Consider the following 55836-nt stretch of genomic DNA (forward strand, 5'->3'; position numbering starts at 1 on the left):
GACCAGGCCGCGCACCGGGCCGGCCGGCCGGTGGTGCAGCACGAAGCGCCGGCCCTGCGGGCCGGGGTCGACGTCGATGAACCGGGGTTCTGGCGTGGCGTTCATCGGGGGCAGGGCGTCGCCGGCATGCCGCGCACGACGCGCGGCGGGCTAGGCGGCGAGCCGCGCGCCGACGAAGTCGGCCAGCGTGCCGACGGTGGCGAAGGTGGCGCCGTCGATGTCGTCGTCGACGACGATGCCGAAGCGCTCCTCCAGCGTGGTGATCAGCGTCGCCACGGCCATCGAGTCGAGTTCGGGGATGGCGCCGAGCAGCGGAGTGTCGCGATCGAAGCCCGCCGTGCGGCCCCCGAGGCTCAGCACCTCGTCGAGCACGTTGATGACTTCACGCGTCAGGTCCATGGATTCCTTGCAGCCGGCGACGGATGGAGTCTTGGATTCTAGGTGGCGGTGGCCGCCGCGCCCCGGGGGGCGCCTGCACATCGGGGGGGCCCGGACAGTGATCTGTTTCTCGAACGGCGCCCGGCGGCCCCGCGTTCAGGGGGGCGGCCGGCGCGCGGCGCGGCGCACGGCGCCGGTCATCCAGGCCATTGCGGCGGCGTCCAGCGCCTGGTGGCAGGGCAGGTGGAACAGGCCCTGGCGGTAGCGGCGCGAGACCTCGCAGCCCGACACCGCCATGTCGTCCCAGCGCCAGATCGGCAGGCCCAGCCGCTTGAGCGGCGGGAACAGCGCCGCCGGCTCGTCGACGAGCACCGGCACCATGTACGGCGCGACGTGCGCCGGCAGCGCCGGCAGCAGCGGCCGCAGGCCCGGCAGGCCGGCCAGCGCGTCGACCCACTGCGCGTAGTGGCGCCGGCGCGCCTGCACCAGCGACTCCAGCACGCTGCGGCGCTCGATCCAGCGCGACACGCGCAGCCCGGCGCGGCCGGCGTCGGCGCCGCGGTAGTCGGCCGAGGTGCCGCCGTCGTGCTCCTGCCAGTCGCGGCCGGGCTCGCCGGGCGCCAGCGCGGCGAACGCCGCCTCCAGCGCCGCGGCGTCGGGCGCCACCGGCGGGCGGCGCCACTGCGCCCAGGCCTGACGCAGCCCGCGCGCCTCGTCGGCCAGGCCGGCGGCGCGTGGCGGCGCCGGCAGCGGCGCGCCGCCGTTGGCCCACAGCCAGCCGCCGTCGGGGCAGGGGAAGAACTTGTACGGGCTGCTGACCGCCCAGCGGCCGGTGGCACCCAGCGGCGCGCGCCCGGGGGCGCCGGGGTCGGCCTCGACCAGCGCGTGCGAGCAGTCCTCGACGAGCGCGAGGCCTTCGTCGCGGCACCAGGCGGCGAGCGCGGCGATGTCGCGCGGCAGGCCGAAGTAGTGCGTCGCCAGCACCGCCGCCGGCCGCGTGCGGCAGGCGGCCGCGGCGCGGCGCAGGCCGTCCAGGTCGGGGTGCAGCTCGGGCGTCAGCGGGTAGGGCACGACCTCGGCACCGAGCGCCAGCGCGCCGTCGAGCATCGTGCGGCAGTGGTAGGCCGGCGCCAGCAGCGCGCCGCCGCGGCCGACGCCGGCCAGCGTGTAGGCGGCCTGCAGCGCGTAGCGGCCGCGGGCGTAGTGGCGGCGCGGCGTGGCCGGCGCGGGGCGCGGCGCGCCCAGCTGGGCCGGCGTCAGCGGTGCCAGCACCGGCACGCGCGGCCGCGGGAAGCCGCAGGCGGCGGGGTCGAAACGGTCGTAGTCCAGGCTCATCGTCAGCGCGGGTCCTCTCCGCCGGCCAGGCGCTGCACGGCCTGCAGCAGCGTGGTGCCGATCGCGGCGGCGGCCTCGGGGTCGAAACGCTGGCCGTCGTGCACCAGGCGCAGCGCCGCGCCGTCGCCGGGCAGCACGACGAGCGACAGCGGGTAGGCCGGCACGGTGCGCAGCGCCGCCGGCCGCAGCAGCAGCGGCCCGGCGGCGGCGGCCGGCGCGGGGTAGTTGGACATCACGAACAGCGTCTCCATCAGCGGCCGGCCCGGCGGCAGCGCCAGCGTGCGCACCAGCTGCGCCAGCGGCACCGCCTCGTGCGCCCGGGCCTCGGCGGCGCGGCGCTGCAGCGCGGCCAGCCAGGCGGCCAGCGGCGTGCCGGCGCCGGCGGCCACGCGCAGCGGCTGGGTGACGACGCACAGCCCGACGAGTTCACCCAGCCGCGGCACCGGCAGCTCGCGCCCGGTGCTGACGACGCCGAAGACGACGTCGTCGCGCCCGGTGTGGCGGGCCACCGTCACCGCCCACGCGGCCTGCAGCAGCGTCGTCGGCGTGACACCGAAGCCGGCGGCGGCGGCGGCCAGCGCGGTGCCGGTGCCGGCGGGCAGCACCAGGTCGAGCTCGTGGTAGCCGGGCGCGGCGCCTGGCGGCGGCTCGGCGTCCCAGGCCGGCGCCGGCAACACGCCGGCGAGGGCCTCGCGCCACCAGGCCAGGCCGGGGCCGGGCTCGGCGGCGGCGAGGTGGGCGCGCAGCGCCTCGTCGGTCACGGCCGGGGCGTCGTCGGGTGCGCGGCCGGCCAGCCGCGCCAGCAGTTCGTCGAGCACCAGCGCCAGCGACCAGCCGTCGAGCAGCAGGTGGTGGTGTGTCCAGGCCAGGCGGTGGCGCCCGGGCGCCAGCCGCGCCAGCAGCAGCCGCATCAGCGGCGGGCGCGTCAGGTCGAAGCCGGTGTCGACCTCGCGCCGGCAGTGTTCGCGCCAGGCGCCGTCCTGCGCGGCGGCGTCCAGCGCCGTGAGGTCCAGCACCTCCACCGGCACGGCCAGCGCCCGCGCGACGACCTGCACCGGCTGCGACAGCGCGCTGCGCAGGAAGCCGGCGCGCAGCGCCGGGTGGCGCGCGACGACGGCGTTCCAGGCGGCGGCGAAGGCGGCCGGGTCGAGCTCGCCGTCGAGCTCGTAGACGAGCTGGTCGACGTAGGCGCGTTTGTCGCGGGCCAGCAGCCAGTGCACGTACAGGCCCTGCTGCGCGGGCGTCAGCGGCTGGACGTCGGCCCAGTGCGGGTGGGCGGCGAGGAAGGCCGCGCGTTCGGCGTCGGCGAGCGGGCGCAGCACGCCGGCGGGCTCGGGAGGGCCGTCGCTGTCGCCGCGGGCCGCCGGCGCGGCCGCGGCGGCGCTCATCGCCGCCGCCAGGCGCTCGACGCTGGGGTGGGCGAGCACGTCGGCGCTGCGGATCGTCCAGCCGGCCTCGCGGGCACCGACGGCGATGGCCAGCGCGGCCAGCGAGTCGCCGCCGAGGGCGAAGAAGTCCTCGTCGACGCCGACCGCCGGCCGGCCCAGTTCCTCGGCCCACAGCCGCGCCAGCAGCGCCTCCAGCGCGCTGGCCGGGGCGCGCCCGGCGGAGCGGTGGGCGGCCGGCGCCGCGGGCGGGCGCAGCGCGCGGCGGTCGACCTTGCCGGCGGGGTTCAGCGGCAGCGCGTCCAGGCGCACGAAGGCTGCCGGCAGCATCGCCGCCGGCAGCCGCGCCGCGAGGTGGGCGCGCAGCGCGGCGTCGTCGGTCTCGGCGCGCGCCACGACGAAGGCGACGAGGCGGCCATCGCCCTCGCCGTCGTGGAAGGCCTGCACGACGACGTCGGCCAGCGCCGGGTGGCGGCGCAGCTGGGCCTCGATCTCGGCGAGCTCGATGCGCTGGCCGCGGATCTGCACCTGGTGGTCGAGCCGGCCGCCGCATTCGAGCGTGCCGTCGTCGCGCCAGCGCGCGAGGTCGCCGGTGCGGTAGATCACCGGCCCGGCGGCGCCGTCGAACGGGTTGGGCACGAAGGCCGCGGCGGTCTTCTCCGGCTGGCGCCAGTAGCCGTCGCCGACGCCGACGCCGGCGACGCAGAGTTCGCCCGGCGCGCCCACCGGCAGCGGCCGCAGCCGCTCGTCGAGCACATAGAGGTCCAGGTTGGCCAGCGGCCGGCCGATGCTGACCGAGGCCTGGCGCGGCGGCAGCGGCGCGGCGAGCACGGCCTGGGCGACGTCGTCGGCGGCCTCGGTCGGGCCGTAGGCGTTGACCACCGGGACGCCCGGGTACAGCGCCAGCCAGGTGTTGACCAGCGCCACCGGCGCCGACTCGCCGGTGACCATCATCCAGCGCAGGCTGGGCAGCGCGCGTTCGGCCTCGGGCAGCGCGGCGGCGTACTCGCAGAGGTACTTCAGCACCGCCGGCACCAGCTCGACGAGCTGCAGCCGGTGGCGGCGCACGGCCTGCAGCAGCGCGGCGACGTCGGTGGCGTCGTCCAGCACCACGCAGCAGCCGCCGAAGGCCAGCGGCGCGGCGAACTGCCAGACCGAGATGTCCGACGACGACGGCGCGCTCTGCAGGAACCGCGCGACCGCCGCCTCGCCCAGCGCGTGGGCCTGGGCGAACAGGTGGTTGACGGCGCCGTCGTGGCGCACGATCGCGCCCTTGGGCCGGCCGGTCGAGCCCGAGGTGTAGACCATGTAGGCCGCATCGTGCGGGCCGGCACGCGGCGGCAGCGGCGCCTCATCCTCCGCCTGCAGCGCCTGCGGGCCGTGCAGCGTGTAGCCCGCGCCCGGCGGCGCGGCGGCCTCGCGCTGGCAGACGACGTGGCGCAGCGCCGGGCAGGCGGCCAGCGCGGCGCCGTAGCGCGCCAGCGCCGCGGCGCCGACGACGGCCACCGCGGCGTCGCAGTCCTCCAGCATCAGGCGCACACGCTGCTCGGGGTAGCCGGGGTCCACCGGCACGTAGGCGCCGCCGGCCTTCCACACCGCCAGCATCGCGACGGCGAAGTCCAGCCCGCGGCGCACGACGATCGGCACGAACGAGCCCGGGCCGACGCCGAGCGCGACGAGGCGGCGCGCGAGGCGGTTGGCGCGCGCCTGCAGCGTGCGGCGGTCGAGCGTGCGTTCGCCGTGCACGGCGCAGACGGCGCCGGGCGCCTGCGCCGCGCGGGCGTCGACGAGCGCGGCCAGCGTCGTCGCCGGCACGTCCAGGCGCAGCGTGTTGAAGCCGCGCAGCAGGCGCTCGCGTTCGGCGGCGTCGAACCAGGCCAGGTCGGCCAGCGCCACGGCGTCGTCGCCGGTGGCGGCCAGGCGGTGCTCGAGCTGGCGCGCCAGCGGCGGCAGGCTGTCGGTGCGGTACAGCGAGGCGTCGGCGCGCAGCCGGCCGGCGGCGGGCTGCAGCACGAGGTCGGCCGCGGCGCCGTCGTCGTCATCGAGGTCGAGCAGCACGCCGGGCAGCGCGGCCGGCAGCGCCGGCACGGCCTCGTCGTCGGCGGCCAGCGCGGCAGCGGCGGCGGCGACGAGGGCACCGAACGGGGTGGTCGGCGCGGTGGCCAGCGTCAGCAGCCGGCGGCGGCCGCTGCGCTGCAGCGCCAGCGTGACCGTCTCGCGGCGCGCGTGCAGCGCCAGCAGCGCGGCCGCCGCGGCGAGCAACCGGGCCGGTGCCGCGGTGGTGGTGGCCGGGCCGAGCGGGGTCTCGACCGGCCGCGTGCCGGGCGCCGTGTCGCGCACGAAGTCGCGCGGCGGCGCGCTGTCGGCCAGGGCGTCGAGCCCGCGGCCGGGCTCAGCCACGCAGCAGGTCCCCGAGCGCGCGGGCGACGAGGTCGAAGCCGGCGTCGAGTTCGTCGTCGGGCGTGGTCAGCGGCGGCAGGAACTTGAGCACCGTGTCGCGGCGGCCGGCGGTCTCGGCGAGCAGGCCGAGCTCGAAGCAGCGCGCCGACAGCCGCTCGGCGAAGCCGTCGCCGAGCGCGCTGCAGTCCAGCCCCCAGACCAGGCCCAGGCCGCGCACCGCGAGCCGCGTGTCGAGCGCGGCGATCCGGGCCAGCCGCGCGGCGACGCGCTCGCCCTTGCGCCGCACCTCGGCTTCCAGCCCGGTGTCGGTGGCGTGTTCCAGCGCCGCCGCGCCGGCGACGAAGGCCAGCTGGTTGCCGCGGAAGGTGCCGGTGTGTTCGCCCGGCGCCCAGCGGTCGAGTTCGGGGCGGATCAGCAGCAGCGACATCGGCAGGCCGTAGCCGCCGATGGCCTTGCTGAGCACGACGAGGTCGGGCGCGAGGCCGGCGCGCTCGAAGCTGAAGAAGCCGCCCGAGCGCCAGCAGCCGACCTGGATGTCGTCGACGATCAGCAGCACGCCGTGGCGGCGGCACAGCGCCTGCAGCGCCGCCAGCCAGTCGGCCGGCGCGACGTGGATGCCGCCTTCGGCCTGCACCGTCTCGACGATCACCGCGGCCGGCAGCTCGACGCCGCTGTGGCCGTCGCTGAACAGGCGCTCGATCCAGGCCAGCGTCTGCTCGGCCGGCAGGCGGCCGTCGGGGTAGGGCACGAAGGTGGCGTCGCCCAGCGCCGTGCCGGCGGCGGCGCGTTTGGCGCGGTTGGCGGTGACCGCCAGCGCGCCCAGCGACAGCCCGTGGTAGGCGCCGGTGAACGCGAAGACGCCGCTGCGGCCGGTGACGCGGCGGGCGAGCTTGAGCGCCGCCTCGACGGCGTTGGCGCCGGTGGGGCCGGTGAACTGCAGCCGGTAGTCCAGGCCGCGCGGCGCCAGCACGCGGGCGACGAAGGTCTCGATGAACGCCGCCTTGGCGGCGGTGTGCAGGTCCAGCGCGTGGCTGATGCCGTCGGCCTCGAGGTACTCGACGAGGCGGCGCTTGATGAACTCGGGGTTGTGGCCGTAGTTCAGCGTGCCGGCGCCGGCGAAGAAGTCGATCCAGCTGCGGCCGTCGGCGGCGTGCAGCCGCGAGCCCTTGGCGCGCGTGAACAGCGCCGGGAAGCTGCGGCAGTACGAGCGCACCGCCGACTCGTGGGCGTCGAACGGCGAGGCGGCGGCGGTGCTCGGGGTGTCGGCGGGCATGCGCGGATGCCGGCTCGCGGGGCCGGTCAGCGGACGAGGCGGGACGCGACGAAGTCGGCGAGCGCGCCGACGCTGGCGAAGGTGTCGCCGTCGATGTCGTCGTCGGCGATGACGATGTTGAAGCGCTCCTCGAGCGTGGTCAGCAGCGAGACGACGGCCATCGAGTCGAGCTGCGGCACGGCGCCCAGCAGCGGCGTGTCGCGGGTGAAGCCGGCGCCGCGCCCGCCGAGGCTCAGCACTTCGTCGAGGACGCGCGTGACCTCGCGGACGACGTCGATCCGGGGCGGGTTTCCGGCGCTGGCAAAGGAGGGAGACACCGGCCGGATTCTAGGGTGGCGTCCCTCGCGGGCCGGCACTCGACCGGGGGGATGGACCGCCCGCCAGGCGCCAACGGCGTCACGCTTTCCCCCGTGATGCGGGGTCGGCGGCGCGGCGTGGCGGGCGGATGCGTCGGGGACAATCGCCGCGGTCCCCGCCACCGTCGTCGAGACATGTCCGTCCCCGTTCCGGAACCGGTGCTGCTGCACGAACTCGTCTGGTCCGCCGCCGCGCGCTCGGCCGGCCGGCCGGCGTTGACCTATGGCGCCTCGACGCTGGACTACGGCGCGCTGGCCGCGGCCGTGCGGTCCTGCGCCGACGGGCTGCTCGGCCTGGGGCTGGCGCGCACCGAGCGTGTCGGCATCTACCTGGAGAAGCGTTTCGAGACCGTCGTCGCCAGCTTCGGCGCGCCGGCCGCCGGCGGCGTGATGGTGCCGATGAACCCGCTGCTCAAGCCCGAGCAGGTGGCCTACATCGGCCGCGACTGCGACGTGCGTGTGCTCGTCACCTCGCCCGAGCGGCTGGCACTGCTGGCGCCGGTGCTGGCGCAGATGCCGGCGCTGCGCCACGTCGTGCTGACCGACGGCCGGGGTCAGGTCCGGGGTCAGGTCCTCACGGGACCTGACCCCGCCGCCGCCGCACCGACCGAAGTCCGGGGTCAGGTCCTCACGGGACCTGACCCCGCCGCCGCCGCACCGACCGAAGCCCGGGGTCAGGTCCTCACGGGACCTGACCCCGCAGCCGCCGCACCGACTGAAGTCCGGGGTCAGGTCCTCATGGGACCTGACCCCGCTGCCGCTGCTGCCGCCGCCGCTCCCGGCGTCACCGTGCTGTCCTGGACCGAGCTGCTGTCGGCCCCGGCGCGCGCGCCGCACCGCGTCATCGACACCGACCTCGTCGCCATCCTCTACACCAGCGGCTCCACCGGCCGGCCCAAGGGCGTGGTGCTGAGCCACCGCAACATGGTGGCCGGTGCCAAGAGCGTGGCCTCGTACCTGGAGAACCATGCCGGCGACACGCTGCTGGCGGCGCTGCCGCTGTCCTTCGACGCCGGCTTCAGCCAGCTGACGACGGCCTTCCACGCCGGCGCGCGCGTGGTGCTGCTGAACTACCTGCTGCCGCGCGACGTGCTGCGCGCGATGGAACGCGAGAAGGTCACCGGCCTGACCGCGGTGCCGCCGCTGTACATCCAGCTGACGCAGCTGGAGTGGCCGCAGGCGATCGGCGAGCAGCTGCGCTACTTCGCCAACACCGGCGGGCGCATGCCGCGCGAGACGCTGGCGGCGCTGCGCGCGCGGGTGCCGCGTGCCAAGCCGTTTCTGATGTACGGCCTGACCGAGGCCTTCCGCTCGACCTACCTGCCGCCCGAGGAGGTGGACCGCCGGCCCGACTCGATCGGCCGCGCGATCCCCAACGCCGAGATCCTGGTGCTGCGCGACGACGGCAGCGAGTGCGCGCCCGACGAGCCCGGCGAGCTGGTGCACCGCGGTGCGCTGGTCGGCCAGGGCTACTGGAACGATCCGGAGAAGACCGCCGAGCGCTACAAGCCGCTGCCGGCGGGCATCGGCGGGCGTGTCGCCGGGCTGCAGATCCCGGAGATCGCGGTCTTCAGCGGCGACACCGTGCGCCGCGACGCCGACGGCTTCCTGTACTTCGTCGGCCGGCGCGACGAGATGATGAAGACCTCGGGCTACCGGGTGAGCCCGACCGAGGTCGAGGAAGTGCTGTACGCGACGAAGCTGGTCGGCGAGTGCGTCGCCTTCGGCGTCGACCACCCGGCGCTGGGCCAGGCGATCCAGGTCATCGCCACCGCGCCCGACGGCAGCGACGCGCTGGACCGCGACGCGCTGCTGGCGCAGTGCCGGCAGCACATGCCGGCGTACATGGTGCCGCACGGCGTCGAGGCCGCGTGCGGCCCGCTGCCGCGCAACCCCAACGGCAAGATCGACCGCAAGCTGCTGGCCACGCAGTGGCTCGAGCGGCAGGGCTGAACTCCGCAGATGAACGAACCGATTCCCCGCGCCGTCCCGGTGCATGCGCCGATGGACCAGTTCCCGGTGCGCGACGGCGAGCTCGTCGTCGGCGGCGAGCGCCTGAGCCTGCTGGCCGCGCGTGTCGGCGCGACGCCGTTCTACGCGGTCGACCGCGGCCTGCTGCGCCGGCGTGTCGCCGAGCTGCGCGCGGCGCTGCCGGCCGGCGTCAAGCTGCACTACGCGATGAAGGCCAACCCGATGCCGGCGCTGGTCGCCTTCATGGCCGGGCTGGTCGACGGCATCGACGTCGCTTCCGGCGGCGAGCTGAAGGTGGCGCTGGATGCCGGCGCCGATGCGGCCGAAGTCAGCTTCGCCGGGCCGGGCAAACGCGACGCCGAGCTGCGCCAGGCGGTGGCGTCGCGGGTGCTGGTCAACGTCGAGTCCGAGCGTGAACTGGCGGTGCTGGCCGCGGCGGCGGCCGAGTTCGGCGTGCCGGCGCGGGTGGCGGTGCGCGTGAACCCCGACTTCGAGCTGAAGGGCTCGGGCATGCGCATGGGGGGCGGCGCGAAACAGTTCGGCGTCGACGCCGACCGCGTGCCGGCGCTGCTGGCGCGCATCGGCGAGCTGGGGCTGGCGTTCGAGGGCTTCCACCTGTTCGCCGGCTCGCAGAACCTGCGCGCCGAGGCGATCTGCGAGGCCCAGCGCCAGTCCTACGAGCTCGCGCTGCGGCTGGCCGCGCACGCGCCGGCGCCGGTGCGTTTCCTGAACCTGGGTGGCGGTTTCGGCATCCCGTACTTCCCCGGCGAGACCCGGCTGGACCTGGCGCCGATCGGCGCCAACCTGCAGGCGCTGGCCGAGCGTGCGCGCACCGAGCTGCCCGAGGCCAGCCTCGTCATCGAGCTCGGCCGCTACTTCGTCGGCGAGGCCGGCGTCTATGTCACGCGGGTCGTCGACCGCAAGCTGTCGCGCGGGCAGGTCTTCCTGGTCTGCGACGGCGGCCTGAACCACCACCTCGCGGCCAGCGGCAACTTCGGCCAGGTGGTGCGCAAGAACTATCCGGTGACGGTGGGCAACCGCCTCGGCGACGAGGCCCGCGAGACCGCCACCGCCGTCGGCCCGCTGTGCACCCCGCTGGACCTGCTGGCCGACCGCATGAGCCTGCCCCCGGCCGACGTCGGCGACCTCGTCGTCGTCTTCCAGTCCGGCGCCTACGGCGCCAGCGCCAGCCCGCAGGCCTTCCTCGGCCACGCCCCCGTCACCGAGGTGCTCGTCTAACGGCGGGGTCAGGTCTCTCTGGGGGGGCTGGGGTCAGGGGGCGGGGTCAGGTCTCTCAAGACCTGACCCCAGCTTGCGCCGCCGCTGCCGAACGGGGTCAGGTCTCATAAGACCTGGCCCCAGGTTTCTAGGTTCCAGCGCCGCCAACGGACGGGGTCAGGTCTCGTGAGACCTGACCCCAGCTTTCGTGACCCCAGCTTTCGCGGCCGGTCGCGTCACGGGCTGCCCGACGAGTTGCGCGTACAGCGCACGCGCCTGCCAGCGCTCGTCCTCGCTCGCCGGCGCACGCCCCAGCAGGAAAGCCTGGAGACCATCGTCATCCAGCCAGTCGGGCGCCGGCTCCAGGCCCAGGTGGGCCCGGCAACTGGACCAGCGCCAGTCGGCGGGATGGACCACCAGGCCGCATGCCACCGGATTGCGTTCGATGTAGCGGCAGGCGGTGACGAGGTAGTCGTCGCGGTTGACCAGCGATGCGCCGAAGCGGCCCTGGAACAGGTGGCCCGAGATCCTGTGACGTCGGTTGAAGCGCTGCGTGTAGACGCCGTTCAGGTGGCGCATGAAGCGCGACAGGTTGGCCTCGCGGGTCTGCGCGACGAGATGGACATGGTTGCCCATCTGGCAGTAGGCCAGCACGGCGACGTCGAAGCGCCGCGCCGCGTCGCCGAGCACGGCGAGGTGGATGCGGCGGTCGGCGTCGTCGCGGTAGATCGGCTCCTGACGGTTGCCGCGGCTGGTCAGGTGGTAGGTGGCGCCGGGAAACTCGATGCGCAGCGGGCGTGCCATGGCGCGAGGGTGCCGCGGCCGCAGTGCCGATTCCAGCCGCGTTGGGGGCACCCGCAGGGGGGGCTGGGGTCAGGTCTCACAAGACCTGACCCCAGCTTTCGCGCAGAAGACGGAAGACGGGGTCAGGTCTCACAAGACCTGACCCCGGGCACGCGACCCCAGCTTTCGTGACCCAGACCACGGGCTGCGCGCGACCCGCAGAAGACGGGGTCAGGTCTTGCGAGACCTGACCCCGGGCTTTCTGACCCCAGCTTTCGCGCAGAAGACGGAAGACGGGGTCAGGTCTTGTGAGACCTGACCCCGGGCTTTCTGACCCCGGGCTTTCGGGCTTTATCGGGCTTCCGGCGGTGGTCGCGGCCGACCGCCCCTAGGCGACCCGCCGCCCCGCCTGCCCCTGCAGCCACTGCTCCATCATCATCAGGATCCACACCATCTCGCCGTAGTAGCCGGGGTGCGCCGGCAGCCTGTCGGCGAGCAGGGTCTCGATGAACTCGCGGCGCACGATGCCGCGGCCTGCCAGCGACTGCAGGGTGTCGGTGGCGAAGGCCTTCAGCGCCGGGTCGCGCGTGGCCCAGACGCCGAAGGGCAGGCCGAAGCCCTGCTTCTTCTTCGTGAGGATCTCGTCGGGCAGGAAGCCGCGCAGCGCCTCCTTGAAGAACCAGCGCAGCTTCAGCCCCTTGAGCTTGTACTCGGTGGGCAGGGCCAGCGAGAAGTCGACGACGCCGCGCTCCAGGAACGGGAAGGCGACGGCCACGCCGGCCAGCGAGGTGCTGCCGCAGACCTTGGGCAGATCGCTCTCGGCCAGCGTGTAGCGCCAGTCGTAGGCCAGCATGCGGTTGAGGGCGCCGGCCTCGCCGGCCTCGCGCCAGACGGCGCGCTGGTGGCGCAGCGGCTCCTCGGCGTCGACCTGGGCCAGGAAGTCGGGCGTGAAGACGTCGGCCGTGCCCAGGCGCAGCAGCAGGTTGTACATCTGCATGCGGTCGGGCAGCGGCACCTTGGCCTGCTCGACGTAGCTGCGGCCCTTGCGCGCCAGCGGCAGCGCGCCGATCGGCGTGCCCTCCAGCAGCGGCTCCAGCAGCCCGCGGCGCAGCACGCCCGGCACGGTGTCGTACCAGCCGAAGATGCGCTGCTTGGCGTAGCGCGCGTTGCCGCCGTAGAGCTCGTCGCCGCCGTCGCCGGCCAGCAGCCGCGTGACGCCGTCCTCGCGGGCCATCTTCGCGCAGTAGTACGCCGGCAGCGCCGACGAGTTGCCGAACGGCTGGTCGTAGTGGCGCGCCACCTCGGGGATGCTGCGCACCAGGTCGGCCGGCGTCACGTAGTACTCGTGGTGCTCGGTGCCGAAACGCTTGGCGGCGATGCGCGCGAAGGCCATCTCGTCGTAGCCCTCGGCCTCGAAGCCGATCGAGTAGGTGGCGGCGCGCCCGGCGATGTCCTTGATCATGCCGGCCACCGTCGAGCTGTCGGTGCCGCCCGAGAGGAAGCAGCCGGGCTTGCTGCCGTCCAGCTCGCCGGCCACCGCCTCGCGCAGCCGGCTGCGGAAGCCGCGTGCCAGCGCGTCGAAGTCGGGCGCGGCCGGCTCCTCGAAACGCGGCTCCCAGTAGCGCCGGATCTCCAGCGTCTGCCCGTCGTACCAGGCGCAATGCCCCGGCGGCAGGCGGAACACGCCCTGGAACACGGTGTGCGGCGACGGGATGGCGTGGAAATAGAGGTAGTCGTAGATCGCCTGCGACGACAGCGGCGCCGCCGGCTCGGCGGCGGCCAGCGCGTCGGCACGCTCGGCGAACAGCAGCCGCCCGCCGACCAGGCGCCAGCACAGCGAACGCACGGCGAAACGGTCGACGGCGAGGAAGACGCGGCCGCGCGCGTCGGCCAGGCCGACGGCGAACGGGCCGTCGACGCCGGCGGCGGCACGCACCGCGCCGTCCAGGCCGTCGATGGTCGCCGCGGCGCGGTGCCAGGCGGCGGCCTGGCCGTCGCGGCGCGCCAGCTCGGCGAGCTGCGGGTCGGCGAAGCGGGGCTCGCCGACGGCGAGTTCGTGGTCGGGCGCGCGCCGGGCGAGCGGCAGCGTGGTGGTCGTGATCATGCGTGGGCGGGCTGCTGCAGGGCGCCGGGGCGGCGCGCGGCGCCGTCCAGCGGCGCCAGCCTGCAGGGGTGTCGGTATTCGAATCGCGGCGCGAGCGCCTGGCCGTCGAAGCGGCCGCTGTCGACGGCGTCGGCGGGCACGGCGCGCGCGCTGGCCGGGCGGTAGTCCCGGGCCGCCGCGTCGGCGAAGGCGCGGCGGTCGACGCGCGGGTTGTGGCGGTACTCGCCGGGGCCGGCGGCCTCCAGCGCCTCGGCGTCGCCGCACAGCAGGTTGTTCAGCGCCCGCAGCTCGACCGCCGCGCCGGGCGCCACGCGCAGGAAGCGGCTGCCGCCGCCACGCTCGTCGACCAGCGTGTTGTGCACCATCACCAGCGCGTGGCGCGGGCCGCGGTAGCCCTCGGCGCCGAACGAGACCAGGATCGGGTTCTCGGTGGCCGCGCTCTGCTGCACGACGTTGCCGACGACGAGCGCGACGCCGCCGTCGGGGAACTCCAGCTCGTAGCTGGAGCGCCCGCCCGGCTCGTCGGTGAGGCGGTTGTGCAGCACGCGGTTCAGCGCCGCGCGGCTCTTCAGCAGGTGGCCGATGGTGCCGTGGTGCAGCCAGCAGCCGCGCACCAGCAGCGAGCCGATGCGGCCGGCGTAGAGCTGGTGGTTGTGGCCGTCGGGGCGCAGGTTGCGCGCGAACTCGCAGCCCTCGACGGCGAGCTCGGCCTCGGGGTCGTTGCCGGTCAGCAGCCCCATCTCGTTGGCGAAGAAACCGCAGTCGCGGGCGACGAGGCGGCCGCGCTCGAAGCGGATGCCGGCGCCGTTGCGGCCGTCGACGCGGCAGCCCTCGAAGTCGAAGCCCTCGACCTCGAAGTCGCCGCCGCGCATCACCCAGATCGCCTTGTCCTCGGCGGCGCGGCCGTCGGCGACCAGGCGCACGCGGCCGCCGGCGGCGCGCAGCGTCAGCCGGCGCTGGGTGAAGACGGCGACGTCGCCGCGGTACTCGCCGGCGTCGACCTCGACGACGTCGCCGTCGCGCGCGGCGCGTGCGGCGTCGGCGATGCGCTCGAACGTGCGCCCCGGGCCGACACGCAGCGGCGCCGGGCCGGCGGCCAGCACCGGCAGCGCGGCACCGGCCGCGATCGCGGCGAGCACGCGCCGGCGGTCGGGCCGCGGCGGGCACGGGCGGGGGCGGCGAAAGGGCGGGACCGGGTGCATCTCGGGCAAAGGCGGCCCCGGCCGGGAGCACCGGCGTGGGGCGCGGGGCAGTGTAGCCAGGGGGGCGCGTGCGTTCTGCACGAACCGCCCGCGGCGGGCCCCGCTTTCCGGGGGTGGCGCAGCCTGCCACGCCGATGCCGGCCACCGTAGACTGCCGCGGTCCGCAACGAGGGGGTTCGCATGTCCAGATCGTCCAAGTGCGCCGTCGCCGGGGTCTTGCTGCTGGCCGCGGCGGCGGTGTCGGCGCAGAGCTGTCCTGCCGGCCAGACGCGGCTGAACCAGCTTCAGATCCGTGCCCAGATCGCGGGCAACACCTTGTGTGCGGTCAGCGGCGGTGACCGCTGGCAGGAGTTCCATCAGGGCGGCACCACCAACACGTCGGGCGCGCTGATCGACTACAAGAAAGGCCCGAACGACCCGGTGGACCCCAGTACGCCGGTCGGGACCTGGAGCCTGACGGATCGTGGCAGCAACACGCTGCTGGTGCACAACTACGGCCCGTCGGCCACCTACTCCTGGGCGGTCTGCCGTGCCAACGGTGGCACGTACACCCTGGTGTCCGACCAGGCGACGATCACCAGCGTGACCGTCAAGGAAGGCCAGTCCGGCTGCTGACGGCTATCCTGCGGCCGCCTTCGGCGCCCGCTGTCCCCCGCGGCCCCCGGCGGCCCGAATGTCCGACCGTTCCCGTCTGATCGCGGCCTGCGCCGCCTACGCCTTCTTCGTCGTCTACGGCAGCCTGGTGCCGCTGGACTTCGTGCCGCTGGCGCCCGCCGACGCGCTGGCGCGCTTCTCGCGCATCCCCTTCCTCGACCTGGACGTCGCCTCGCGCGCCGACTGGGTGGCCAACGGCGTGCTCTACCTGCCGCTGGGCGTGCTCGCGGCGGCGTCGGCGCGGGCGCTGCGCGGCGGTGGCGCGGCGCCCTGGCTGGCCTTCGTCGTGGTGGCCGCGCTGGCGGTGGCGGTGGAGTTCGCCCAGCTCTTCTTCCCGCCGCGCACGGTGTCGCAGAACGACCTGCTGGCCGAGTTCATCGGCGCCGGGCTGGGCATCGTGCTGGCGCCGCTGGCGCTGGCGGCGGCGGGCCGGCTGCGCGCTGGCCTGGCCGGTGGCCTGCCGGTCTGGGGGCCGCGGCTGCTGGAGCTGTACGCGCTGGCCTGGGTGGCGCTGGCGCTGTTCCCCTATGACCTGCTGCTGTCGCCGGCCGAGCTGGCCGACAAGCTGCGCTCCGGCCAGTGCGGCTGGCTGTTCGCGGCGACCGACCACGCGCCGATGGCGGCGCTGAAGCTGGCCGTGGAGGCGGCGATGGCCGCGCCGCTGGGCTGGCTGCTGGCGCTGCGCTGGCGCGCGCGGCCGGCGGCGGCCGCGGCGGCGGGCGCCGCGGTCGGGCTGGTGCTGGAGGTGGCGCAGCTGCTGCTGGCCTCGGGCGTCAGCCAGGGGGCCTCGGTGCTGGCACGCGCGGCGGGTTTTGCCGCCGGCGCCGCGCTGGCGCCGCGCCTGGCCGCCGGCGGCGCGCCCGCGGTTGCGGCGCTGCTGCGGCGCTTCACGCCGGCGGTCGTCGTCGCCTGGCTGCCGCTGCTGGCGGCCGTCAACGGCTGGCTGGCCGGCCCGTGGCACGGCCTCGACGGGGCGGCGCAGTCCTGGCGCGAGCTGCGGCTGCTGCCGTTCTACTACCACTACTACACGACCGAGGCGCTGGCACTGCAGAGCGCGCTCGGCGTCGCGCTGGCCTATCTGCCGCTGGCCGCGCTGGCCTGGGCCTGGGGTCGGCCGGCGCGTGCCGCGGCGCTGTGGGTGCTGGCCGCGGTGGCGCTGGTCGAGGCGGGCAAGCTGTTTCTCGGCGGCGGCCGCCACCCCGACCCGACCAACCTGCTGATCGCGCCGGCGGCGGCCTGGCTGCTGCACACGCTGCTGCGCCTGCTGGCCGAGGCGCCGAAAGCCGCGCCGGCGCCTGCGTCCGGGGAGGGCGGCGCGCCGACCGCCATGGCGGTGCCGGCGCGGGCGCCGCGCTGGCCCTGGCTGGCGCTGCCACCGCTGCTGGGGCTGGCGCTGCTGTTCCAGCCGTTCGCGGCGGCGCTGGCCATCGGCCTGGCCGCGGCGGCCGCGGCGGTGGCCTGGCGGCCGCTGCTGGCGCTGGCGCTGATCCCGGCGGCGCTGCCGGTGCTGGACCTGGCGCCCTGGACCGGGCGCGTGTTCGTCGACGAATTCGACCTGCTGCTGCTGGCCTGCGTGGCCGTGGCCGCGGCGCGTGTGCCGCGGCCGGCGGCGGGCGGGCGCGCGCCGGCCGCCGTGGCGCTGGCCTTCGTGCTGCTCGCGCTGTCGTTCACGATCTCGGGCCTGCGCGCGCTGTGGCCGCTGTCGCTGCCGGCCGCCGGCGACTGGTGGAGCTTCACCAGCCCGGTGAACACGCTGCGCATCCTGAAGGGCGGTGTCGAGGCCTGGCTGGTGGTCTGGCTGTGGCGCCGGCTGGAGCGCGACGGCGCGGCGCGGGCGACGGCCTTCGGCGCCGGCATGGCCGCCGGGCTGGCGCTGACGGTGGCCTGGATCGTCGCCGAACGGTCGGCCTTCGCCGGGCTGCTGGACTTCGCCGCCGGCTACCGCGTCACCGGGCCGTTCTCGGCGATGCACCGCGGCGGCGCCTACGTCGAGTGCTACCTCGCCATGGCGCTGGCCTTCGTGCTGGCGGCGACGCTGCAGGCGCGCCGGCCGGCCGCGCGCGCCGCCGGCGTGCTGCTGCTGGCCGCCGGCGGCTACGCGCTGGCGGTGACGTACTCGCGCAACGGCTGGGTGGCCGGCGCGCTGGCGCTGGCGGTCACTGCGGCGCTGGCGCTGTCGGGCCGCGGCACGCCGCGCGGCCGGCGCGGGCTGGCCGCGGCGGCGCTGGCGCTGACCGCCGCCGCGGCGCTGCCGGTGCTGCTCGGCCCCTACGCGCAGGAGCGCCTGGGCCGCAGCGGCCAGGACCTCGCCACGCGCCAGGCGCACTGGGCCGACGCGCTGGAGCTGCGCGGCCCGGGGCTCGCGTCGGCGCTGTTCGGCGCCGGCCCGGGGCGCTACCCGGACCTGCATTACTGGGGCAGCCGCGAGCCGGTGCACGCCGCGCGCCACGCCTGGCAGCCCGAGGGCGGTCGCGGCTTCCTGCGGCTGGCGCCGGGCGCGACGCTGTACGTCGAGCAGATCGTCGACCCGGGCGACGCGCGCGAGCTGGTGCTGTCGGCGGCGCTGCGGCGCACCGAGGGGCCGCTGGCGCTGGCCGTCACGCTGTGCCGCAAGTCGATGCTGAGCTCGCGCGACTGCAGCCAGGCGACGCTGGAGGCCGCCGCCGACACGCCGGCCCCCGGCGGCTGGGCGCGTGCGACGGCGACGCTGGCGGTGCCGCCGGGCGCGCTGCCGCTGAAGCTGTCGCTGCTGACGCCGGCCCGGGCGCCGGCGCTGGACGTCGGGGAGTTGTCGCTGCGCGACGCCGCCGGCACCGAGCACCTGGCCAACGGCGGCTTCGCCCAGGGGCTGGCGCGCTGGTTCTTCGCCACCGACATCGACCCGCCGTGGCACGTGCACAGCCTGCCGGTCGCGGTGCTGTTCGACCAGGGCTGGTTCGGCGCCGCGGCCTGGGGCGCGCTGATCCTGGCCGCCGCCGGCGCGGCGCTGGCGCGCGGCCGCCGCGGCCTGGCGCCGGTGCCGGCGGCGCTGGGCGCGCTGGCCGCGCTGCTCGCCAGCGGCCTGCTCAACACGCTGGTCGACACGCCGCGTTTCCTGCTGCTGGCGCTGCTGCTGCCCTGGCTGGCGGCGGCCGCGCCCGTCGACTCCCCGCGCGGCGAGGGCCCGCCTGCGCCAGGGCCCGGAGCCGCACCCTAGAATTGCCGGTTGGCCCGCGCCGGCGGGCTCCAGACATCCACAAGGATCGCCGTGTTCATTTCTTCCGCCTTCGCCCAGGCCGCCGCTCCCGCCGGCGGCGCCGAATCCTCGCTCTTCAGCCTGCTGCCGCTGGTGCTGATGTTCGTGGTGCTGTACTTCATCATGATCCGTCCGCAGATGAAGAAGCAGAAGGAACACAAGGCGATGGTCGAGGCCCTGGCCAAGGGCGACGAGGTCGTCATCGCCGGCGGCGTCATCGGCCGCGTCGCCAAGCTCAGCGACAGCATCATCCACGTCGAGGTCGCCGACGGTGTCGAGCTGCAGGTCCAGCGCGTGTCGGTGCTGCAGGTCCTGCCCAAGGGCTCGTACAAGTAAGAACTCCCGCGGGCGGCCGCCGCGGCCGCGCCCCGTCGCTGTCCAGGAATCTCCATGAACCGCTACCCCTGGTGGAAGTACGCGATCCTCGCCTTCGCCTTCGTGGTCGGCCTGCTCTACACGGTGCCGAACTTCTACGGCGAGGCGCCCGCGGTGCAGGTGTCCTCGGGCAAGGCCACCGTCAAGATGGATCCGGCGATGGTCCAGCGCGTCGAGCAGATCCTGTCGAGCGCGGGGCTGCAGGCCGACTTCGTGCAGCTCGAGGGCGCCTCGGTGCGCGCGCGCTTCGCCGACACCGACACCCAGCTCAAGGCCAAGGACGCGATCAGCCACGCGCTGAACCCGGACCCGAACGACCCGACCTGGGTCGTGGCGCTGAACCTGGTGTCGCGTTCGCCGCAGTGGATGGCCCGCGTCCACGCGCTGCCGATGTACCTGGGCCTGGACCTGCGTGGCGGCGTGCACTTCCTGATGCAGGTCGACATGAAGGCCGCGCTGACGAAGAAGGCCGAGGCCGTCACCGGTGACGTGCGCACGCTGCTGCGCGACAAGAACATCCGCCACGCCGGCATCACCCGCGAAGGCAACAACGTCGAGGTGCGCTTCCGCGAGGCGGCGCTGGCCGAGCAGGCGCGCAACCTGCTCACCGACCAGCTGCAGGACATGACCTGGACGCCGACGGCCGACGCCGGCGGCGACGTCAAGCTCGTCGGCACGCTCAAGCCGCAGGCCGCGACGCGTGTGCAGGAGCAGGCGCTCAAGCAGAACATCTCGACGCTGAACAACCGCGTCAACGAGCTCGGCGTCGCCGAGCCGGTGATCCAGCAGCAGGGCCTGGACCGCGTCGTCGTCCAGCTGCCCGGCGTGCAGGACACGGCCAAGGCCAAGGACATCATCGGCCGCACCGCGACGCTGGAGATCCGCCTCGTCAACGAGACGCAGGAGGCCGTCGACGCCGTGCGCGGTGCCGGCCCGGTGCCGTTCGGCAGCGAGCGTTTCCTCGAGCGCGGCGGCCAGCCGGTCATCGTCTACCGCAACGTCGTGCTGACCGGCGAGAACCTCACCGACGCCCAGCCCGGCTTCGACGGCCAGACGAACGAACCCACCGTCAACCTGACGCTGGACGCGCGCGGCGCCCGCATCTTCAAGGACGTGACGCGCGAGAACGTCGGCAAGCGCATGGCCATCCTGCTCTTCGAGAAGGGCAAGGGCGAGGTCGTCACCGCGCCGGTGATCCGCACCGAGATCGGCGGCGGCCGGGTGCAGATCTCGGGCCGCATGACGACCGAGGAGGCGAGCGACCAGGCGCTGCTGCTGCGCGCCGGCTCGCTGGCCGCGCCGATGGAGATCATCGAGGAGCGTGCGATCGGCCCGAGCCTGGGCGCCGAGAACATCGCCAAGGGCTTCAACAGCGTGCTGTGGGGCTTCGTCGCGATCGCGGTCTTCATGTGCGCCTACTACATGCTGTTCGGCGTGTTCTCGACGCTGGCGCTGGGCTTCAACCTGCTGATGCTGATCGCCGTGCTGTCGATGCTGCAGGCGACGCTGTCGCTGCCGGGCATCGCCGCCATCGCGCTGGTGCTGGGCATGGCGATCGACGCCAACGTGCTGATCAACGAGCGCGTGCGCGAGGAGCTGCGCCACGGCGCGTCGCCGCAGGTGGCGATCAGCGCCGGCTACGAGCGTGCCTGGGGCACCATCCTGGACTCCAACGTCACGACGCTGATCGCCGGCCTGGCGCTGCTGGCCTTCGGGTCCGGCCCGGTGCGCGGCTTCGCCGTCGTGCACTGCCTGGGCATCCTGACCTCGATGTTCTCGGCGGTGATGTTCTCGCGCGGCCTGGTCAACCTCTGGTACGGCCGGCAGAAGAAGCTCAAGTCGGTGTCGATCGGCCAGGTCTGGCGCCCGAATGGCGGCACCGCGGTGCCCGCCGAAGACAAGCAAAACGCCAAGGTCTGAGGGGACGTCATGGAGTTCTTCCGTTTCCGCCGCGACATCCCGTTCATGCGCTACACGCTGGCGCTGAACGTCATCTCGTTCCTGACCTTCCTGGCCGCGGTCTTCTTCATCTTCCACCGCGGCCTGCACCTGTCGATCGAGTTCACCGGCGGCACCGTCGTCGAGGTCGCCTACTCGCAGCCGGCGGACCTGGAGCGCACGCGCCAGGCCGTCGAGACGCTGGGCTTCGGCGAGGTCCAGGTGCAGAACTTCGGCACCTCGCGCGACGTGATGATCCGGCTGCCGATCCGCGAGGGCGAGAAGCAGGACCAGGTCGCCAGCCGCGTCTTCGACGCGCTGTGCAAGGCCGAGAGCGGCAGCGTCGCGACCAAGGAGTACCTGACGCCCCAGGGCGAGCAGGTGAGCCGCCCGTCGTGCTCGGTGGCCGACGGCAGCGAGCCGCTGAAGCTGTCGCGCACCGAACTCGTCGGCCCGTCGGTCGGCGCCGAGCTGGCGCGCGACGGCGCGCTGGCGCTGGCCTTCACGGTGCTGGGCATCATGGGCTACCTGGCCTTCCGCTTCGAGTGGAAGTTCGCGGTCGCCGGCATCATCGCCAACCTGCACGACGTGGTCATCATCCTGGGCTTCTTCGCCTTCTTCCAGTGGGAGTTCTCGCTGGCGGTGCTGGCGGCGATCCTGGCGGTGCTGGGCTACTCGGTGAACGAGTCGGTGGTCATCTTCGACCGCATCCGCGAGACCTTCCGCAAGATGCGCAAGATGTCGACGACCCAGGTCATCGACCACGCGATCACGAGCACCACCAGCCGCACGATCATCACCCACGGCTCGACGCAGATGATGGTGCTGTCGATGCTGTTCTTCGGCGGCCCGACGCTGCACTACTTCGCGATGGCGCTGACGATCGGCATCCTGTTCGGCATCTATTCGTCGATCTTCGTCGCCGCCGGCATCGCGATGTGGCTGGGCGTCAAGCGCGAGGATCTGGTGAAGACGAGCGCCAAGGAGAACGATCCGAACGACCCGAACGCCGGGGCCGTGGTGTAGAGTCAACGCAACGGCCGCCCGCGGCCTTGCACAGACGGACGACCGACCGATGGCGACCGGCGCCCCCAACACCAACCTCGCGAGCCAGGCCCGGCGCCTGTACACCGAGGAACTGGTGAAGGGCCTGCCGGCGCTCGTGCAGGCCGCGCTCGACGGCGCCCGCACCCTCTTCGAGAAGCCCTGCGAACACGCCGCGTTCCAGCGCCGGCGCGACATGATGCAGGGCCTGAACGCCGGCGCGCAGTCCTGGCACCGCGGCCTGGTCAACGGGCTGCGCCACGCGCTGCTGCACGGCGGCTCCACCACCCGGCTGGGTGACCTGCCGTCGATGTCGCCGGGCCAGCTGACGCTGGTCGACGACGACACGATCGAGCTCGAGATCGTCACCTCGCGGCTGGCGCTGGCGATGATGGACCGCGCGTCCTGGGAGTTCGCCGACCTGCGGTCGCGCGTCGCCCACCTGGAAGGGCGCAACGAGCTCGACGCCCACGACATGCTGCGCGCCCACGTGCTGGCGCGCATCGTCTTCGAGGCCTGGCGCTCGTCGGGCCAGACGCTGGCCTCGTGGCGCGAACTGCAGCCGGTGCTGCACGAGGAGTTCGCGCTGCTCGTCGAGGAGGCCTACCACGAGACCAACCGCTGGCTCGCCGAGCACGGCGTGCTGCCCGAGGTCGACCTGCGGCCGTTCATCCGGCGCTCGCGCACGCACCCCGGCGCGCTGCCTGCCGGCTATGCCGTCAGCGACGGGGGGGGCGCAGGCCGCGCCGACGCCGGCCCGGGCTCGGGTTTCGGCCAGCTGCCGGCGTCGGGCCCGCCGTCGGCCTACGGGCTGGGCAGCGGGCTGATGCGCGGTGTCGGCGAGGAGACGCGCATGATGACGCGCGCCGCGCCGCTGGCGCGCGGGCGCGACCATGCCGAGGCGGTGCTCGGCCGGCTCAACCGGCTGGTCGGCCGCCAGGTGCCGGCGTTCGGCAACTCGACGCGGGCGCAGGCGCTGTCGCCCGGGCTGGCGCGTGCGATCGACACCGCCGAGGCCGGCATCCGCCAGCGCATGACGACGACGGCCGCCGACGCCGAGCCGATGGTCACCACGCCGGTGATGCTGGAAGACATCCAGCAGCGCAAGCAGCAGCTGAAGAAGGCCGCGGCCACGCCCGAGGAGCGCGCCACGATCGAGATCGTCGCGCTGCTGTTCCAGAGCATCCTGACCGAGGAGCGCATTCCGGCGGCGATGCGCGTGTGGTTCGCGCGGCTGCAGATGCCGGTGCTGCGCGTGGCCGTCACCGAGCCCGACTTCTTCGCCACCGTCGACCATCCGGCGCGGCGCCTGATCGACCGCATGGGCGCCTGCGTGATGGGCTTCGACAGCGCGGCGCAGAAGGTCGGCGACGCGCTGGAGCGCGAGATCAAGCGCATCGTCCAGGTCGTCGAGGCCTACCCGGACACCGGCCGGCGCGTCTTCCAGACCGTGCTCACCGAGTTCGAGAAGTTCCTCGAGCACTACTTCCGCAACGAGAACGAGGCCACGCGGCACGGCGTCTCGCTGGCGCAGCAGGTCGAGCAGCGCGAGACGCTGGCGATCCAGTACACGATCGAGCTGCGCCGCATGCTCAACGACATGCCGGTGCAGGAGGGCGTGCGCCAGTTCCTGTTCCACGTCTGGGCCGACGTGCTGGCGACGACCGCCGTGCGCTACGGCGCCCAGGGGCAGGAGACACGCACGATGAAGCGCGCCGCGGCCGACCTGATCTGGTCGGCCAGCGCCAAGGTCACGCGCGAGGAGCGCGCCGAGGTCATCCGCCGCCTGCCGCCGCTGTTGAAGTCGCTGCGCGAGGGCATGGCCTCGGCCGGCATGGACGCCGAGCGCCAGGACGAGCAGATCCAGCAGCTGAACAACTCGCTGGCCGCGGCCTTCACCGCGAAGACGGCGGCGATCCCCGACGACCGCCTGCGCGAGCTGATGGAGCGGCTGGAGACGCTGGAGGAGCTGCTGCCCGACGCCGAGGACGTGCGCATCGACGAGTCGATGGTGCTCGACCTGTCGGGCCACCAGAGCGCCGACCTCGAGGTCGTGCTCGACGGCGGCTCGATGCCGACGCCGGCGATGCTGGCCTGGGCGCGCGAGCTGCAGGTCGGCAGCTGGTTCATGCTCGAGTACCGCGAGCGGCACGAGGCGGTGCAGCTGGCCTGGCAGGGCATGCGCCGGCAGCTGTCGCTGTTCGTCAGCGCGCAGGGCCGCTGCGTGCTGTTCCAGCAGCAGCGGCTGGCGTCGTACCTGCAGGCCGGGCTGCTGCTGCCGGCGCAGGACGAGGCGCTGACGGTGCGCGCCACGCGCAGCGCGCTGGCCAAGCTCGACGTCGACGCGTCGCGGCTGCTGAACTGAGGGTTCGGAAAGGGCGGCCGCGCTCGGGGCTGAGCCTGGCGCGCAAGGCCTTCCGGCCTCGCACGTCCGGGCTCAGTGGATCAGCCGGTCTTCGGCGGCGACGAAGAGCTCGTCGAGGATCAGCGCGTCGGGCTCCTCGCCCAGGCTCCAGAAGACCATCAGCACGATGATCTTCAGGTCTTCCAGGCCGATCGGGCCGCTGCCGACGGCGCTGGCGCGGTCGATGACCATCTCGCGCATCGGGGCCGGCAGCACGCCGGCCGACTCGAGGAAGCAGATGAAGCCGATCGACTCTTCGCCGAGCAGGTCGCGCTCGTTCTCGGTGTAGACGCGCAGGCTGCCGGCCGCGGCGCTGCCGACGCTGGTGTCGGCGCTGTGCGCCAGACCTTCGAGCCAGCGCAGCGCTTCCTGGATTTCCTCGGTCTCGAAGCCGACGGCCGACAGCTTTCGCTGGAGCTGCTGGGGCTCGGGACAGGCGTCCGGCCGCCAGTAGTTCTCGTAGAGGTACACGAGGACGTCGAACATGAACCCACTATAACGCAGGGGGGCGGCGGGCGCCGGCGGCCGGCCTTCAGCCCGCGACGCGGCGTTGGAAAAGTCCGCCCGGCAGCCGCGCGAGTTGTCCGTCGAGCTCCAGTTCGAGCAGCCGGGCACTCAGTTCGGCCGTCGGCCAGCCGGTGCGCGCGAGCAGCGCGTCCAGCGTCGCCGGCTCGTGGCCGAGCGCGGCGAGCACCGGATCGGCCGGGGTGTCGGCGTCCGGCACGGCCGACAGCGCGGCGGCCGGGGGTGTGCCGCGCAGGACCTCCAGCACGTCGTCGACACCCTCGACGAGCATCGCGCCCTGGCGGATCAGCGCGTGGCAGCCGCGTGACTGCGGCGAGTGGATCGAACCCGGCACCGCGAACACCTCGCGCCCGGCCTCGGCGGCCAGGCGGGCGGTGATCAGCGAGCCCGAACGCGGCGCCGCCTCGACGACCAGCGTGCCGCGCGCCAGCGCCGCGATGATGCGGTTGCGCTGCGGGAAGTGCTCGGGCAGCACCGGTGTGCCGGGGTCGTACTCGCTGACGATCGCGCCGGTCTCGGCGATGCGCCGCGCCAGTGCCTTGTGCCGCGCCGGGTAGACGCGGTCGGGGCCGGTGCCGACGACGGCGACGGTTGCTGCGCCGGCGGCGAGCGCGCCTTCGTGCGCGGCGCCGTCGATGCCGGCGGCCAGCCCGGAGACGATGGTCAGCCCCGCCTCGCCGAGGCCGCGCGCGAACTCGCGGGCGTTGGCCAGGCCCTGCGGCGTCGCCTCGCGGCTGCCGACGATGGCCACCGACTCCGCCGCCAGCAGCTCGGTGCGGCCCTGCACGTACAGCAGCAGCGGCGGATCGGCGGTCTGCAGCAGCAAGGGAGGATAGGCCGGGTCGCCGAGCGTGATCGCGTGGCGCAGCGTCTCTCCGGCCAGCCAGGCGCGGGCGGCGGCCAGCCGGGCCTCGCATTCGGGCGCCGGCCGCGCCATCGTCGCCGCCAGTGTCGGGCCGCCCAGTTCGGTCAGCGCCGCCGGCGAGGCCGCCAGCACGGCCTCCGGGCTGCCGAAGGCCGCCAGCAGCCTCCGCGCGCCTTCACGCCCCAGCCCCGGCGTCTGCAGCAGCCGGAACCAGGCGTCGAAGTCGTCCGGGGCAGCCATCGGCGGGCGGCGGTCTCAGGCCTCGATGCGGCCCGGCGCGGCCTTCGCCGTGCCGCGGTGTCGACGCGAACCGGTGGCTGCTGCGGCCCGGCCGGCCCGCTGGCGGCGCCCGGCTTCGCGGGGGGAGGCGCCTAACGCGCCTGCCGGCGCGCTCACGGTGCCGTGAAGCGGTCGCCCGGCTTCACCGGGTCCTTCACGTTGACGATCAGCGCGTAGGACACGCGCTCGAAGACGCTGAAGACGAAGAGCAGCCCGTGGCGTTCGTCGGGCAGCTGGATCGGCGTCTTGCCGCCGCTGGTGGTGTCGAAGTCGGCACGCCCGGCGCGCCACAGCGCCAGCACGTGGCCACGCTCCAGGCCGTCGCGGCGGCCCTTGTTCAGCGCGACGATCTGGTTCTGCCCGGCCGACAGCGCCTCGCCGTAGATCGACGCGATGCGGCCGTCGACCGGCACCGCCGGCGCGTGCGGCGCGTAGGCCGTCAGCTCGCGCTGCGGCACCGGCGACAGGCGGTCGCCGACGCCGGCTTCCATGCGGATCGTGGTCACGACGAAGCTCGCCGGCACGACGCGCGCCTTGCTGTCGGCGTCCGACTGCTCGCTGCCCGGGCGCACGTAGTCGGCGGTGCCGACGTAACGCGCCTCGTAGCCGAGGATCTCGCGCGTCACCGGGTCGCGCAGCGGCTGCGGCTGGCGGAACACGCGGAACTCGCGCGCGCCGCCGAGGTCGCCGAGTACGTAGGCGGTCTCGCCGCGCGACAGCAGCACGCGGCCTTCCTGGGTCGCGACGATGCGCGGCGCCCGCTCGAGCTCGTCGGTGTCGAAGACCACGGCCTCGTTCAGGAACGGGCCGATCAGGTGCAGCGGGATGGCGGCGATGGCGCCGTTGTCCAGCAGCTCGGCACGCACGCGCGGCGACAGGCGCACGGTCTGCGGGTCGGCGGTCATCGACTGGCCGATCTGCAGCGTCGCGCGGCCGTCGCGCTTGACCAGCACCAGCACCTGGCCGGGGTAGATCAGGTGCGGGTTGCGGATCTGGTCGAGATTCATGCCCCAGAGCTCGGGCCAGCGCCACGGGCTCTTCAGGAACAGCTTGGAGATGTCCCACAGCGTGTCGCCGCGCTGCACGACGTGCGAGTCCGGCGCGTCGGGCGCCAGCTCCGACAGCGGCACGCCGGCCTGGGCGACCTGGCGCGCGGTGTCGCGCTGCCCGGGCGTCACGGGATAGTTCGGTGCAGCGAGCGCCGGCAGGGCAGCGGCGACACCTGCGGCGACGGCGGCCCGCGTGGCCAGCGCTGCCCAGCGCGTGATCTTCATCGGCCTCGGACGGCTCATGGGTCTTTGCTCTCCTCGCAAGGGGCCTCGCCCGGCGGTGCGACAATTCGCAGGGCTGCGGGCGCGAACTGCTCACTTGAATTGGCAGATTCTGCCCGTAAACCCTTGCTGTCGTAACGAAATCGTCGTTGCCGCCGCGCCCGCGTGCAGCCCTTCACGCTGCCGGGCGCCGCGACGTGGCCCGGCTCCGACGACCGGGCGTCCTTCGCCGCCGCACCATGGCCCAACTCCCCATCCTGCGTTATCCCGATCCCCGGCTGCACAAGGTCGCCAAGCCGGTCGCCGCCGTCGACGCGCGCGTCAAGCAGCTCGTCGCCGACATGCTCGAGACGATGTACGAGTCCGAAGGCGTCGGCCTGGCCGCGACCCAGGTCGACGTGCACGAGCGCCTGTTCGTCATGGACACCTCGCCCGAGCACGACCAGCCGATGGTCTTCGTCAACCCGCAGATCGTCGCGCGCAGCGAGGAGCTGGTGATCTGGGAAGAGGGCTGCCTGTCGGTGCCGCAGGTCTGGGACAAGGTGACGCGCAACGCGCGTGTCACGGTGCGCGCGCTCGACCGCGAAGGCGCCGAGTTCGAGATCGCGCTCGACGGTCTGGCCGCGGTCTGCGCCCAGCACGAGATCGACCACCTCGACGGCAAGGTGTTCGTCGAATACCTCAGCCTGCTCAAGCGCGAGCGCATCAAGGTGAAGATGGCCAAGCGCACGCGCGAGGAAGCGCGCGGCGCGGCATGAGCCGCTTGCGCGCGGCCTTCGCCGGCACCCCCGAGTTCGCGCGTGTCGCGCTCGACGCGATGCTCGCCGCCGGTTTCGAGGTGCCGCTGGTGCTGACCCAGCCCGACCGCCCGGCCGGCCGCGGCATGAAGCTGCAGGCCTCGCCGGTCAAGCAGTGCGCGCTGGCGCACGGCCTGCCGGTGGCCCAGCCGCGCAGCCTGCGGCTGGACGGCAAGTACCCCGACGAGGCCGCCGCCGGCCGCGCGGCGCTCGAAGCGGCGGCGCCCGACGTGCTCGTCGTCGCCGCCTACGGCCTGATCCTGCCGCAGTGGGTGCTGGACTTGCCGCGCCGGGGCTGCATCAACATCCACGGCTCGCTGCTGCCGCGCTGGCGCGGCGCGGCGCCGATCCACCGCGCGATCGAGGCCGGCGACGCCGAGACCGGCATCACCATCATGCAGATGGACGCCGGCCTGGACACCGGGCCGATGCTGCTGAAGCAAGCGCTGCCGATCGCCGCCGACGACACGACGGCGACGCTGCACGACAAGCTGGCGGCGCTCGGCGCGCGTCTGGTCGTCGACGCGCTCGGCCGGCTCGATGCGCTGCCGCCGGTGCCGCAGCCCGAAGCAGGCGCCAACTACGCCGCGAAGATCGAGAAGGCCGAAGGCGCCGTCGACTGGACGCTGCCGGCGGCGGTCATCGAACGCCGCGTGCGCGCCTTCGACCCCTTTCCCGGCTGCAGCTTCACGCTCGACGGCGAGGCGTTCAAGCTCTGGCGCGCGGCGGTCGTGCCCGGCGCCGGCGAGCCCGGCGCCGTGCTCGCGTCGGGCGAGGGCGGGCTCGTCGTCGCCTGTGGCGACGGCGCGCTGGAGCTGCGTGAACTGCAGCGCACCGGCGGCCGGCGCGTGCCGGCGCGCGAGTTCCTGAAGGGCCGGCCGGTGGCCGCGGGCACGCGCCTGGGCTGAACGGCGGCACTCAAGCCGCCGCCGCGGCGGCCGATATTCCGGCGGTGAAGACCTTCCGCCACCGTCTCCCGTTGCGCCTCGCGGCCGCCGTCGTGCTGCCGCTGGCTGTCGCCGGCTGCGACCAGCTCGGCATCGAGTCGGCGTCCGCCGTCGCCGCCAAGAAGGACGCCGACGGGCGCGCCATCGGTGCCGCCTGCCGCCATGCCGGCCGCGCCATCGAGGACTGCTTCGGCATGAACAAGAAGGCCGACAAGGCCGCCGTGTTCGCCGGCTGGAAGGAGATGAACGACTACATGCGCGAGAACAATCTCGAGGTCGTTCCGCCGCAAGGCGCTACCGCAGTCGCCAAGGACGCGGCGCCCGCGGACGCCAAGGACGACGAGCCGGCGGCCGAGGCCGGCAACAAGAAGCACTCCTGACGACGCTTCGTCGGCCCCGGCTGCGTTTCGTCGCGCCGCCGTCGCGCCCGGCCGCAGCCGCCGGCACAGTGCGCTCCATGCACCTGGAGCCCACGATGAAACGCCTGCTGTCCACCGCCGCCGTCGCCGCGATGTCCGCCGTCTTCGCCGCGTTCACCGCCTTTGCCGCCACGCCGGCGCAGGCCGCCCCCACCAGCCAGGCGCGCAGCGCCTCGGGGTTCACGGCGATCGAGCTGGAAGGCCCGGTCGATCTCGTCGTGCGCGCCACCGGCCGGGAGTCGGTGCAGGTCGAGGCCGAGGCCGCCGACCTGGCGCGGGTCGAGACCCTGGTCGAGGAGCGCCGCGGCGTGCGCACGCTCGTCGTGCGCCTGCGCGAGGAGCGCGGCTTCACGTGGTCCCGCCCGGTCCGGGCCACGGTCGAGGTCGTGCAGCTCGCGCGGCTGGCGGTCAAGGGCTCGGGCGACGCCGTCGTCGAAGGCCTGAAGACGCCGTCGCTGGCCGTCGCGCTGGCCGGTTCGGGCGACGTCAGGCTGCGTGGCCTGGACGCCGGTGCGCTGGCGGTGTCGATCGCCGGCAGCGGCGACGTCGCCGCCGACGGCCGCGCCGCCCAGCTGTCGCTGAAGATCGCCGGCAGCGGCGATGCCGATCTCGCCGCGCTGCGCGCCGACAGCGCCACCGTCTCGATCGCCGGCAGCGGCGACGCCGACGTCACCGCCGACGCGAGCCTGTCGGTGTCCATCGTCGGCTCCGGCGACGTGCGCCACGGCGGCACCGCGACGCCGGCCGTCAGTGTGCTCGGCAGCGGCTCGGTGCGCCGCCGCTAGTCCCCGCGCGGGCGGCCCGGGCGGGCCGATGGGACAATGGGCCCATGTCTGATGGGATGTTCGGCTGGCGTCACCCGGAGTTCCGGCGTGGCGCCCGCGAGATTGCCGGCATCCTGCCCGGCATCGGCGCCTGGGGAATGATCACCGGCGTCGCGATGATCAAGGCCGGCCTGTCGGTGCCGGCGGCGATGGCGATGACGCTGCTCGTCTACGCCGGATCGGCGCAGCTGGCGGCGCTGCCGCTGCTGGTGGCCGGTGCGCCGGTCTGGGTGATCTGGGCGACGGCCTTCTGCGTCAACCTGCGCTTCGTCATCTTCAGCGCCCAGTGGCGGCCGTACTTCGCGCCGTTCCCACGCGCCGAACGCGCCCGCATGGCGTACTTCAGCGGCGACCTGAACTACATCCTGTTCATGCGCCGCTTTCCCGATCCGGTGCCCGCGCCCGAGCAGCGGCCGTACTTCTGGGGCGGGGCGATCTCCAACTGGTTCGCCTGGCAGATCCCGTCGATCGCCGGCATCTTGCTGGCCGACGTGATCCCGACCGAGTGGGGCATCGGCTTCGCCGGCACGCTGGCGCTGATCGGCCTGGCCTGCTCGCTGCTGGGCAGCCGCTCGTCGCTGGTGGCCGCCGGTGTCGCCGGTTGTGCCGCGGTGGCGGCCTACGCGCTGCCGCTGCGGCTGAACATCCTCGTCGCGATCGCCGCGGCCGTGGCCATCGGCCTGCTGATGGACCGCTCGCGCCCCGGCCCGGCGACGCCGGTCGGAGGCTCGCGATGAGCGACTGGGCCGAGGCGCTGCGCCTGGCGCTGACGATCGCCGGACTGGCGGTCATCACGGTGCTCACCCGGGCCTTCTTCATGCTGCCCGAACGCGAGCTGCCGATGCCGGGCTGGCTGCGTGAAGGCCTGCGCTACGCGCCGCTGGCGGCGTTGATGGCGGTCGTCGCGCCCGAGGTCGTGATGTCGCAGGGGCAGCTGATCGACACCTGGCGCGACCCGCGGCTTTTTGCCGCCACCGCCGGCGCGGGCTGGTTCTTCTGGCGCCGCGGCATCCTCGGCACCATCGTCGTCGGCAGCGCGGTGATGGTGGCGCTGCGCGCGGGGCTCGGCTGGTAGCTCCGCGCCCGGCGGGGATGCGACACTAGCGGCCGTCTTTCGTCAGCCTGTCGCTCAACACCCATGAACGTCCTGCGCTTTTCCGACCTCGCCGCCGCCGGCCGCGCCCGCGGCCAGCGTGTCTTCATCCGAGCCGACCTCAACGTGCCGCTGTCCGACGACGGCCAGATCACCGAGGACACGCGCGTGCGCGCCTCGGTGCCGTGCATCCAGATGGCGCTGGACGCCGGTGCCGCGGTGATGGTCACCTCGCACCTGGGCCGCCCGACCGAAGGCGAGTTCAAGCCCGAGGACTCGCTGGCGCCGGTCGCCCGCCGCCTGGGCGAGCTGCTCGGCCGCGAGGTGCCGCTGGTCGCCGACTGGGTCGACGGCGTAGCCGTCCAGCCCGGCCAGGTCGTGCTGCTCGAGAACTGCCGCGTCAACAAGGGCGAGAAGAAGAACAAGGAAGAGCTGGCGCGCAAGATGGCCGCGCTGTGCGACATCTTCGTGCACGACGCCTTCGGCACCGCGCACCGCGCCGAGGCCAGCACCTACGGCATCGCCGAGTACGCCAAGATCGCCTGCGCCGGCCCGCTGCTGGCCGCCGAGATCGACGCCATCAGCAAGGCGCTGGCCAACCCGAAGCGGCCGTTGGTGGCCATCGTCGCCGGCAGCAAGGTCAGCACCAAGCTGACGATCCTGCAGAGCCTGGCGAAGAACGTCGACGGCCTGATCGTCGGCGGCGGCATCGCCAACACCTTCCTGCTGGCCGCCGGCCTGAAGATCGGCAAGAGCCTGGCCGAGCCCGATCTCGTCGGCGAGGCCAAGGCCGTCATCGAGGCGATGAAGGCCCGTGGCGCCGAGGTGCCGATTCCCGTCGACGTCGTCACCGCCAAGACCTTCGCCGCCGACGCGCCGGCCACCGTCAAGGCTGCCGCCGACGTCGCCGACGACGACCTGATCCTCGACATCGGCCCGAAGACCGCGGCGCTGCTGGCCGACAAGCTGAAGGCCGCCGGCACCATCGTCTGGAACGGCCCGGTCGGCGTCTTCGAGTTTGACGCCTTCGCCCACGGCACCGAGACGGTGGCGCGCGCGATCGCCGCCAGCGACGCCTTCAGCATTGCCGGCGGCGGCGACACGCTGGCCGCGATCGCCAAGTACGGCATCGAACAGGACATCGGCTACATCTCCACCGGCGGTGGCGCCTTCCTCGAGGTGCTCGAGGGCAAGACCCTGCCGGCCTTCGAGATCCTGTCGCGCCGCGCCGCCGGCTGAGCGCGAGGCACGCACGCGCCGCGTGGGGTCACGCCGCGTGGGGTCAGGTCTCGCGAGACCTGACCCCTTCTTTCCGCGAGACCTGACCCCGTCTTTCTAGTCTTTTCCGCACACGCCGCAGGGGGTCAGGTCTTGCAAGACCTGACCCCGCCTTTCTGACCCCGCCTTTCGACGGCTTAGGGTCAGGTACCGTACCCGCTCCCGCCCTGGCCGCAACCGTCGCCGCCGCGCGAACAGGAGGCTCACTGTGAACACCCCCCTCTCCGACGCCGAACGCGCACTGCGCGAGGCGGCGCTGGACTACCACCGCGCGCCCGTGCGCGGCAAGATTTCCGTCACGCCGACCAAGCCGCTGTCCAACCAGCGCGACCTGTCGCTCGCCTATTCGCCAGGCGTCGCCTACGCCTGCCTGGCGATCGAGGAAGACCCGGCGCTGGCCGCCGAGTACACCTCGCGCGCCAACCTGGTGGCCGTCGTGACCAACGGCACCGCGGTGCTGGGCCTGGGCGACATCGGCCCGCTGGCCGGCAAGCCGGTGATGGAAGGCAAGGGCTGCCTGTTCAAGAAGTTCGCCGGCATCGACGTCTTCGACATCGAACTCGCCGAACGCGATCCCGACAAGCTCGTCGAGATCATCGCCGCGCTGGAGCCGACGCTGGGCGGCGTGAACCTCGAGGACATCAAGGCGCCCGAGTGCTTCTACATCGAGCGCCGCTTGCGTGAGCGCATGAACGTGCCGGTCTTCCACGACGACCAGCACGGCACGGCGATCATCTCGTCGGCAGCGCTGCTCAACGCGCTGGAGCTCGTCGGCAAGGACATCGCGAGCGTCAAGCTGGCGGTCTCGGGCGCCGGCGCCGCGGCCATCGCCTGTCTGGACCTGATGGTCGACCTGGGCGTGCGGCGCGAGAACGTCTGGGTCTGCGACTCCAAGGGCCTGATCCAGGACCAGCGCGCCGACGTGCTGGCCGGCAAGCTCGACGAGTCCAAGATGCGCTACTGCCAGCGCAGCACCGGCCGCACGCTGGCCGACGCGGTGGCCGGGGCCGACGTCTTCCTCGGCTGCTCCGCCGCCGGCGTGCTGACGCCCGAGATGGTGGCGACGATGGCCCCGCAGCCGGTGATCCTGGCGCTGGCCAACCCCGAGCCCGAGATCCGCCCCGAGCTGGCCAAGGCCGTGCGGCCGGACTGCATCGTCGCCACCGGCCGCAGCGACTACCCGAACCAGGTCAACAACGTCCTGTGTTTCCCGTACATCTTCCGCGGGGCGCTGGACTGCGGCGCGACGAAGATCACCGAGGCGATGAAGGTCGCCTGCGTGCACGAGATCGCCGCGCTCGCCAAGGCCGAAGCCAGCAGCGAGGTCGCCGCCGCCTACGCCGGCAAGGAGCTGAAGTTCGGCCCCGACTACCTGATCCCGACGCCGTTCGACGCCCGCCTGATCCTGCGCATCGCGCCGGCGGTGGCCAAGGCGGCGGCCGAGTCCGGCGTCGCGACGCGGCCGATCGCCGACCTCGAGGCCTACCGCCAGTCGCTGACGCGTTTCGTCTACCAGACCGGCATGTTCATGCGCCCGGTGTTCAACGCCGCGAAGGCGCGCCCGGCACGCGTGGTCTATGCCGAAGGCGAGGACGAACGTGTGCTGCGTGCGGTGCAGGCCGTGCTCGACGAAGGGCTGGCGCGGCCGATCCTCGTCGGCCGCCCGGGCGTCATCGCCGAACGTGCGGCGCAGTCCGGCCTGCGGCTCGAAGCCGGCCGCGACTACGAGGTCGTCGACCCGGCCGACCATCCGCGCTACGACGAGTACTGGCAGGCCTACCACCGCCTGATGGGCCGCGACGGCATCTCGCCCGAAGCGGCGCGCACGACGGTGCGGCGCTCGCACACGCTGACCTCGGCGCTGATGGTGCGCCGCGGCGAGGCCGACGCGATGGTCTGCGGCCTCGCCGGGCGCTACGACTCGCATCTGGAACACGTGCGTGCGGCGATCGGCCTGAAGCCGGGCGCCAGGACGCTGGCGGCGATGAACGCCCTGCCGCTGGACAGCGGCACGCTGTTCGTGGCCGACACCTTCGTCAATGAGGAGCCCAGCGCCGAGCAGCTCGCCGAGATCGCGCTGATGGCCGCCGAGGAGGTGCAGCGCTTCGGCCTGCCGCCGAAGGTGGCCTTCCTGTCGCACTCGATCTTCGGCTCGTCGGCGCGGGCTTCGGCCCGGCGCATGCGCGCCGCACGCGACCTCTTCGTGCAGATGGCGCCGCACATCGAGTGCGACGGCGAACTGCATGGCGACGCCGCGCTGTCGGCCGAGGTGCGCGCACGCTACCTGCCCGACAGCACGCTGACCGGCAGCGCCAACGTGCTGGTGCTGCCCAATCTGGACGCCGCCAACATCCTGTTCAACGTGCTGAAGATGACCAGCGGCCACGGCGTCACCGTCGGTCCGATGCTGCTGGGCACGGCGGCGCCGGCGCACATCCTGACGCCGTCGGCCACCGTGCGCCGGGTCATCAACATCACCGCGCTGGCGGTGGCCGAGGCGGCGGCGCTGGCGGCCGTGCAACAAGCCACGAGGTAATCAGGCCGTACCCGGGCAAACATGGCGGCGGCAGGTCTTCTGCCCATAATCGCAGGCGCTGGGTTTCCAGCGTTTCGAGAAAAGAGCCGCCATGCGTGCCACGAAGATCGTCGCCACCCTCGGCCCCGCCTCCTCTTCGCCGGAGGTGCTGGAGGCGATGATCCGTTCCGGCGTCGACGTCGTGCGCATGAACTTCTCGCACGGCAAGGCGCAGGACCACATCGACCGCGCCAACCTCGTGCGCCAGGTCGCCGCCGCGGCGGGCAAGGAGGTCGCCATCATGGCCGACCTGCAGGGCCCGAAGATCCGCGTCGGCAAGTTCGCCGAAGGCAAGGTCGAGCTGCAGAACGGCGCGCGCTTCGTGCTCGACGCCTCGCGCACCGAGCCCGGCGACGTCGAATGCGTCGGCCTGGACTACAAGGACCTGCCGCGCGACGTGCGTCCCGGCGACACGCTGCTGCTCAACGACGGGCTGATCAAGCTGTCGGTCGAGCAGGTGGTCGGCGACCGCGTCGTCACCCGCGTCGTCGTCGGCGGCGAGCTGTCCAACAACAAGGGCATCAACAAGGCCGGCGGCGGGCTCACCGCGCCGGCGCTGACGGCCAAAGACATGGAGGACATCCGCACCGCGATGAGCTTCCAGGCCGACTACGTCGCCGTCAGCTTCCCGAAGAGCGCCACCGACATGGAGATGGCGCGCCAGCTGTGCAACGTCGCCGGCGAACCCTGGCGCCACAAGCCGGGGCTGATCGCCAAGATCGAGCGCAGCGAGGCAATCCCCGTGCTCGAGCAGATCCTGAAGGCCTCCGACGGCATCATGGTCGCGCGCGGCGACCTCGCGGTCGAGGTCGGCAACGCCGCGGTGCCGGCGCTGCAGAAACGCATGATCCGCATGGCGCGCGAGGCCGACAAGATCGCGATCACCGCCACGCAGATGATGGAGTCGATGATCGTCAACGCGGTGCCGACACGCGCCGAGGTCAGCGACGTCGCCAACGCCGTGCTCGACGGCACCGACGCGGTGATGCTCAGCGCCGAGACCGCCGCTGGCCGCTACCCGGTCGAGACCATCCAGCAGATGGCCGCGATCGCGCTCGAAGCCGAGGCCGCCGACGACTTCCGCCTCGAGACCGACTTCGCCAACAAGCGATTCGGCCGCATCGACCAGTCGATCGCGATGGGCGCGCTGTTCACCGCCCACCACCTGGGCTGCCGCGCGATCCTGGCGCTGACCGAGTCGGGCTCGACGGCGCTGTGGATGAGCCGCCACCACATCAAGGTGCCGATCTACGGCCTGACGTCTTCGTCGGCGCCGCAGCGCCGCATGACGCTGTACCGCAACGTCACGCCGCTGCTGGTGCCCAAGTTCACCGACCGTGACGAGGCGCTGGCCGCAGCCGAGCGCATCCTCGTGCAGCGCGGCGTGCTGCGCCCGGGTGACACCTACGCGATCACCTGCGGCGAGCCGATGGGCCACCCCGGCGGCACGAACATGCTCAAGGTCTGCCGCGTCGGCTGACCGGGGCAGCGTCGAGGCGACGCCGGGCCACCGGCATGCCACCGAAGGCCGGGGTCAGTTCTCCCGCGAAGGCCGGGGAAGTCTGGGGTCAGGTCTCCCGCGCGAAGTCCGGGGTCAGGTCTCCCGAGACCTGACCCCTATGGGCCGCCCGATGGGCCATGGACCTGACCCCGATGGGCCTGCTCAAGGTCTGCCGCGTCGCCTGACGCGGCGCGCGCATACCCGCCTGCGGCCTGGTCGTACCGGGGGTGCCGCGGGGGGCAGTGGCTAGAATCTTCCGCATGTCCGGCGCGCGTCGCGTGGCCGGACGCCCTCTATTCACTCCGCGGGAAGACCACCATGCCACTCGTCTCGATGCGTCAGCTGCTGGACCACGCCGCCGAAAACGGCTACGGGATCCCGGCCTTCAACGTCAACAACCTCGAGCAGGTGCAGGCCGTGATGGAAGCGGCCAAGGAAGTCGGCGCGCCGGCCATCCTGCAGGCCAGCGCCGGGGCCCGCAAGTACGCTGGCGAGGCCTTCATCAAGCACCTGATCCAGGCCGCCGTCGAAGCCTTCCCGACCGTGCCGCTGGTCATGCACCAGGACCACGGCCAGAGCCCGGCAATCTGCCGCGGCGCCATCGACCTGGGCTTCGGCTCGGTGATGATGGACGGCTCGCTGATGGAAGACGGCAAGACGCCGTCGAGCTACGAGTACAACGTCGACGTGACGCGCAAGGTCGTCGCGATGGCGCACGAGGTCGGCGTCACCGTCGAAGGTGAACTCGGCTGCCTGGGCTCGCTGGAGACCGGCGAGGCGGGCGAGGAGGACGGCATCGGCGCCGTCGGCAAGCTCGACCACTCGGCGCTGCTGACCGACCCCGAGCAGGCTGCCGACTTCGTCAAGCAGACCCAGCTCGACGCGCTGGCGATCGCCATCGGCACCAGCCACGGCGCCTACAAGTTCTCGCGCAAGCCCACCGGCGACATCCTGGCGATCTCGCGCGTCAAGGAGATCCACCTGCGCATCCCGAACACTCACCTCGTGATGCACGGCTCGTCGTCGGTGCCGCAGGACCTGCTGGCGCTGATCAACCAGTACGGCGGCGAGATGAAGGAGACCTACGGCGTGCCGGTCGAGGAGATCCAGGAAGCCATCAAGCACGGCGTGCGCAAGATCAACATCGACACCGACATCCGCCTGGCGATGACGGCCGCGGCGCGCAAGTTCATGGCCGAGAACCCGTCGAAGTTCGACGCCCGCGAGTGGCTGAAGCCGGCGCGCGAGGCCGCCAAGCAGATCTGCAAGCAGCGCTACCTCGAGTTCGGCTGCGAAGGCCAGGGCGCGAAGATCCAGCCGGTGCCGATGGCCGAGATGGCCCGCAAGTACGCCGCGGGCTCGCTGGCGCAGCTCGTCAACTGATGATTTTCGTGGCGGCGGCAGCGTCCGTCGCCGAGACGAAGAGGGGGCCGCGACCGAGGCCCCCTCGTGCATTTTCAGCCCCACACTTTGAGCGCGGGTCGCCCCGCGAGAGCGCATGAGCACAGCCCTGTACCAGTCGGATCTCCACTCTCTGCCGCTGCTGGCGCGCGGCAAGGTGCGTGACAACTACGCAGTGGGCGAAGACCGCATCCTGATGGTCGCCAGCGACCGTCTCTCGGCCTTCGACGTCGTGCTCGACGACCCGATCCCGGGCAAGGGCGAGCTGCTGACGCGCATGGCGCTGTTCTGGTTCGACAAGCTCGGCGCCATCGTGCCCAACCACCTCACGGGCGAGGATCCGTGCTCGGTCGTCGCCGCCGACGAGGTGGCCCAGGTGCGCGGCCGCTCGATGCTCGTCAAGCGCCTGAAGGGCCTGCCGGTCGAGGCCGTCGTGCGCGGCTATCTCGCCGGCTCCGGCTGGAAGGAGTACCAGGACAGCGGCACCGTCTGCGGCGTCGCGCTGCCGCCGGGGCTGAAGAACGCCAGCCGCCTGCCCGCACCGATCTTCACGCCGGCCACCAAGGCCGCCGTCGGCGACCACGACGAGAACATCCCGTTCGAGCGCATGGAGCAGATGATCGGCGCCGAACTCGCCGCCAAGGTGCGCGAGGTCTCGATCCGTCTGTACGAGGCGGCTGCGGCGCACGCGCTGACGCGCGGCATCATCATCGCCGACACCAAGTTCGAGTTCGGCCTCGACGAGAACGGCACGCTGACGCTGATGGACGAGGTGCTGACGCCCGACTCCTCTCGCTTCTGGGAGGCCTCGGGCTGGGTCGAGGGCGAGAACCCGCCGAGCTACGACAAGCAGCCGGTGCGCGACTGGCTGGAGACGGCCACCGTCGACGGCCAGCCCTGGAACAAGCGCGCCCCGGCGCCGCGCCTGCCGGCCGAGGTGGCCGCGGCCAGCACCGCGCGCTACGCGCTCGCCTGCGAGCGCCTCACCGCGCCCGCGTGACGCCATGAGCCGGCTGCTCGCCCGTCTGGACCACGAGCTTGCCGGCTGCCGCGATCCGCTTCGGCGCGCCGAACTGGCCGCCGAACGCGGCTGCTACCTGGCGCGGGTCGGCGACATCGCCGCCGCGCAGCTCGTCGCAGCGCAACTGCGGCGCGAGCACGGCGACGGCCGCGCCAGCCGCATCGCGGTGCGCATCATGCTGCTCGAAGGGCTGATCCTGTTCTTTGACAACATGGATCCGCTGGCCACCGACCGCATCCTGCGCGCCCACACCGTCGCGCTCGCCTGGCGCCACGACGACCTGATCCGCCTCACCGCCGCGTGGCTGGGGCACATGCAGTTCGTGCGCGGCGACTTCGACGCGATGCTGAAGGCTTTCGAGCCCTGCTTCGACCGCCCCGGCGCCTGCCTCGAGGCGAGCAGCCGGGTCTGCGTGCTGATCGGCAGCGCGCACCAGTTCGCCGGCCAGCCGCAGGCCGCACGCCCCTGGTACGAGAGGGCCCGCCGCGAGGCGATCACGCTGGGCGACGACGCGACGATCGGCGCGCTGGTCTACAACCGCCCCGCGATGTCGCTGGTCACGCTGCGGCTGGACGCGCTGCGCGGGCGGCTCGATGCCGACGAGCTGCAGATGGCCGGCATCGGCGTCGAGTCGGCCTACGCCTACTGCCTCGGCGCGCATCAGCGTTCGCTGATGCAGCTGAAGGATGCCTGCCGTGCGCGCGTGGCCCTGCTCGGCGGCGAGCCCGCTCGTGCGCTCGTGATCTACGACGAGCTCCTGCGGCTGCAGGACACCCGCTTCGGTTTCCATGCCGACCGGCTGATGCTCGAGATCGAGCGCGCCGCGTGCCTGCTGGACGTTGGCCGCGACGGCGACGCCCGGCAGGCGCTGGACCGGCTCGATCCGGCGCTGCACGCGGGCCTCGCGCTCGAGGACCAGCTGCTGTTCCTGCTGCAGCATGCGCGCCTGTCCCGGGCGCTGGGCCACCCGGAGCGCGCCGAGGCCTGGGCCAGCGTCCTGGCCGATGTCCAGGGACGGTACGATTCCGAGATCGGCCGCCTCAAGGCCGGGCTCGCCGGGCTGCATCCTTCGCGCCTGGCGGCCTGACGCCGGCGGGGGCACCGCCGGTTCGTGCGAGGATGGCGGTTTGCGCCATCCACCCCTGATCTGCAAGGAATCGTTCTCTTGAGTTCCCTCGACACCCCGGCGCGCCTGCCGCGCGTGGCCATCGTGCTCGGCTCCTCCAGCGACTGGGAGACGCTGCGCGGCGCGGCCGAGCTGCTGCAGGAGTTCGACGTGCCCTACGAGGCGCGCGTGCTGTCGGCGCACCGCATGCCCGACGAGATGTTCGCGTTCGCCGAGACGGCGCGCGAGCGCGGCCTGCGCGCGATCATCGCCGGCGCCGGCGGCGCCGCGCACCTGCCGGGCATGGTCGCGGCCAAGACCACGGTGCCGGTGCTCGGTGTGCCGGTGGCCAGCCGCCACCTGCAGGGTGTGGACTCGCTGTACTCGATCGTCCAGATGCCCAAGGGCATCCCGGTGGCGACCTTCGCGATCGGCGCTGCCGGCGCGGCCAATGCGGCGCTGTTCGCCGTGGCGATGCTGGCCGCCGACGACGAGGCGCTGCATGCCAAGCTCGCCGCCTTCCGCGTCCGCCAGACCGAAGTCGCGCGCGCGATGACGGCCGACCTCAAGTGAACGCGCCGCTGCTTCCCGGTGCCGCGCTCGGCGTGATGGGCGGCGGCCAGCTCGGCCGCATGTTCGTGCACGCCGCGCAGACGATGGGCTACCGCACCGTCGTGCTCGAGCCCGACGCCACCAGCCCGGCCGGGCTCGTCGCCCATCGGCACGTCGCCGCGGCCTACACCGACGCTGCGGGCCTCGCCGAGCTGGCCTCGGCCTGCGATGCGGTGACGACCGAGTTCGAGAACGTGCCGGCCGATTCGCTGCGCACGCTGGCCGAACGGGTGCCGGTCGCGCCGGCTGCCGCCGCGGTCGAGATCTGCCAGGACCGCGCCGCCGAGAAGCGCCACTTCCAGCGCTCCGGCGTGCCCTGCGCGCCGTTCGCGACGATCGAGCATGAGGCCGACCTCGCCGCCGCCGCCGCGCTGCTGCCCGGCATCCTGAAGACCGCGCGCCTGGGTTACGACGGCAAGGGCCAGGCCTCGGTCGCGACGGCCGAGGAACTGGCCGCCGCCTGGCAGCGCCTGGGCCGTGCCGCCTGCGTGCTCGAGAAGCGCCTGCCGCTGGCGCTGGAGCTCAGCGTCATCGTCGCGCGCGGGCGCGACGGCGCGCTGGTGCACCTGCCGGTGCAGCAGAACCTGCACCGCGACGGCATCCTCGCCGTCACCCAGGTGCCGGCGCCGGGCGTGTCGCCCGAACTCGCCGCCCAGGCCGTCGACTGCGCCGGCCGGCTGGCCGCGTCGATGGACTACGTCGGCGTGCTCTGCGTCGAGTTCTTCGTGCTCGCCGACGGCCGCCTGGTCGCCAACGAGATGGCGCCGCGGCCGCACAACTCCGGCCACTACAGCCTGGACGCCTGCGACGTCTCGCAGTTCGAGCTGCAACTGCGCACGCTGGCCGGGCTGCCGCTGGCCGCACCGCGCCTGCATTCGGCGGCGGTGATGCTGAACCTGCTCGGCGACCTGTGGTTCCCCGATGGCACGGCCGAGCCGCGCACGCCCGACTGGGCCGGCGTGCTGGCGCTGCCCGGCGTCGCGCTGCACCTGTACGGCAAGACCGACGCACGCCGTGGCCGCAAGATGGGCCACCTGACCGTCACCGCGGCCGACGCCGAGAGCGCCCGCGCGACGGCGCTCCGGGTCTGCGAGTGCCTGGGCCTGCCGGCCTTCTGAGGACGACGATGCCGATCCTCGACGGAACCAAGCCCGCTTCGATCACCAGCGCCGCCGAACGCTTGCGCGACGGCGGTCTGGTCGCCTTCCCGACCGAGACCGTCTACGGCCTGGGGGCCCGCGCCGACCGCGACGTCGCCACCGCCGCGGTGTTCGCGGTCAAGGGCCGCCCGGACGACCACCCGCTGATCGTGCACGTCGCCGACGCGGCCGCGGTCACCGAGTTCGCCGAGCCGCCGGGGCCGGTGGCCCAGGCGCTGATGGCGCGCTTCTGGCCCGGGCCGCTGACGCTGATCCTGCGCCGCCGCGAAGGCCGCGGCGAGGCCGCCGCCGGCGGCCAGGACACGATCGGGCTGCGGATGCCCTCGCATCCGGTGGCCCTGGCGCTGCTGCGTGACGCCGCGCGCCTGGGCGTGCCCGGCGTCGCGGCGCCGAGTGCCAACCGCTTCGGCCGCGTCAGTCCGACGACCGCCGCGCACGTGGTCGGCGAGTTCGGCGACGGTCTGCTGATCGTCGACGGCGGGGCCTGCGAGGTCGGCATCGAGTCGGCGATCGTCGACTGCTCGGGCGAACGTCCGGCGCTGCTGCGTCCGGGCGCGCTCGACCGGCGCGAGATCGAGGCCGTGATCGGCGCGCCGCTGGCCGCGGCCGGCGCCGATTCGCCGCGCGCGTCGGGCACGCTCGAGTCGCATTACGCGCCGGCGGCCCGGATCCGGCTGCTGGACACGGCGTCACTGATGGCCGTCCTGCGGAAACCGGTGCCAGCGGGCGTCGCGGTATATTCCCGCGTCGTTCCGCCGCCGGGTTCCAGCGTGCAGCACCGGCCGATGCCGGCCGATCCCGCAGCCGCCGCGCACGAACTGTTCGCGGCCCTGCGCGGCTTCGATGCCGGTGGCGCGTCGCTCGTCTGGGTCGAGCAGCCGCCGGCGGGTCCCGAGTGGGACGGCGTGCGCGACCGTCTGACGCGCGCCGCCGCCTGACCCCAGCACCTAGCCGCTTCCGTTTCGGAGTCCTCATGTCCCTCTTCCTGAATCGCGGCCGCCTCCTGCGTCGCGTGATCGGTGGCGTCGCCATCGCGGCAGCGCTCGTGGCCTGTGGCGGCGGCACCTCGCAGTACGACGCCTTCGACCCGGGCCGGGTGATCGTCTTCGGCGACGAGAACAGCCTGCTGACCTCCGGCGGCAAGCGCTGGAGCATCAACAGCGTCACTGTCGACAGCACGACCTCGGTCGAGACCTTCTCGTGCACCGGCAACCCGATCTGGGTGCAGCGCCTGGCGGGCAACTACGGTTTCGTCTTCGAGCAGTGCGACCCCGAGAACGGCAACGTCAAGGCCTTCTTCCGCGCCACCGAGAACGCGCGTGTCGCCGACCTGCAGGCGCAGATCGACGCCCAGGTGGGCGACGGCGGCTTCCGCGACAAGGATCTGGTGGCGGTGATGGTCGGCGCCAACGACATCCTCGACCTGTACCGGGCCTATCCGACGCGCAGCATGTCCGACCTGAAGGACGACGCGGCCGCCCGCGGCAAGGCCCTGGCGCGCCAGGTCAACAAGATCGTCGACCTGGGCGGCAAGGTCATCCTGTCGAACCTGCCCGACATGGGCCTGTCGCCCTACGCGCTGGCCGAGAAGGCCGCCAACACCGACGTCGACCGCGCGGCCTTCATCTCCGCGCTCGTGCAGTCCTTCAACATCTCGCTGGGCACCAACATCCTGATCGACGGCCGCTACATCGGCCTGGTCCAGGCCGACACCCGGATCCAGGTGATGAAGAAGTCGCCGGGCAGCTTCAACCTGAGCAACGTGAAGGATGCGGCCTGCCTGACGACCGCCGAGTTGCCGGATTGCAACAGTCAGACGCTGGTCGAAGGGGCCACCAGCAGCTCCCACCTGTGGGCCGATGCCTGGCACCTGGGGCCGCGTGGCCACTACGAAATCGGCCGCATGGCGATCGATCGCGCCGAGAACAACCCGTTCTGAGCCGTCGCGGCCGCAGGCCGCTGCCCGGGTTTCCTCTTCGCAGAGTCGGCCCGAGCCCGCTTATAGTCGCCTCGCCAAAATAGAACGAACGTTCGTGACGGGCGTTCGAATACATCAGGAAAGCGGGGCAGACATGATGAAGATGCGCAGAGGCGTGCTCGCGGCCGCCGTCAGCGCGGCATTGCTGGCGGCATGCGGCGGCGGCAATCCCGATCCGGCCAGTGACGGCCCTTCCGGCGCACCGACGACGCTCGGTTCGTTCACCGCGGTCGTCTCTTTCGGCGACAGCCTGAGCGACGTCGGCACCTATGCGCCGAAGACCGGCCCGCTGGGCGGCAAGTTCACGACCAACCTGGCCGGCACCGACGGCTACATCTGGGTCGAGCATGTCGCCGACGCGCTGGGGCTGGCGGTCACGCCGGCGATGACCGGCTTCGCCGGCCTGCCGAGCACCGACTGCCCGGCCGCGAACAACACCTGCACCGGCTTCGCCCAGGGCGGCTCGCGTGTCACCAACCCGGTCGGCATCGGCCGCGACGGCGGTGCGCTGACCGTCCCCGTTGTCACGCAGATCGACAACTACCTCGCCAGCGAGCGTTTCGGCCACACGTTCAAGGACACCGACCTGATCCTGATCTGGGCCGGCAACAACGACGCCTTCGTGCAGCTGAACACCTTCGCCACGACGGTGCAGGCGATCCAGGCGCAGGTCATCGCCGGCGAGATCAGCGCCGAGCGCGGCAACAAGCTGATGTACGACGCGCAGAGCGCCGCCCAGGAGGGCGTGAAGGAAGCCGCGCTCGAGCTGGCCGGCTACGTGAAGACCAAGATCCTCGCCAACGGCGGCAAGTACGTCGCGATCGGCAACCTGCCGAACTCGGCGCTGACGCCCAGGTTCCAGGCCTACCCGGCGAGCATCCAGGGCGTGCTGAAGACCATCACCGAGACCTTCAACTTCTGGCTCAAGGCCGGTCTCGACGGCCAGCCGGTGCAGATCCTCGACATGGCCGCCATCGGCGCCTCGGTCTACGCCAACCCCGGCAGCTGGAACATCACGACGCCGGCCTGCAGCATTCCGAAGATCTCGGGTTACACCGCGGGCGCCATCACCGACGGCTCCTCGCTGTTCTGCAACGCGACGCCCGGCTTCCCGTACAACGGCCTCGTCGACGGGGCCGATCCGTCCACGTGGTTCTTCGCCGACGGCGTGCACCCGAGCACCGGGGGCCACGCGTACTACGCCCGCCAGGTCCTGGCCCAGCTGAGATCGTTCGGCTGGATCGCCGCGGACGACTGACGACGACGCGAACGCCACGACAAGGAATCACGACATGAACAAGACGATTCGCGCGCTGGCGGTGCTGGCGCTCGCGGCCGGTGCCGCGGGCCTGGCCCAGGCCCAGGACTACAAGCTCAACGTCCTCAAGGCCGGCATCACGCGCTACGACACGCATTCCCAGACCAACGGCGTGACCGGCCTGGGCGTGCCGCCCGGCGCCGACGCCAACACGACCGACGCGACGACGGCGGTCTTCATCTACGAGCGCATGGTGTCGCCGAACATCGGCGTCGAACTCGTGCTCGGCATCCCGCCGAAGATCGAGGGTTACGCCGACGGCTCGGTGGACTACCTCGGCAAGGTGGTCGAGGCGCGCTCGGTGGCGCCGACGCTGCTGTTCAACTACCACTTCGGCGCGCCGGCGGACAAGTTCCGCCCGTACGTCGGCCTGGGCATCAACTACACCCACTTCGCCAAGCGCAAGTCGCCCTACGGCTGGAAGATCCACATGGAAGACTCGTGGGGTCCGGCGGCCGAAGCCGGCTTCTCCTACAAGCTCGACCAGGACTGGGGCGTGTTCGCCAGCGTCGCGGTCATCAAGGTCAAGAGCGAGCTGGTCGGCGAAGGCGCCGCGGTCATCAAGACCACGGTGAACTACCGCCCGGTGGTCTTCACCGGCGGCGTCAGCTACAGCTTCTGATCGCCCGGCGGGGCGCGCCGCGCCCCTGCTGCACGAGGCCCGCCGGCAGCGCCCGCGGGCCTCGTGTCGTTTCAGGCGCCGCCGTCGCGGCGTGTGCGGCGCTGCCGGCGCTCGATCGTGATCTTGAGCGTCAGGATCGTCGCCGCCAGCGCCAGCGTCGCGGCGTTGGCGACGATGATCGGCCACTCGCCGAGCGCGATGCCGTAGGCCAGCCACAGCGCCACGCCGGTGGTGAACACGCCGTACATGCCCAGCGAGATGCCGCTGACGTCGCGTGTGCGCAGCGTCAGCAGCGCCTGCGGCACGAAGGCCGCGGTGGTCAGCGTGGCGGCGAGGTAGCCGATGGCGTCGGCCAGCGTCATGGTGCGGCGGCCGCGCCGGCGTCGCGTGCGGTCCATTGCAGCAGGGCCTCGAAGGCCGGGCGTGCGGCAGCGGCGTTGGGGTGCTGCAGCAGCGCGACGAAGGCGTAGCGCCGGCCGCTGTCGGCGAGCACGTAGCCGGCCAGCGCCGCGACGTCGCGCAGCGAGCCGGTCTTCAGGTGCGCGCGGCCCGGTGTCAGCGCCTTGGCGCGGCGCATCGTGCCGTCGATGCCGGCCACCGGCAGCGAGGCGACGAACTCCGGCATCGCCGGGCTGGCGTAGCCGCGCTCCAGCAGCCGCGCCAGCAGTCCGGCGCTGAGCCGGGTCGTGCGCGACAGCCCCGAGCCGTTGTCGATGACGGTGCCCGGCGGCAGCGGGCCGAGCGCCTGGTCCAGCCATTCGGCGAGGGCACTGCGTGCGCCGGCGGCGTCGGCCGGCAGGTCGGGGCGGCGCTGCAGCGCCAGCGTGCGCGTGATCTGCTCGGCCATCGTGTTCTGGCTGAGCTTGTTCATGTCGCGCAGCAGGTCGGCCAGCGGCGGCGAGCGCAGCTCGAAGCTCGGCGCGGTGTCGCGTGGTGCGCTGCCGGCGCGTGCACGGCCGGCCAGGCGACCACCGGCCTCGGCCCACAGCGCTTCCAGCAGCCGCGCGTCGTAGCTCGCCGGGTCGGGGTCGGCGACGTACCAGGCCAACTCGCCGCAGGCCGCCGGGTAGCGGCCGGCAAAGCGCACCGCCGGGCCGAAACTCGCGCCCAGCGCCGTGCGCCAGTCGCTGCACGGGGCGGCCGACAGCGGCACCGTGGCCTGCACCGGGGTGCGGGCCAGCGGCGGGTCGGCGATGACGCGCGCGACGCCGGCGCCCGGGTCGGGCACGAAGGTGTAGCCGACGGTGCGAAAGCTCGCCAGCAGCGCCGCCGGCTGCACGTTGTACGGCCGGGTGGCGTCGCCGTCGAAGTCGCCGGGCGCCGCCTCGGGGGCGACGAAGGCCGAGCCGTCGAGCACGATGTCGCCGCGGATCTCCAGCACGCCCATCTGGCGCACGCGGCGCAGCGCGGCGCGCAGCCGGTCGGCGCTGAGCTGCGGGTCGCCGCGGCCCTGGAGGACGAGCGAGCCGTCGAGCACGCCGTCGCGGATCTCGCCCTGCAGCCAGACCGGCGTGGTCCAGGTCCAGCCGGTGCCCAGGCGTTCCAGCGCCGCCAGCGTCGTCACCAGCTTGGTCACCGAGGCCGGGTTCAGCGGCAGCTCGGGCTGCCAGGCCAGGCGCGTCGGGCCGGCCGGCAGCTCGCGCACGACGACGGCCAGCGCCGAGGCCGGCACGCCGGCGCGCTCGAGCGCCGCACGTGCCTCGGCGGGCAGCGCCTGCGCCCGCGCGGCCAGCGCGGCGACCGCGAGCGCGAGGCAGGCGAGGGCACGCGGCAGGGTCATCCGGCGATGATCGCACGGCTAAACTCGCCCGATGCCCGATCCGTCCCTCCCGCCCGGCAGCGTGGCCGCGGCGAGCCCCGAGACGGCGCGTCTGCTCGCCTTCGACACCTCCACCGAACGCATGGCCGTCGCGCTCGCCGCGCCGCACGGCGCCTGGACCGCCGACGAAGCCGGCGGCGCGCAGGCGTCCGCGGCGCTGCTGCCCACCGTGCAGGCGCTGCTCGCGCGCGCCGGGCTGGTGCTGGCCGAGGTCGACGCCATCGCCTTCGGCCGCGGCCCCGGCGCCTTCACCGGCCTGCGCACCAGCTGCGCCGTCGCCCAGGGCCTGGCGTTCGGCATCGGCTGTCCGGTGCTGCCGGTCGACAGCCTGCTGATCGTTGCCGAGGACGCGCGTGTGCAGCTTGCCCCCGAGGCGGCCGAGTTCGAGGTCGACGTCGCGATGGACGCGCGCATGGACGAGGTCTACGCCGCACGCTGGCGCTGGGCCGACGGCCGCTGGCACGAGCTCGTCGCGCCGGCGCTGTACACGCTGGAGGCATTCGCCGCGATGGCCGCCGGCAGTGGCGGCGTGGTGGCCGGCAGCGCGATCGCCGCCTTCGGCGAGCGTCTGGGCCTGGCGCCCGGGCGCGCCGTGGTCGCCGTCGAGCACGACCGTCCCGCGGCGCTGCTGCGCCTGGCGCGCGCCGCCTGGGCCGCCGGCCAGGGTGTCGACGCGGCGCTGGCGCTGCCGCTGTACCTGCGCGACAAGGTCGCGCTGACGACGCGCGAACGCGAGGCCGTGCGCGCCGCGAAGGACGCCGCGGAGGCTTCGCGTTGAGTGCCGCGACGCTGCGCGCGATGAGCTTGTCCGACCTCGACGCGGTCCTGGCCGTCGAGGCCCGGGCCTACGAGTTCCCGTGGACCCGCGGCAACTTCGTCGACTCGCTGGCCGCTGGTTACGAAGCCTGGGTGCTGGAGGCCGACGGCGTGCTCGCCGGCTACTACGTCGCGATGGTCGGCGTCGACGAGATGCACCTGCTCAACGTCACCGTCGCGCCGGCGCTGCAGCGCCGCGGGCTGGGCCGGCGGCTGCTCGACGAGCTCGACGCACGCTGCCGCGTGCTGGCGCTGCCCGTCGTCTGGCTCGAGGTGCGCGCCGGCAACGAGCGCGCGATCTCGGTCTACCTGCGCCGCGGTTTCGCGCCGGTCGGGCGCCGGCGCGGCTACTACCCGGCGGCGCAGGGGCGTGAAGACGCGATCGTGATGAACCGGCGCGTGCCGCAGGAGGCCGGCGATGTGGTCTGAACGCCAGGCCGCGATGCTGCGGGCGATGGGCCTGCGGCTGTGGCAGCCGCCGATCCTCGACGCCTCGGCCCCGCCGGCAGAAGCCGCGGCGGCCGAGGCGCCGGCACCCGTGGTCGAGGCGGTGCCGGTGGCGGGCGTGGCGCTGCGTTCCGAGCCGCGCCCGGCGGTGCCCCCCGCGGCGCCGGTGGCCCCCGCCGCGGCGCCGGCCGTGCGCCCCGCAGCCCCGTCTGCCGCCCCGGTGCCGGCCGTGCGCGCCACGGCGCCGGCAGTCGCCCCGGTGCCGGCCGCGCCGGTGGACCTGGGGGCCGTCTCGGGCCTGGACTGGCAGCCGCTGCGTGAAGCCGTCGCCGGCTGCACTGCCTGCGCGCTGGCGCAGAGCCGCACGCAGACCGTGTTCGGCGTCGGCCACCCGCAGGCGCACTGGATGATCGTCGGCGAGGCCCCCGGCGAGCAGGAGGACCTGCGCGGCGAACCCTTCGTCGGCGCGGCCGGCCAGCTGCTCGACGCGATGCTGCGTGCGCTGGCGCTGTCGCGTGCGGCCGATGGGGACCCGGCGCAGCGTGTCTACATCGCCAACACGCTGAAGTGCCGGCCGCCGCGCAACCGCAACCCGGCGCCCGACGAACTGCAGCGCTGCGAGCCTTTCCTGGTGCGCCAGATCGAGCTGGTCAAGCCGCGCATCATCCTCGCGATGGGGCGTTTCGCGGTGCAGGCGCTGCTGCGCAGCAGCGAGCCGATCGGCAAGCTGCGTGGGCGCGTGCACCGCTACCAGGGCGTGCCGCTGGTCGTCACCTACCACCCGGCCTACCTGCTGCGCAACCTGCCCGACAAGGCGCGCGCCTGGGACGACCTGTGCCTGGCCGCGGCGGTGGCCGAACGCACCGGCGGCGGCTGAAGGGGGCAGAAGAAGGGGTCAGAAGAAGGGGTCAGGTCCTGAGGGACCTGACCCCAGTCTTTCTGGTCTTTCTGCGGCAGGTCCACGGCCGAAGGGGTCAGGCCGAAGGGGTCAGGTCCTGCGGGACCTGACCCCGGTCTTCTTGACCCCGGTCTTCTCCGTCTTCACGTCTCCCCGTCAGCCCTTCGGCACCTTCTTCGGCCGCTGCCAGCCCGGCAGGCTGGCCTGGCGCGCGCGTGCGACGGTGAGCTGGCCGGCCGGCGCGTCCTTGCCGATCGTCGAGCCGGCGCCGATCGTCGCGCCGTCGCCGATCGTCACCGGGGCGACGAGCACGCAGTTCGAGCCGACGTGCACGTCGGCGCCGATCACCGTGCGGTGCTTGTTGGCGCCGTCGTAGTTGGCGGTGATGCTGCCGGCACCGTAGTTGACGCGCGGGCCGACCGTCGCGTCGCCCAGGTAAGCCAGGTGGTTCGCCTTGGCGCCGTCGGCCAGCGTCGAGTTCTTCACCTCGACGAAGTTGCCGATGTGCACCTCGCGGCCGAGCGCGGCGCCCGGGCGCAGGCGCGCAAACGGGCCGACCAGCGCGCCGGCACCCACCTTGGCGCCTTCGACGTGGGAGAACGGATGCAGCACCGCGCCGGCGCCGATCTCGGCGTCGCGGATGACGCAGTTGGCGCCGATCGAGACGCCGTCGCCGAGCACGACGCGGCCTTCGAAGACGCAGTTGACGTCGATCTCGACGTCCTGGCCGCAGTCCAGCGTGCCGCGCAGGTCGAAACGCGCCGGATCGGCCAGGCGCACGCCGGCGGCCATCAGCGCCTCGGCGCGCTGGCGCTGCAGGCGGCGCTCCAGGTCGGCGAGCTGCGCCGGGCTGTTGACGCCCAGCACCTCGGTCTCGCCCGACGCCGCCGCGGCGACCACCGCCACGCCTTCGGCGACCGCCATGCCGACGATGTCGGTCAGGTAGTACTCGCGCTGGGCGTTGTCGTCCTTCAGCGCCATCACCCAGCGCTTCAGCAGCGCCGTCGGCGCGGCCATCATGCCGGTGTAGACCTCGCGGATCGTGCGCTGCGCCTCGCTCGCGTCCTTGTGCTCGACGATCGCCGTCACCGCGCCCGCGGCGTCGCGCACGATGCGGCCGTAGCCGCTGGGGTCGGCGAGCTCGACGGTCAGCAGCGCCAGGCGTTCGCCGCCGCAGGCCGCGGCCAGCGCGGCGGCGGTCTCGGGGCGGATCAGCGGCACGTCGCCGTTGAGGATCAGCGTCGTGCCGGCGGCGTCGTCCAGCGCCGGCACCGTCTGCTGCACCGCGTGGCCGGTGCCGAGCTGCGGCTCCTGGCGCACGAAGACCGCGCCGCTGGCCGCCGCGGCGGCCTCGACCTGCTCGGCGCCGTGGCCGGTGACGACGACGGTGCGCAAGGCCCCCAGCGGCGCGGCGGCATCGAGGACATGCTGCAATAGGCTGCGACCGCCGAGCCGGTGCAGCACCTTCGCCCGCGCCGACTTCATCCGCGTGCCTTTGCCCGCGGCCATCACGACGACGTTCAATGCCATGAGACGGTCCTTGTTGAAAGCGGCGATTATCGCGGCCGCCCTGGTGCTCGCCGGCTGCAGCACGCTGCGTCTGGGCTACGACAACGGCCCCCGGCTCGTGTGGTGGTGGCTCGACGGCTACCTGGACCTCGACTCGCGCCAGGCGCCGGCGGCCAAGGCGGCGATCGCGCGCTGGTTCGACTGGCACCGCGCCAACGAACTGCCGGAGTACGCCGCGCTGCTCGCCGAGGCGCGCCAGACGGTGATGCAGCCGACCACGCCCGAGGCCGTCTGCCGCTGGACCGGGCGGCTGCGCGAGGCGGCGATGCCGGCGCTGGACCGTGCGCTGCTGGAAGGCGCGCCGCTGCTGGCCGGCTTGCGCGAGCCGCAGCTGCGCCACCTGGAGCAGCGCTATGCCAAGCGGCTGGACGAGATGCGCGAGGAGTACCTGCAGGCCGACCCGGTGGCACGGCGCGAGGCCGCGGTCGAACGCGCTGTCGGCCGCTTCGAGGACTTCTACGGCCGCCTGGACGCGGCGCAGCGGCGCGTCGTCGCCGAGGCCGTGGCCGCGTCGCCGTGGGACCCCGAGGCCTGGATCGCCGAGCGCGACCGGCGCCAGCGCGAGATCGTGCAGACGCTGCGCCGGCTGGTCGCCGACCGTGCCGACGCCGACACCGCGCTGCCGGCGCTGCGCACGCTGGCTTCGCGCGGCGAACGGTCGGCCGATGCGGCCTATCGCGAGCAGCAGGCCCGGCTGGAGCTCTACAACTGCGGCTTCGCCGCGCGTGTGCACAACACGACGACGCCGGCGCAGCGCGAGCGGGCGCGCGAAAAGCTGTCGGGCTGGGAGCGCGACCTGCGCTCGCTGGCCGCCGCGGCCACCGGCACGCTGGCAGTCCAGCCCTGAGCCGGGACACGCAAGGCCGGAAGGCCTCGCGTGCCAGGCTCAGGCCCGAGCGCGATTTCACGCGCTCGCGCTGAGCCGGCTTCAGCGCGCGTCGGGCGCCAGCGGCACGACGACGCGGCGCGGGTTGACGCCGGTCTTCGGGAAGTCCATCAGCGCGGCGGAGAACATCGCCGCCAGCGTCGGGTCATCGAGGCCGCGATGGCTGTCCAGGCTGGCGCGCGCCTCGAACAGCGGCTGGCCGCTGGCGCGGTCGCGCAGCAGCACCGCGACCTCGCCTTCGTAGCGCGTCACGCGGTCCATGTACCCGGGGCCCCAGAACGGCCCGGGGCCGTACCACGGCGAGTTGCGCCAGTAGCCCCAGCCGCCGCGCCACCACAGCGGGTCGTCCCAGATGATCTGCTCGGCGCGGGTGACGCGGGCACCGACTTGCACCAGCACGTCGGGCGCCTGGCCGGCGGCGGCCGGCGTGAAGCCGGCCTGCTCCAGCGCCGGGCGGGCGGCCAGTTCCAGGCGCTCGGTCTCGGCGGCGCGCGCCTGCTGCGACGGCAGGCGGTCGAAGGCGTAGGTGCCGGGCGCCCGCTCGGCCGGCCAGGAGCCGTAGCTCGAGACGTCGGCGGTGACGCTGTTCAGGCCCGCACAGCCGGCGAGCAGGGCCGCGGCGGCAACGGCCGCGGCGCCGATCCAGGTCTTCATGGCGTGTCCTCGGAGTCCGGTGCGATGCGCAGCGCGCCCGGTGCCGGCGGCGGCGGCGCGCAAGGCTCCTCGTCGAAGGCCTTGTCGCCGTCCGCGTCGGCCACCCCGGTGGCGCGCAGCGTCTCGAAAGGATAGAGCTTGCGGTCCATCATGTGCGACGGGACGATGTTGCCCATCGCGGTGAACATGTTGTCGATCCGCCCCGGGTACTGGCGTTCCCACTCGCGGATCATCTTCTTGATCTGCACGCGCTGCAGGTTCTCCTGATTGCCGCACAGCGAGCACGGGATGATCGGGAACGCCCGGTGTTCGGCCCAGCGCTCCAGGTCGGTCTCGGCGACGTAGGCCAGCGGCCGGATGACGACGTGGCGGCCGTCGTCGCTGACCAGCTTCGGCGGCATGCCCTTCATGCGGCTGCCGAAGAACATGTTCATCAGCAGCGTGACGACCATGTCGTCGCGGTGATGGCCGAGCGCGATCTTGGTCGCGCCGATCTCGCTGGCGACGCGGTACAGCACGCCGCGGCGCAGCCGCGAGCACAGGCTGCACATCGTCTGGCCCTCGGGCACCAGGCGCTTGACGATCGAGTAGGTGTCCTGCTCCTCGATGCGGAACTCGACGCCGCGGCTCTTCAGGTAGGTCGGCAGCACCTCGGCCGGAAAGCCGGGCTGCTTCTGGTCGAGGTTGACGGCGACGATCTCGAAGTCGATCGGCGCGCGCTCGCGCATCGACAGCAGGATGTCCAGCAGCGCGTGGCTGTCCTTGCCGCCGGACATGCAGACCATCACGCGGTCGCCGGCCTCGATCATGTTGAAGTCGCCGATCGCCTGGCCGACGAGGCGGTGCAGGCGCTTGGACAGCTTGTTGGCTTCGAAGGCGGCCTTCTTCGCCGCCGCGGCGTCGGTGGTGATGACGGTGTCCATCGTGTTCATTCCTTGCAGCCGAAGACCTCGACGCCGACCGCCGCGCAGTCGGGGTAGACGTCGGGCTTCTCGGTGGAGACGCGCGCCGCGCGCACCATCGGGTGGGCCATCAGCGAGCGCAGCAGGTCGTCGGCCAGCGTCTCCTGCAGGTGGATGTGGCCGCGCGCGACACGTTCGGCGACGGTGCTGCGGATGAAGTCGTAGTCCAGCACTTCGTCGAGGCGGTCCTCGCTCGGCGTCGACAGCGCCAGCGGCACCCAGAGGTCGACGTTGATGACGATGCGCTGCTCGCCCTGCTTCTCGAAGTCGTGCACGCCGATGTTGACGTGGATCTCGTGGTCGCGCAGGAACAGGCGCCGGCAGTCGCGCAGCGTGGCGGAGAAGGGGAGGCTCTGCATGATGAGGGGTCAGCCTTGGCGGGCGATGAACAGCACGTCGCGCGCCTGGGCCTGCAGATGCTGGCCCCCGTCGACGAGGATCGTGGTGCCGGTGATGGCCGGCGATTCGAGAACGAAACGCACCGCGCGCGCGACGTCGGCGGCGGTGGACGAGCGCCCGAGCGGCGTCATCTGGTGGGCGGCGGCGAACTCGGCCTGGTCCATGTCGCCCGACGGCAGCGTGACGCCGGGCGCGACGCCGCAGACGCGCACCGCCGGCGCCAGCGCCTGGGCGAGCAGCGTCGTCGCCTCGCGCAGCGCGGCCTTGGACAGCGTGTACGAGAGGTGGTCGGGGTTGGGGTTCCAGAGCTTCTGGTCGAGCAGGTTGACGACGCAGCCGCCGCCGGCGCGGGCCAGCGCGCGCGCCAGCACGACGGCCGGCGCGACGTTGGCGCGCCAGGCGCGCTCCATCGCCGCGTAGCCGAAGTCCTCGGCCGTGTCGTACTCGAACAGCGAGGCGTTGTTGACGACGGCGTCGACGCGGCCGAAAGCGGCCTGCACGGCCGGCAGCAGCGCTTCGCACTCGGCCTCGACGGCGAGGTCGGCGGCGAACACCTGGCCGCGTGCGCCGACCGAGGCCAGCGCGCGCACCGCGGCCTCGGCGTCGGCAGCCGAGGCGCGGTGGTGCAGCGCCACGTCCCAGCCGTGGGCGGCGAGTTCGAGCGCGATGGCGCGGCCGATGCGGCGCGCGGCGCCGGTGACGAGGGCGACCGGGCGGCCGCTTCGGGCGGCGTCTGCGCTGCCGACGTGGGCTCCGACCTGGGCTGTTTCCATGCTTCCTACAATGCCCGCGTGACCACAGGCGAACCCGACAGTTTATCGGCGCGCATCGCCGCGCGCCTGCGTGCGGACGGTGGCTGGTGGCCGTTCGACCGCTTCATGGCTGCGGCACTGTACGAGCCGGGCCTGGGCTACTACACCCGGGGCGCCCCGGTGTTCGGCACGATGCCGGCCTCGGGCAGCGATTTCGTCACGGCGCCGGAGCTGTCGCCGCTGTTCGGCGCCGCGTTCGCGCGCCAGGTCGCGCAGGCGCTGGCCGCCGCCGGCGCGCACGAGGTCTGGGAGTTCGGTGCCGGCAGCGGCGCCTTCGCGTCGCAGCTGCTCGCCGCGCTGCCACCCGACACGCGTTACCACGTCGTCGACCTGTCGGGCACGCTGCGCGCGCGCCAGGCCGAACGCCTGGCGCCGTTCGCGCCGCGTGTGCAGTGGCACGACACGCTGCCCGAGGCGATCGAAGGTGTCGTCGTCGGCAACGAGGTGCTCGACGCGATGCCGGTGCAGTTGCTGCACTGGGACGGCGGACGCTGGTTCGAACGCGGCGTCGTCGACGACGGTGGCCGCTTCGCCTGGGCCGACCGGCCGACCGAACTCCGGCCGCCGGTCGAGACCGGCTTCCTGCCCGGCACCACGATCGAGCTGCCGGCGCAGGCTTCGGCCTTCGTCGCGACGCTGGCCGCGCGGCTGGTGCGCGGCGCGGCCTTCTTCGCCGACTACGGCTTCCCCGAGCGCGAGTACTACCACCCGCAGCGCCGCGGCGGCACGCTGATGTGCCACCGCGCGCACCGCGCCGACATCGACCCGCTGGTCGAGGTCGGCGAGAAGGACATCACCGCGCACGTCGATTTCACGGCGGTCGCGCTGGCCGGCCAGGACGCCGGGCTGGACGTGATCGGCTACACCTCGCAGGCGCGGTTCCTTGCCAACTGCGGGCTGTTCGAGCTGCTCGAAGGTGCCGACGCGC

At 73.4% G+C, this 55836-nt stretch carries 50 protein-coding genes (2 of these 50 running past the window's edge); 31 read left to right on the forward strand and 19 right to left on the reverse strand.

Annotation, left to right across the window (positions count from 1 at the left end; all coding sequences use genetic code 11):
* The 6 genes from LOC65_RS06130 to LOC65_RS06155 form a co-directional block, all read right to left on the reverse strand.
* A protein-coding gene (locus tag LOC65_RS06130; protein WP_230246942.1) for a hydrolase 2, exosortase A system-associated crosses the window boundary here: on the reverse strand, window positions 1-105 show its beginning. 771 nt of this gene lie to the left of the window's left edge; 105 of the gene's 876 nt are visible here — the first part of the coding sequence; the start codon lies at window positions 103-105; the stop codon falls past the left edge of the window.
* Window positions 106-150: 45 nt separating this feature from the next.
* Window positions 151-399, reverse strand: a complete 249-nt coding sequence (locus LOC65_RS06135; protein WP_009856355.1) for an acyl carrier protein — start codon at window positions 397-399, stop codon at window positions 151-153.
* A gap of 135 nt (window positions 400-534) precedes the next feature.
* Window positions 535-1713, reverse strand: a complete 1179-nt coding sequence (locus tag LOC65_RS06140) for a DegT/DnrJ/EryC1/StrS family aminotransferase (protein WP_230246943.1) — start codon at window positions 1711-1713, stop codon at window positions 535-537.
* A gap of 2 nt (window positions 1714-1715) precedes the next feature.
* Window positions 1716-5498 (reverse strand): non-ribosomal peptide synthetase, encoded by a 3783-nt coding sequence (locus tag LOC65_RS06145; RefSeq protein ID WP_230246944.1) that lies wholly within the window; start codon window positions 5496-5498, stop codon window positions 1716-1718.
* Window positions 5491-6771 carry an aspartate aminotransferase family protein gene (locus LOC65_RS06150; protein WP_009855955.1) on the reverse strand — a complete coding sequence of 427 codons (1281 nt, stop codon included), beginning with the start codon at window positions 6769-6771 and terminating at the stop codon, window positions 5491-5493. Before LOC65_RS06150 ends, LOC65_RS06145 begins: the two co-directional genes overlap by 8 nt.
* A 26-nt stretch (window positions 6772-6797) precedes the next feature.
* Window positions 6798-7088 carry an acyl carrier protein gene (locus LOC65_RS06155; protein WP_009855954.1) on the reverse strand — a complete coding sequence of 97 codons (291 nt, stop codon included), beginning with the start codon at window positions 7086-7088 and terminating at the stop codon, window positions 6798-6800.
* 174 nt (window positions 7089-7262) lie between these two features.
* Here LOC65_RS06155 and LOC65_RS06160 point away from each other — a divergent pair, with 174 nt between their 5' ends.
* Both LOC65_RS06160 and LOC65_RS06165 read left to right on the forward strand, forming a co-directional pair.
* The gene (locus tag LOC65_RS06160; protein ID WP_230246945.1) at window positions 7263-9080 is read left to right on the forward strand and encodes an acyl-CoA ligase (AMP-forming), exosortase A system-associated; all 1818 of its coding nucleotides are present in this window, start codon (window positions 7263-7265) and stop codon (window positions 9078-9080) included.
* 9 nt (window positions 9081-9089) lie between these two features.
* On the forward strand, window positions 9090-10337 hold the full coding sequence (locus tag LOC65_RS06165; protein ID WP_230246946.1) for a pyridoxal-dependent decarboxylase, exosortase A system-associated: 1248 nt from the start codon (window positions 9090-9092) through the stop codon (window positions 10335-10337).
* 156 nt (window positions 10338-10493) lie between these two features.
* Here LOC65_RS06165 and LOC65_RS06170 read toward each other — a convergent pair whose 3' ends face one another.
* From LOC65_RS06170 to LOC65_RS06180, 3 genes are all read right to left on the reverse strand, one after another.
* On the reverse strand, window positions 10494-11120 hold the full coding sequence (locus LOC65_RS06170) for a transposase (RefSeq protein WP_230246947.1): 627 nt from the start codon (window positions 11118-11120) through the stop codon (window positions 10494-10496).
* Window positions 11121-11487: 367 nt separating this feature from the next.
* Window positions 11488-13203 carry an asparagine synthetase B gene (locus LOC65_RS06175; protein WP_009855950.1) on the reverse strand — a complete coding sequence of 572 codons (1716 nt, stop codon included), beginning with the start codon at window positions 13201-13203 and terminating at the stop codon, window positions 11488-11490.
* Window positions 13200-14342 carry a hypothetical protein gene (locus tag LOC65_RS06180; protein WP_230246948.1) on the reverse strand — a complete coding sequence of 381 codons (1143 nt, stop codon included), beginning with the start codon at window positions 14340-14342 and terminating at the stop codon, window positions 13200-13202. The genes LOC65_RS06175 and LOC65_RS06180 overlap by 4 nt, the downstream gene beginning before the upstream one ends.
* Before the next feature lie 243 nt (window positions 14343-14585).
* Here LOC65_RS06180 and LOC65_RS06185 point away from each other — a divergent pair, with 243 nt between their 5' ends.
* The 6 genes from LOC65_RS06185 to LOC65_RS06210 are packed head-to-tail and all read left to right on the forward strand — an operon-like array spanning window position 14586 to window position 24016.
* The gene (locus LOC65_RS06185) at window positions 14586-15020 is read left to right on the forward strand and encodes a hypothetical protein (RefSeq protein ID WP_009856700.1); all 435 of its coding nucleotides are present in this window, start codon (window positions 14586-14588) and stop codon (window positions 15018-15020) included.
* A gap of 58 nt (window positions 15021-15078) precedes the next feature.
* Window positions 15079-18255: a VanZ family protein gene (locus tag LOC65_RS06190; protein ID WP_230246949.1), complete on the forward strand. Its 3177-nt coding sequence runs from the start codon at window positions 15079-15081 to the stop codon at window positions 18253-18255.
* A gap of 51 nt (window positions 18256-18306) precedes the next feature.
* Window positions 18307-18630 (forward strand): preprotein translocase subunit YajC, encoded by a 324-nt coding sequence (gene yajC / locus LOC65_RS06195; protein ID WP_009856461.1) that lies wholly within the window; start codon window positions 18307-18309, stop codon window positions 18628-18630.
* A 54-nt stretch (window positions 18631-18684) separates the two neighbouring features.
* Window positions 18685-20589, forward strand: a complete 1905-nt coding sequence (gene secD / locus LOC65_RS06200; RefSeq protein ID WP_009856462.1) for a protein translocase subunit SecD — start codon at window positions 18685-18687, stop codon at window positions 20587-20589.
* Between the two features lie 9 nt (window positions 20590-20598).
* The gene (secF, locus tag LOC65_RS06205) at window positions 20599-21633 is read left to right on the forward strand and encodes a protein translocase subunit SecF (protein ID WP_009856463.1); all 1035 of its coding nucleotides are present in this window, start codon (window positions 20599-20601) and stop codon (window positions 21631-21633) included.
* Between the two features lie 49 nt (window positions 21634-21682).
* Window positions 21683-24016, forward strand: coding sequence for a DUF1631 family protein (locus LOC65_RS06210; RefSeq protein WP_230246950.1), 2334 nt, complete (start codon window positions 21683-21685; stop codon window positions 24014-24016).
* Between the two features lie 72 nt (window positions 24017-24088).
* Here the strand turns inward: LOC65_RS06210 and LOC65_RS06215 are convergent, their stop codons facing one another.
* The 3 genes from LOC65_RS06215 to LOC65_RS06225 form a co-directional block, all read right to left on the reverse strand.
* Window positions 24089-24541, reverse strand: a complete 453-nt coding sequence (locus LOC65_RS06215) for a DUF494 domain-containing protein (RefSeq protein WP_009856464.1) — start codon at window positions 24539-24541, stop codon at window positions 24089-24091.
* A 46-nt stretch (window positions 24542-24587) separates the two neighbouring features.
* Window positions 24588-25685 (reverse strand): DNA-processing protein DprA, encoded by a 1098-nt coding sequence (dprA, locus tag LOC65_RS06220; RefSeq protein ID WP_230246951.1) that lies wholly within the window; start codon window positions 25683-25685, stop codon window positions 24588-24590.
* Window positions 25686-25837: 152 nt separating this feature from the next.
* On the reverse strand, window positions 25838-27016 hold the full coding sequence (locus LOC65_RS06225; protein ID WP_029718598.1) for a LysM peptidoglycan-binding domain-containing protein: 1179 nt from the start codon (window positions 27014-27016) through the stop codon (window positions 25838-25840).
* Between the two features lie 218 nt (window positions 27017-27234).
* On the opposite strand from LOC65_RS06225, the gene def reads away from it, so the two are divergent.
* The 18 genes from def (at window position 27235) to LOC65_RS06315 (ending at window position 45646) form a co-directional block, all read left to right on the forward strand.
* Complete coding sequence (gene def / locus LOC65_RS06230; RefSeq protein WP_009856467.1) at window positions 27235-27753, forward strand: peptide deformylase; 519 nt, start codon at window positions 27235-27237, stop codon at window positions 27751-27753.
* Between the two features lie 5 nt (window positions 27754-27758).
* The gene (fmt, locus tag LOC65_RS06235) at window positions 27759-28700 is read left to right on the forward strand and encodes a methionyl-tRNA formyltransferase (RefSeq protein WP_164962694.1); all 942 of its coding nucleotides are present in this window, start codon (window positions 27759-27761) and stop codon (window positions 28698-28700) included.
* Window positions 28701-28744: 44 nt separating this feature from the next.
* Window positions 28745-29119 (forward strand): hypothetical protein, encoded by a 375-nt coding sequence (locus LOC65_RS06240; RefSeq protein ID WP_009856469.1) that lies wholly within the window; start codon window positions 28745-28747, stop codon window positions 29117-29119.
* A 95-nt stretch (window positions 29120-29214) separates the two neighbouring features.
* Window positions 29215-29943, forward strand: a complete 729-nt coding sequence (locus tag LOC65_RS06245; protein ID WP_164962644.1) for a head GIN domain-containing protein — start codon at window positions 29215-29217, stop codon at window positions 29941-29943.
* Window positions 29944-29999: 56 nt separating this feature from the next.
* Entirely contained in the window at window positions 30000-30719 is a 720-nt protein-coding gene (locus LOC65_RS06250; RefSeq protein WP_164962695.1) for an AzlC family ABC transporter permease, read from the forward strand.
* Window positions 30716-31057, forward strand: coding sequence for an AzlD domain-containing protein (locus LOC65_RS06255; protein WP_230246952.1), 342 nt, complete (start codon window positions 30716-30718; stop codon window positions 31055-31057). The genes LOC65_RS06250 and LOC65_RS06255 overlap by 4 nt, the downstream gene beginning before the upstream one ends.
* A 63-nt stretch (window positions 31058-31120) precedes the next feature.
* Complete coding sequence (locus LOC65_RS06260) at window positions 31121-32314, forward strand: phosphoglycerate kinase (RefSeq protein WP_230246953.1); 1194 nt, start codon at window positions 31121-31123, stop codon at window positions 32312-32314.
* Between the two features lie 247 nt (window positions 32315-32561).
* Window positions 32562-34889: an NADP-dependent malic enzyme gene (locus LOC65_RS06265; protein ID WP_230246954.1), complete on the forward strand. Its 2328-nt coding sequence runs from the start codon at window positions 32562-32564 to the stop codon at window positions 34887-34889.
* A 91-nt stretch (window positions 34890-34980) separates the two neighbouring features.
* Complete coding sequence (gene pyk / locus LOC65_RS06270; protein ID WP_230246955.1) at window positions 34981-36408, forward strand: pyruvate kinase; 1428 nt, start codon at window positions 34981-34983, stop codon at window positions 36406-36408.
* Window positions 36409-36747: 339 nt separating this feature from the next.
* Window positions 36748-37812, forward strand: coding sequence for a class II fructose-bisphosphate aldolase (gene fba / locus LOC65_RS06275; protein WP_230246956.1), 1065 nt, complete (start codon window positions 36748-36750; stop codon window positions 37810-37812).
* Between the two features lie 115 nt (window positions 37813-37927).
* On the forward strand, window positions 37928-38830 hold the full coding sequence (locus LOC65_RS06280) for a phosphoribosylaminoimidazolesuccinocarboxamide synthase (protein ID WP_230246957.1): 903 nt from the start codon (window positions 37928-37930) through the stop codon (window positions 38828-38830).
* A 4-nt stretch (window positions 38831-38834) separates the two neighbouring features.
* Entirely contained in the window at window positions 38835-39938 is a 1104-nt protein-coding gene (locus LOC65_RS06285) for a hypothetical protein (RefSeq protein WP_230246958.1), read from the forward strand.
* Between the two features lie 78 nt (window positions 39939-40016).
* Window positions 40017-40529 (forward strand): 5-(carboxyamino)imidazole ribonucleotide mutase, encoded by a 513-nt coding sequence (purE, locus tag LOC65_RS06290; RefSeq protein ID WP_009856480.1) that lies wholly within the window; start codon window positions 40017-40019, stop codon window positions 40527-40529.
* The gene (locus LOC65_RS06295; RefSeq protein ID WP_230246959.1) at window positions 40526-41686 is read left to right on the forward strand and encodes a 5-(carboxyamino)imidazole ribonucleotide synthase; all 1161 of its coding nucleotides are present in this window, start codon (window positions 40526-40528) and stop codon (window positions 41684-41686) included. The genes purE and LOC65_RS06295 overlap by 4 nt, the downstream gene beginning before the upstream one ends.
* An 8-nt stretch (window positions 41687-41694) precedes the next feature.
* On the forward strand, window positions 41695-42666 hold the full coding sequence (locus LOC65_RS06300; protein WP_230246960.1) for an L-threonylcarbamoyladenylate synthase: 972 nt from the start codon (window positions 41695-41697) through the stop codon (window positions 42664-42666).
* Window positions 42667-42701: 35 nt separating this feature from the next.
* The gene (locus LOC65_RS06305; RefSeq protein ID WP_009856483.1) at window positions 42702-43667 is read left to right on the forward strand and encodes an SGNH/GDSL hydrolase family protein; all 966 of its coding nucleotides are present in this window, start codon (window positions 42702-42704) and stop codon (window positions 43665-43667) included.
* Window positions 43668-43803: 136 nt separating this feature from the next.
* Entirely contained in the window at window positions 43804-44964 is a 1161-nt protein-coding gene (locus LOC65_RS06310) for an SGNH/GDSL hydrolase family protein (protein WP_230246961.1), read from the forward strand.
* A gap of 34 nt (window positions 44965-44998) precedes the next feature.
* A complete protein-coding gene (locus tag LOC65_RS06315; protein ID WP_009856485.1) occupies window positions 44999-45646 on the forward strand; it encodes an OmpW family protein in 648 nt (215 codons plus the stop codon).
* A 71-nt stretch (window positions 45647-45717) separates the two neighbouring features.
* On the opposite strand, the gene LOC65_RS06320 is transcribed toward LOC65_RS06315, so the two are convergent.
* Together LOC65_RS06320 and dacB are read right to left on the reverse strand one after the other, a co-directional pair.
* Complete coding sequence (locus LOC65_RS06320; RefSeq protein WP_037290234.1) at window positions 45718-46008, reverse strand: SemiSWEET transporter; 291 nt, start codon at window positions 46006-46008, stop codon at window positions 45718-45720.
* Window positions 46005-47426, reverse strand: coding sequence for a D-alanyl-D-alanine carboxypeptidase/D-alanyl-D-alanine-endopeptidase (gene dacB, locus LOC65_RS06325; protein ID WP_009856487.1), 1422 nt, complete (start codon window positions 47424-47426; stop codon window positions 46005-46007). The genes LOC65_RS06320 and dacB overlap by 4 nt, the downstream gene beginning before the upstream one ends.
* 31 nt (window positions 47427-47457) lie before the next feature.
* Between dacB and tsaB the strand changes: the two genes are divergently transcribed.
* From tsaB to LOC65_RS06340, 3 genes are read left to right on the forward strand one after another with little or no spacing between them, the layout of a single operon-like run.
* Window positions 47458-48243, forward strand: a complete 786-nt coding sequence (gene tsaB, locus LOC65_RS06330; protein ID WP_230246962.1) for a tRNA (adenosine(37)-N6)-threonylcarbamoyltransferase complex dimerization subunit type 1 TsaB — start codon at window positions 47458-47460, stop codon at window positions 48241-48243.
* A 20-nt stretch (window positions 48244-48263) separates the two neighbouring features.
* Window positions 48264-48710 carry a ribosomal protein S18-alanine N-acetyltransferase gene (gene rimI, locus LOC65_RS06335; protein WP_029718604.1) on the forward strand — a complete coding sequence of 149 codons (447 nt, stop codon included), beginning with the start codon at window positions 48264-48266 and terminating at the stop codon, window positions 48708-48710.
* Window positions 48700-49605 carry a uracil-DNA glycosylase family protein gene (locus tag LOC65_RS06340; protein ID WP_230246963.1) on the forward strand — a complete coding sequence of 302 codons (906 nt, stop codon included), beginning with the start codon at window positions 48700-48702 and terminating at the stop codon, window positions 49603-49605. The genes rimI and LOC65_RS06340 overlap by 11 nt, the downstream gene beginning before the upstream one ends.
* A gap of 177 nt (window positions 49606-49782) precedes the next feature.
* On the opposite strand, the gene glmU is transcribed toward LOC65_RS06340, so the two are convergent.
* Window positions 49783-51156: a bifunctional UDP-N-acetylglucosamine diphosphorylase/glucosamine-1-phosphate N-acetyltransferase GlmU gene (gene glmU, locus LOC65_RS06345; RefSeq protein ID WP_230246964.1), complete on the reverse strand. Its 1374-nt coding sequence runs from the start codon at window positions 51154-51156 to the stop codon at window positions 49783-49785.
* A gap of 13 nt (window positions 51157-51169) precedes the next feature.
* Between glmU and LOC65_RS06350 the strand changes: the two genes are divergently transcribed.
* Entirely contained in the window at window positions 51170-52042 is an 873-nt protein-coding gene (locus LOC65_RS06350; RefSeq protein ID WP_230246965.1) for a DUF6279 family lipoprotein, read from the forward strand.
* An 81-nt stretch (window positions 52043-52123) separates the two neighbouring features.
* On the opposite strand, the gene LOC65_RS06355 is transcribed toward LOC65_RS06350, so the two are convergent.
* The 4 genes from LOC65_RS06355 to LOC65_RS06370 are packed head-to-tail and all read right to left on the reverse strand — an operon-like array spanning window position 52124 to window position 54869.
* On the reverse strand, window positions 52124-52735 hold the full coding sequence (locus tag LOC65_RS06355; protein WP_009858779.1) for a DUF4136 domain-containing protein: 612 nt from the start codon (window positions 52733-52735) through the stop codon (window positions 52124-52126).
* The gene (ttcA, locus tag LOC65_RS06360) at window positions 52732-53667 is read right to left on the reverse strand and encodes a tRNA 2-thiocytidine(32) synthetase TtcA (RefSeq protein WP_029718607.1); all 936 of its coding nucleotides are present in this window, start codon (window positions 53665-53667) and stop codon (window positions 52732-52734) included. Before ttcA ends, LOC65_RS06355 begins: the two co-directional genes overlap by 4 nt.
* Window positions 53664-54056, reverse strand: a complete 393-nt coding sequence (locus LOC65_RS06365; protein WP_009858777.1) for a dihydroneopterin aldolase — start codon at window positions 54054-54056, stop codon at window positions 53664-53666. Before LOC65_RS06365 ends, ttcA begins: the two co-directional genes overlap by 4 nt.
* 9 nt (window positions 54057-54065) lie before the next feature.
* Complete coding sequence (locus tag LOC65_RS06370) at window positions 54066-54869, reverse strand: SDR family oxidoreductase (protein WP_230246966.1); 804 nt, start codon at window positions 54867-54869, stop codon at window positions 54066-54068.
* An 18-nt stretch (window positions 54870-54887) separates the two neighbouring features.
* On the opposite strand from LOC65_RS06370, the gene LOC65_RS06375 reads away from it, so the two are divergent.
* Window positions 54888-55836 carry the 5' portion of an SAM-dependent methyltransferase gene (locus LOC65_RS06375; protein WP_230246967.1) on the forward strand. 137 nt of this gene lie beyond the right edge of the window, so the window shows 949 of its 1086 coding nt (coding positions 1-949); it begins with the start codon at window positions 54888-54890; its stop codon lies beyond the right edge, outside the window.

Source organism: Rubrivivax sp. JA1055 (assembly GCF_020966565.1).
GTDB classification, from domain to species: Bacteria; Pseudomonadota; Gammaproteobacteria; order Burkholderiales; family Burkholderiaceae_C; genus Rubrivivax; species Rubrivivax benzoatilyticus.

Excerpts from the sequence above, each read along its gene's own strand:
- LOC65_RS06185 (WP_009856700.1), top strand. The coding sequence starts at position 14,586 with ATGTCCAGATCGTCCAAGTGCGCCGTCGCCGGGGTCTTGCTGCTGGCC.
- LOC65_RS06365 (WP_009858777.1), bottom strand. The coding sequence starts at position 54,056 with ATGCAGAGCCTCCCCTTCTCCGCCACGCTGCGCGACTGCCGGCGCCTG.
- LOC65_RS06215 (WP_009856464.1), bottom strand. The coding sequence starts at position 24,541 with ATGTTCGACGTCCTCGTGTACCTCTACGAGAACTACTGGCGGCCGGAC.
- LOC65_RS06175 (WP_009855950.1), bottom strand. The coding sequence starts at position 13,203 with ATGATCACGACCACCACGCTGCCGCTCGCCCGGCGCGCGCCCGACCAC.
- LOC65_RS06370 (WP_230246966.1), bottom strand. The coding sequence starts at position 54,869 with ATGGAAACAGCCCAGGTCGGAGCCCACGTCGGCAGCGCAGACGCCGCC.
- rimI (WP_029718604.1), top strand. The coding sequence starts at position 48,264 with ATGAGCTTGTCCGACCTCGACGCGGTCCTGGCCGTCGAGGCCCGGGCC.
- secF (WP_009856463.1), top strand. The coding sequence starts at position 20,599 with ATGGAGTTCTTCCGTTTCCGCCGCGACATCCCGTTCATGCGCTACACG.
- LOC65_RS06135 (WP_009856355.1), bottom strand. The coding sequence starts at position 399 with ATGGACCTGACGCGTGAAGTCATCAACGTGCTCGACGAGGTGCTGAGC.
- fba (WP_230246956.1), top strand. The coding sequence starts at position 36,748 with ATGCCACTCGTCTCGATGCGTCAGCTGCTGGACCACGCCGCCGAAAAC.
- dacB (WP_009856487.1), bottom strand. The coding sequence starts at position 47,426 with ATGACCCTGCCGCGTGCCCTCGCCTGCCTCGCGCTCGCGGTCGCCGCG.
- secD (WP_009856462.1), top strand. The coding sequence starts at position 18,685 with ATGAACCGCTACCCCTGGTGGAAGTACGCGATCCTCGCCTTCGCCTTC.
- LOC65_RS06165 (WP_230246946.1), top strand. The coding sequence starts at position 9,090 with ATGAACGAACCGATTCCCCGCGCCGTCCCGGTGCATGCGCCGATGGAC.
- tsaB (WP_230246962.1), top strand. The coding sequence starts at position 47,458 with ATGCCCGATCCGTCCCTCCCGCCCGGCAGCGTGGCCGCGGCGAGCCCC.
- ttcA (WP_029718607.1), bottom strand. The coding sequence starts at position 53,667 with ATGAACACGATGGACACCGTCATCACCACCGACGCCGCGGCGGCGAAG.
- LOC65_RS06315 (WP_009856485.1), top strand. The coding sequence starts at position 44,999 with ATGAACAAGACGATTCGCGCGCTGGCGGTGCTGGCGCTCGCGGCCGGT.
- dprA (WP_230246951.1), bottom strand. The coding sequence starts at position 25,685 with ATGGCTGCCCCGGACGACTTCGACGCCTGGTTCCGGCTGCTGCAGACG.
- LOC65_RS06170 (WP_230246947.1), bottom strand. The coding sequence starts at position 11,120 with ATGGCACGCCCGCTGCGCATCGAGTTTCCCGGCGCCACCTACCACCTG.
- LOC65_RS06340 (WP_230246963.1), top strand. The coding sequence starts at position 48,700 with ATGTGGTCTGAACGCCAGGCCGCGATGCTGCGGGCGATGGGCCTGCGG.
- LOC65_RS06320 (WP_037290234.1), bottom strand. The coding sequence starts at position 46,008 with ATGACGCTGGCCGACGCCATCGGCTACCTCGCCGCCACGCTGACCACC.
- LOC65_RS06245 (WP_164962644.1), top strand. The coding sequence starts at position 29,215 with ATGAAACGCCTGCTGTCCACCGCCGCCGTCGCCGCGATGTCCGCCGTC.
- LOC65_RS06250 (WP_164962695.1), top strand. The coding sequence starts at position 30,000 with ATGTTCGGCTGGCGTCACCCGGAGTTCCGGCGTGGCGCCCGCGAGATT.
- glmU (WP_230246964.1), bottom strand. The coding sequence starts at position 51,156 with ATGGCATTGAACGTCGTCGTGATGGCCGCGGGCAAAGGCACGCGGATG.
- LOC65_RS06310 (WP_230246961.1), top strand. The coding sequence starts at position 43,804 with ATGAAGATGCGCAGAGGCGTGCTCGCGGCCGCCGTCAGCGCGGCATTG.
- LOC65_RS06140 (WP_230246943.1), bottom strand. The coding sequence starts at position 1,713 with ATGAGCCTGGACTACGACCGTTTCGACCCCGCCGCCTGCGGCTTCCCG.
- LOC65_RS06280 (WP_230246957.1), top strand. The coding sequence starts at position 37,928 with ATGAGCACAGCCCTGTACCAGTCGGATCTCCACTCTCTGCCGCTGCTG.
- LOC65_RS06355 (WP_009858779.1), bottom strand. The coding sequence starts at position 52,735 with ATGAAGACCTGGATCGGCGCCGCGGCCGTTGCCGCCGCGGCCCTGCTC.
- LOC65_RS06225 (WP_029718598.1), bottom strand. The coding sequence starts at position 27,016 with ATGAGCCGTCCGAGGCCGATGAAGATCACGCGCTGGGCAGCGCTGGCC.
- LOC65_RS06255 (WP_230246952.1), top strand. The coding sequence starts at position 30,716 with ATGAGCGACTGGGCCGAGGCGCTGCGCCTGGCGCTGACGATCGCCGGA.
- pyk (WP_230246955.1), top strand. The coding sequence starts at position 34,981 with ATGCGTGCCACGAAGATCGTCGCCACCCTCGGCCCCGCCTCCTCTTCG.
- LOC65_RS06300 (WP_230246960.1), top strand. The coding sequence starts at position 41,695 with ATGCCGATCCTCGACGGAACCAAGCCCGCTTCGATCACCAGCGCCGCC.
- LOC65_RS06160 (WP_230246945.1), top strand. The coding sequence starts at position 7,263 with ATGTCCGTCCCCGTTCCGGAACCGGTGCTGCTGCACGAACTCGTCTGG.
- LOC65_RS06260 (WP_230246953.1), top strand. The coding sequence starts at position 31,121 with ATGAACGTCCTGCGCTTTTCCGACCTCGCCGCCGCCGGCCGCGCCCGC.
- LOC65_RS06210 (WP_230246950.1), top strand. The coding sequence starts at position 21,683 with ATGGCGACCGGCGCCCCCAACACCAACCTCGCGAGCCAGGCCCGGCGC.
- LOC65_RS06150 (WP_009855955.1), bottom strand. The coding sequence starts at position 6,771 with ATGCCCGCCGACACCCCGAGCACCGCCGCCGCCTCGCCGTTCGACGCC.
- LOC65_RS06190 (WP_230246949.1), top strand. The coding sequence starts at position 15,079 with ATGTCCGACCGTTCCCGTCTGATCGCGGCCTGCGCCGCCTACGCCTTC.
- def (WP_009856467.1), top strand. The coding sequence starts at position 27,235 with ATGGCCCAACTCCCCATCCTGCGTTATCCCGATCCCCGGCTGCACAAG.
- LOC65_RS06285 (WP_230246958.1), top strand. The coding sequence starts at position 38,835 with ATGAGCCGGCTGCTCGCCCGTCTGGACCACGAGCTTGCCGGCTGCCGC.
- LOC65_RS06305 (WP_009856483.1), top strand. The coding sequence starts at position 42,702 with ATGTCCCTCTTCCTGAATCGCGGCCGCCTCCTGCGTCGCGTGATCGGT.